Genomic DNA, 57,671 nt, shown 5'->3' with positions numbered 1-57,671 from the left:
GGTAAGATTCGTGCAATTGGTGTATCTAATTTCTCTATTGATCAACTTAAAGAAGCCAATCAGGACGGATACTTGGATGTTGTTCAAGGTAATTATAACTTGATTGACCGTTCTGCAGAGAAGGAATTATTTCCTTACTTACTGGAACATGAGATATCATTTGTGCCTTATTTCCCATTAGCATCCGGTCTATTAGCAGGCAAGTACACAAAAGATACCGTACTTTCTGAAGGTCAAAAAAGAAAGCCACAGTTTCAGGGTAATGAATACGAAGGTCATTTAGCTAAGGTCGAAAAAATCCGGGAAATTGCCAATAAGCATAATGCAGACGTTGCCCATGTTGTCCTGGCTTATTACCTAACCCGCAAACCGGTTGATTCCGTTATTCCAGGTGCACGAAACTCAAAGCAAGTAGTGAATAATTTAAAAGCTGCTGAAGTAAAACTCACTTCAGGCGATGTTCAAATTATAGATCAACTTTATCCTTTGAAGTAATACTTTAATCCAAAAAGACTGACAGTATGTTCTGTCAGTCTTTTCTGCTCCTATGCATCTTCTACAAGTCTCGCTACTTCTCCCCCGCATTTTTTACAATTACCTTTGAGAAGGACACCATATTCATTATTATGCAGTGTATAGTCTACGATAGTTGTCTCAGTGCAATGTGAACAGAACACGTTATTAAGGAGCAGTTCTTGTGCGTCTTTAGGAATCTTAGACCACTTTCGTGCTGCTTGGAAATCAATTACTGACATTTTAAACTTCCCCTTACAGTTAAGTTACTTTTGAAACTAACTATAACATATCTCTTAGATGCTGAAAACTTATCCCTATTTAGGCTTTAGTTAGGTTATACTCCAAATGCTTTTCATAATAATTCTGTTATACTTAAGAAAATGTATAAGAGAATTATTTAGCTCAAACAGGATTAGGTGATCTTAGTAACCAACTTTAATAGAGTAAGGAATGATCTAATTGGCAGAAACACACACCTTTTCAAAGGGTGAGGAAATCGCAAATGCGATAACACATGGAATTGGAGCAGTCTTAAGCATTGCAGGTTTAGTTGTATTAATCGTTTATTCGTCACTCTATGGAAATGCCTGGCACGTTGTCAGCTTCACTATATTTGGATCCACAATGGTTATTCTGTATTTGTCATCTACCATGGTACATGCGCTTCCTCAAGGTAAAGCAAAAGACTTATTCGAAATATTTGACCACGCATCCATTTACTTATTTATTGCAGGAACATACACACCATTTACATTTATTATCATACAAGGTGCATTAGGCTGGACGATGTTTGGAATTATATGGGGACTTGCTATAGCAGGTACCGTATTTAAGGCCTATTTTGTAAAAAAATATCTATTCACTTCGACTATTCTTTACATAGCTATGGGATGGATGGTTACCATGGGCTGGAATCAGATTGTCGAAAATTTAAATATTAACGGACTTATTCTGTTTGTGATTGGTGGCGTTTGTTATACATTTGGGGCTATATTCTATGTTTGGAGAGGTTTTAAATACCACCATGCTGTATGGCATTTATTTGTAATAGCAGGGACTACGGCACACTTCTTTTGTGTATTACTCTTTTTATTGCCCTAACACAGGCAACAACTAGAAAAAAATAGCTATATAATTGTTTTTTGTATTATAATAAAGAAAGTAACAGAAATTGTAGAGGAGACACTTGAATGTCTAACGAGAAAAAACTAAGTATGCAGGAAATTGTTAAGCAGCAACTGGAAAGAAAAAAACAAGCACAAAAAAACAACAGCAATAAAACGAACATGAACAGTTCCAATCACCGCATGCAAAGCCAACAAACAAAGAAACCAAATACCACGCCCAGAAAAATGGGCTAGCACCTAACAAAAGCATCTGCAGCATGGTGATCACTCATCACTTGCACAGATGCTTTCTTTTGTCTTAAAGTCCGTTATTATCCATCGATAACAGGTATATCCTTTTTATAATCAGTTTTTCTCATTTGTCCAAAGCGGTTCTGGTTTGAGGTTTGCGGAAATTTCTCTCCAACCTTAAGCGTAACTATCTTCGGATCGCTTACACTCGTGCCCGTCTCACCAATTTCTTTATATACACCTGTCCTTGCCCCAATGCATTAGTCAAGTTAATTGTTGCCCATCATATTTTGTAATGGTTCGGTTATTTGTTGAGCGTTTTGGTTATTTAGTGCATTTGAAATGGTTTGAGGCAACTTTTGAAATGTTCCATTTTGGACTCCTCTAGTAACCCCATAAATTGCGGCACCAGCAGCTCCGATCGTTAGCAAAGTCATCATGCCACGGTTATTCATTGTATTCACCACCCTTCATTGGATTCTGAAAATACCTTTTCGAATCCATTATAGTTTTTATAAGTCGACCCAAATTATACAGCCCTGTGTTTTCCATTAAATAATATGTATTTGCGTATCTAAATGAAGAGGTTGGGTAAAATGATGAATAAATATTTTTATTCAAATGATGAAGTGTCATTTTTTGATGCCTTAGATCATGACCTATATTAATCCGCCTTAAAGAAGATGGGCAAACATAAATCCCATCTATTATTGGGGGGGCGGGTACATATATCCCTCATAACACCACCAAGGTATAAATTCAACTATATATTTGTTAAGCAAGACTTCTATTAGAAGTAATTACATCAAGTTTTGTTCTAAATTTTTACATAGTATTTCATACTAACAAGAAAACAAAAGTGCTTTTACTAGAAAGGAAAATTAAGTATGCCGTCATTGAATCCTCAAAAGAAAAACGTTATCCTGCTAATGATTGATACATTAATGGATGTTTCCATACAAGCAGCATTAGAAGAAGAAAAAATCCCTGCGTTAAAATTCTTTATGGAAAATGGACAGTATTATCCGGATTTAGTTTGTCCCTTTCCAACTATGTCTGTCAATGTCGACAGTTCGTTATTAACAGGGGTATATTGTGATAAACACAAAGTTCCGGGATTGGTTTGGTTTAATAAAAAGGAAAATAGAATTATAAATTATGGAAGTAGCGGTACAGAGCTATTTAAATTGGGAATAAAGCAATCTCTTACTGATGTTTTTTATAATTTAAATCATGAACATTTAAGCAAGCAGCATCAAACTATTCACGAAACGTTAAAAGATAAGGGGATTCAAACGGCGTCTATTAATGCCTTATTATACAGAGGGAGCAAGCCTGATCAATTGAAAATACCATTTCTCCTATCGTTTATAACAGGTTTAAATAAGGAAATGAAAACGTATATACCGGATTTATTCTCCTATGGATTGTTTCACACACTAAATCCATTAAAAAAGAATACGTACATTTCAAAAAAACATGGATTCAACGATCGTTTTTCAGTAGATGAATTAAATTACCTTTTAAGTCAAGACAAGCTTCCGCCTTTTACCATTACATATTTACCAGATTTTGATCAACGTGTACACAAAAATGGAAGAACGGATAGTAAGGGAATCCAAAAAGTAGACAAACAATTACAGAGAATATTGAACCAATATGAATCCTGGGAGGAGATATTTGAAAAAAATATATGGATTATCCTTGGTGATAATGGTCAGGCAGGGATTGAGAAAAATAGAAAAAAAGCATTAATTCATTTACCAAAGTTGTTAAACTCCTATCAAATTGCAAAGCTAAGAAAAGGTGTTACATCTGAAGATGATATCGTTCTAGGGGTTAACGAGAGAATGTCCTATATTTATTCCCTTAATTCACAAAAGGTACGTTTAGAAGATATAGCAAAAATATTTCAGCAAGATAATCGAATCGATGTCATTGCATTAAAAAAAGGAAAAGTGATAACCGTTTTATCCGGCATTCATGAGGGACATCTCTACTTTCATTCTCAAGGGGACTTTAGTGATGATTATGGACAGTCATGGTTTATAGAAGGGAATTATGACATACTGGACATCGAAGTAAATAATAAGAAAATCAGCTACAAAAATTACCCGGATGCCCTAGCGAGGTTACATGCTGCTTTTCATTCACATGATGGTGATTATGTGGTAGTAAGCGCAAAGCCCGGCTATGAATTTAAGGCTGAGGGTTCTCCAACACACGTCGGAGGTGCTAGTCATGGGGGATTGCATAAGCAGGATTCACTTGTATCGATGATTATCAGTGGTACGAATTCCGCCCCCAATCATTTACGTACAATAGATTTGAAAGCTTGGTTTGAGTTGTTGGTGCAATAAAAAGAGAGTAGTAGCAAAAGCTCAAAGTGGTGGTCTACGTTGACCTTCCTTTTCTCCTGAGAGGTATAGGTTATAGGATTTCGACTCTATTGCTACGTCCTTGAAAAGGAAATACATTTTTTGCGCGGAAATAACCTGTTTCCAACAGAATATCAGAGTACAGTTAGGGTTGATGGGATAATCATTATTTTAAATGGGGTAGTACCAATGATTTCCCCGTCACCATGCGCCGTCATGGGGACATTTGAAGTAATATTCAGCTCCTTTGCTTTTAATGTAGTAATACAGGAATGGTAAATATGTTTTCCTTTAAAAACAGACGGGAAAATTCGTAAAAGCTTCCACCTTGAAATTCCTTTAACAATACAAACATCAAAAAGTTGGTCGTTATTTTTAGCATCAGGACAAATCATCATTCCTCCTGCATAAAATGGTGAGTTGGCAATTGCAATTAACCATACATTTTGATGTGTGGTTAGCTTCTGATCAAGATGTAAATCAACACTCGTAGGTTTATAATAAAGCAAAACTTTCAATACATTAATAATGTAGGAGATGCTACCCATTCTAGTTAAATTCAACACTCTTTTATTTTGGGAATTATTTGTTTCCTGTGCCACCTGTCCATCAAAACCTACCCCAACTATTGTGGCAAAGAATTTATCGTTAATGCGTCCAACATCAATAACCTTCCGTTCATCTTTCAAAATACGTTCTAATGCTTTATTGTATTGAAGTGGTATACCCATACCTCTGCAAAAATCATTTCCTGATCCTGCTGGAATAACTCCTAATGGTATATCAGAACCGACTAGTCCGTTAATTACCTCATGGACCGTACCATCCCCGCCTACCGCAATAATAGCCTTCACTTCTTTTTTTTGTACCATTTCCTGAACTAATTTCGTAGCATGATTAGGTTGTCGTGTATACAGTATACGATAACGAATGCATTTTTCCTGAAGTGTGTTTTCGATATGATACGCGATTTTCTTAGCTCTTCCACTACCAGAAGATTTATTTACTATAAAACAATACATTTTCATCACCTATTATGAAAGTTTTTATGAATCTTCCTGTTCTTTATATATCAACAATCTCAAAAATATCTTCCCTTAAGGGATAAATACACGGAGATGATGTGGTAGAACCTTAAACTCCATACTATTTACTTGAGATTGATCACCATCAAGATTTACCATTAATGATTCAGGTATTTTAAAAGAACCCGAGTTGATTTGGGTATAGTTTATGGTGGAAACATTGTCTGTAATATGTAAAATCTTTGCGAGTAAGGCTAAAAGCAATTGAAAGCGATTCGTTTTTTTACAAGTAAGAAGGTGGAAATAACCATCATTAAGGTGTGTTGTCGTATTGATAAGTCGTTCTAATGGTCCAACAGAATTTCCGTTCATAATTAAAAAAACAGAGAGATCAGACAGCTCCATATGAGGAGAAACACGAATTGAAATTTCTCCAGGTTGTTTTGCCAGCAGTAATGTTTTTATAAAGTACAGACTATAAGCAAACTCACCAAAGTATGATTTAAGAAAAGGTGAAGTTTTATATGTAATATCTGTTAACCAACCCGCTGCTGCAATGTTGGCAAAGTATTGGTTGCCAAACTTCCCGATATCAACGGTTTTTGTTTGTCCTCTTTCGATAACAGATACGGCTTCTTTAATGTTAGTAGGAATTCCAATAAATTTTGCAAATTCATTGCTAGTACCAAATGGGAATACCCCCACTTTTGGTCTATATGCTTGCTCCGCTACATATTGAAGTGTGTGGTTTACCGTGCCATCACCACCTGCAATAAAGATGGTATCCCATTTGTTTTCACACGCTTCTTTAATCGCGTTATCATGGTTATTTAATTCCATGGATGAATAGACCGTAACTTGATAACCAATTTCTAAAAGTTTTTTTAATAAAAGATCCAAATTTTTATGGTTTTTCTTCTTCCCCGAAACAGGATTGTAAACCAACAAAGCTTGTTTATTTATAAAAAAAACCTCCTTTTAACAAAGGCGCAAGCGCCCGGTTTTAGTCGGCCTTCCTCATCCGTAGCGAATCGATGTTAATTTATCGTAAGGAGGAGCCGGACGTAGCTGTTTAATTGTAAGAATTAATTGCAGCCAAAAATTTTATGCTTTCCTGTTTTCAAAAATCACTCTCGCTATTGTTTGTTTGAAGTTCTCTAATTTTATTCATGACATGCAAGGCGAGCGTAGAGTAGTCGGATATATTTAAATGGTTCACATTTATTTTTGACCCGATTATAATCTTTACCGGAGTTCGATATCCTTTTTTTACTCCAACGATGGCAACGGGTACTATTGGAACATTCGTTTTACATGCAAAAAAAGCAACACCTTTTTTAGGTTGAATAATCTCTCCGTTCTTACATCTTCTCCCCTCTGGAAAAATCCCAAAGACTTCTCCGCGGTCAAGAACCTTCAAAACATTACGGACAGGTCGTATTACAATACCCTTTTGGCGATCAATGGGGATAGCATGGATCTCAGAAAAGAAATATTTACATAACCTGTTGCGAAATAATTCTACTTTTGCCATAAAATGAATTTCTCTTTTTATTATACAAGATAGTAGTATGGGATCATAATTGCTACTATGGTTAGCTGCTACAATAAATGCTGTATGTTCCGGGATATTTTCCTTACCAATAACTTCAACCCGAAATTTTGAATGTATGAATAATTTTGCAATTGGCTTTACTATTGCATATAACATGTTGGACGATTCTCACCTTTAAGTTGTTTGTTAGTAAATACAATTTTAATGATTTGTTTGTTCGAGTATCCTTTAAAATCTGCAATGCGTTCATGTTTAAGTTCTATGTCTGTCCCAGTAAAAATCATTGATGTGAGGTAATCTTCTTCATGTAAACAGAGAGATCCAATACGGACAAATTTCCACTTATTCCCCAATTCTGATGATAGTGATCGGTATATTGTCCATTCGCTTAAAATGTAAGTTCACTATCTGATTCTCCAAATAATACATGATTCCTCTGACCGTCTTTCCAGGCTACAAAACCAATTCTAGGATCTTTGATAAAATGTGAAATCATTTTTTGTTAGCAGTGAAGCTATCATTAAATCCCAGTCCTTGCCAGACGTTATTGTGTCTATTATTTCCAAAGTTGAATTGCGATAAACTTGCCATTGATAATAATTCGGTCCTTTTACATTAACTGTATAAGTAGATAGGTTCCATGTTGAAATTAATTTCGGGATACGCAGGTTATGCCGCTTTTTTCTACGATAGTATGATTGAGAATTTTTAATCCATTTACAGCATTTTTAAGTAACTTGTATATAAAAATTATTTTTGTAAAAAATAATGATTAGACATAGAACATCTGATGTAAATTAACATCTATAAGAAAACAGACCAACAAAGGCGTAAAGCCCGGTTTTTGTCGGCCTTCCTTATCCCTAGGGAGCCAATGTTGAGTTAAATTACGGCGGTGAAGGAAGTCTTACTAGTCCCTGGGCGCTGGCCGGTGATAACGCCACATCCTTTAAAAAGTAGGTGATTAAACTTTGTTAAGAGGTATCACTGCCAACATAAATCAATTGATTCAGGCGTTAATTGATTTTGATTATGATGAGGCCCTGAAAGAAATGGAAGAAAATAAGTCAAGTAGTAATCAAGAAAACCCTTCTTTAAATGATGAAAAGTAAGGGTTTCAATTTTATGGTCAAGTCATGAATAAATAGAAGTCTACTTGGACAACATGGGGTTAATTAGTTGTTTAAGGAACAAGGTGATATAGATTGAAAGAGTTGCAATTCGATTATACGTTACCACGCTATGCTTTTAGTAAAGTAGCAGGGAGATTAATGCCTTCCCAATATTGGAATTCAAAGTTTTCATGTTTACGAGTTGGTGAAGGGCCAGAACCAGAGCTTCCGAATGAGGAATGGGTAAAGGTGAAAGTGAAATATGGTGGTATATGTGGCAGTGACCTTAATCTCATCTTTCTAAATGATAGTCCATCTGCTTCGACGTTTGCTTCATTTCCTTTTACCATTGGTCACGAAATTGTTGGGGAAATTACTGGAGTCGGGTCTCAGGTATCCCAATTAAATAGTGGGGATCGGGTAGTGATTGACCCAATTCTCTCATGTGAACCAAGAGGTTTTTCAAATCTGTGTCCTGCATGTCGCGAAGGTCATTTCAGTTTATGTGACCATAAAGCGGAAGGGAATCTATCACCCGGATTACTAATCGGTTCCTGCCGTGACACAGGTGGTGGCTGGAGCTCCTATCTGGTTGCACATAAAAGTCAGGTATTTAAACTCCCTCATGAAATAGAAGATTTAAATGGAGCCATGGTTGAACCTTTTAGTTGTGCCTTACACAGTGTTTTGCAGAATCCACCAACTAAGGAGGATACCGTCCTTGTTATTGGAGGTGGAGTAATTGGGATTTGTATTATTGCAGCTATTCGATCCCTTGATATAGATTGTAAAATTGTCGCTTTAGTTAAACATAATCTCCAGGCCGAGTTTGCTCGTAATTATGGGGCAGATGAAGTTATTTTTTTGCGTAAATCAACGTATACTCATGATTTAGCAAAATCCTTTAATGGCAAGGTATTAAAGCCGATATTTGGGCCGGAAGTAATACAGGGTGGTGCTGATATTGTCTATGAGTGTGTTGGTAGAAAGCAAAGTATCAATGATGGACTTCGTTTTTCAAAAAGTGGTGGAAAAGTCGTTCTTGTAGGACTTGCCGGAATTATGGACGGTATTGATTGGACGGCGATATGGCTGAATGAGTTAGAGATTAAAGGAAGCTTTGCTTATAGTACAGAGGATTATCAAGGAAAAAGGGTAAGAACGTTTGATATTGCGATCGAATTAATGCGTCTTGGAAAAGTTGATCTTTCGCCATTAATTACTCATCGATTCCCTCTTGAGGATTATAGAGAAGCTTTAATTACAGCTTCAAATAAAGGTACTCGAGCAGCAATGAAAGTGGTATTCGAACCACAAAATAAGGAGGAATAAAAATTGAATCAGTTTACAATAGCAGGGGACATGAAAAGTCCTTTTCTTACATGGTTTATTGAAGGATTAAAGCATAAATTTTCGACAGAAGGATACGACTATTGTCAGGAGCCGGTAGATAATATAAGAGTTGTATTTAATATACTTGACCAGGAAAAGCCGCGTCCATTTCGCCGAAAAGCACAAGCAACATTTGTCGTTTCGATCATCGAGAGACATCTAGATAAACGGGAGAGCCAACCTAGCAATACGTTTGAATCTGCCTACCCTTTTTTAATAAGATCCTTGTCAAATCACTTAATTTATATTCTACATAATCATAGTCAAACAAATATTTATTTTGTTACACCTGAACAAGGCTTTTATAAACTAGAGTATGAAAATGGGGAGACGGAGTCCTTCTTCCAAAAGGTTTATGAAAGGTTGGAACCTGTTGCCTCTTCTCAATTAATCATTAACAATGAATTTAACGATGATCTCCATGAAAGTTTATGGGGTGGAAATCAATTCACAAAAAAAATGTACTTATCCGGTAAGAAATTGGATGATATGAATTTGTTGCCTGCCCCGTTTCCTTTGGAAAATTATTTGACCTCACGTGATATGAGGCAGTTGAAAAGATTATATGGAATCGGTGGTTTGAGTTATGGTAACCTGAGCAGCAGGGAAGATGAAAAAAACTTCTGGATGAGTGCAAGTGGTGTCAACAAAGCAGATATGCGAAATGTTGGACAGGATATTTTATATATAACTGGATTTAATGCGGGGAATAACGCAATGAAAATCAGCGTTCCACCTAACATTACTCCAAAGAGAGCCTCTGTGGACGCGATTGAACATTGGATGATTTATAAGGAACACCCTAATGTTGGAGCGATTGTTCATATTCATGCGTGGATGGATGGTATAGAAGCAACAGAGATTAATTATCCTTGTGGAACCATTCAATTGGCTGAGGCGGTATCGGAGCTAGTGCGCAATGCTGATGATCCTTCGAGGGCCGTCATTGGATTGAAGAATCATGGTCTTACGATTACAGGTCATGATTTGGATGATATATTTGAACGTATTGAAGGAAAGGTCGTTTCACAAGTACCTATGGTCTAACTACATTTCCACGCAAGGCTGATTTAATCGAACTTGAAAAATTTGGTTTTTCTTTGCCATCACGTTGTAGAAATAATGCGACCCATTACTATTTCAATATGCACTTCTTGAACCAGATGATGAAAATTGTGCCTTGGTGAAAATTCAAGTCAATAGGGTTGTGTGAACATTTCTACACGTAGCTGACAGCAACTCTTCAAAGCCAATTGGATATGGTTTACGTTTAATAATCTAGGAGGGGTTATATGGAAACTGGTATTGGAGCGATCAACCCAGTTGTGATCGAACTCGGTCCGTTACAACTTCACTGGTACGCTGTTATGATCCTTTCTGGCGCACTTCTTGGTCTGTGGGTTGCCACACGCGAAAGCGAGCGGCGCGGTCTGCCGAAAGAAACCTTTGTCGATCTCATGACTATTGGGATTCCAATTTCGATTATATTTGCACGAATTTATTACGTCGTTTTTCAGTGGGAATATTATGTAGATCATCCCGGACAAATTATTGCTATCTGGAATGGCGGACTAGCTATGCACGGTGTATTGATCGGAGCTGTGTTGTCGATGATAGTATTTGCAAAGCTGCGAAGCATTTCATTCTGGAAGCTTGCCGACATTTTAGCACCAAGCCTCCTTTTAGCCCAGGCAATTGGCCGCTGGGGGAATTTTATCAACCAGGAAGCCCACGGAGGACCGGTGACGCGAGAATTTCTTGTGAATCTGCATCTACCCGATTTTATCATCAATCAGATGTACATAAACGGGACATATTATCATCCTACATTTTTATACGAATCTTTATGGAATTTTGCAGGTTTTATTTTGTTGATACTACTCCGCCGTACAAATTTAAGACGGGGAGAGTTGTTTTTAATATATATCATGTACTACTCGTTCGGTCGTTTCTTTATCGAAGGTATGAGAACGGATAGTTTAATGTTAACGGAAAATTTAAGGATGGCCCAATTTATTTCCGTCATACTCATTCTAGCATCGATAATTATTATTTGGTGCCGCCGTAAAAAAGGATATGCAGATATACGCTATTTAGACAATAGTGTAGGTTAACGTGAACCCCTTTTCGCATGGGAATACAAAAAGGGGAAAGTATATCGGTTTACATACATGCGTTTACCATATAGGAGCTACTAGAATAGTATATTATCCGCCTTCCAGACTTACTTCAGGCGACACTGGATTCAGATATTTTTTAGCCATATCCACCGCACTTTCCACGTGAATATAGCCCCATAGATCATCAAGTGTCGGATGGGAAGTAGCTTTTAAGATGCTTTTAATATCATTCGGACTAAGATTTGGATTAGCCTCTAACATAAGGGCGATTACTCCAGCGCAAATAGGTGTTGCCATCGATGTGCCGGATAGTTGAATATAGTTTACATCTGTTATCTGCTCAGGTAATTGTGTTTCCAATGCAGACCCTGGTGCTAATGCTGCTATAATATTTGTGCCTGGTGAATAGATATCTGGTTTTACAAACGTGTCAATGGTAGGACCTCTGCTTGAATAATCCGCAATAACATCATCCGCTCGCTCTAAGGTATCCTGATCATCTGTTGACCCTACAGTTATTATAAATGGATCAATAGCAGGAGTACTTATAGTTGAAGCTGCTGGGCCACTATTTCCTGCGGCTGCACAAACGACAATGCCATTATGCCAGGCATCTTGGGCTGTTAGTGATAATGGGTCATCTCTGAAAGATTCGTATGCTGGGGCGCCAAGCGAAAGGGAGATAATTTTTATATTATATTCTTGCTTGTGATCGATACACCACTCAATCCCCTCCATAATTGTTGATAGTCTTCCACTACCATTTTCGTCTAAAACCTTTAGACCGATGATTAAGGCATCTGGGGCAGGTCCGACATACTTCTGGTCTGACATGTGGCCATTTCCAGCAGCATCACCTGCACAATGGGTCCCATGACCGTTGTCATCATAAGGGTCTTCCCGATCATTTACAAAATCCTTAAATGCCACAATTCTATTCGTCGGTTTTGTAAAGTCTTCGTGTGGGTAAACGCCTGTATCAATAATCGCCATGGTAACATCTTTTCCTGTTAAACCCTGTTTTTCATGAACGGTTGTAGCTCCTATTTGTTTACTCGCTACATCAAGAAAAGCAGTTACGATACGGTCATAAAAAATACGTTCTACTGCTTCATGGTCTTTGATATGTTTGATCATGCCCGGTGTTAAGTGACCATGTGCACCATTAACACTGCGCAGTTCTCTATCTAGTTTGTTATGGGAATCTGTATTGCAGATTTGAATGAGGTCGTCTTTCTTTTCTTTTTCGCAGTTCTTTTTGAAGTATACGATGATAGGTATTTCTCTATGACTCGTTTCATCCGGGTCGTCTTTCCGGTTGACCCGTAATTGTTCCACCAACCCTGGATCCAGCTTCCGGCCAGTATCTTCAAACCATACTCTTTTCCTGTTACTCATTTTTCTCCTCCTTATAAAGTGTGGATTCCATCAGAGGGGGCTTATCCCTACTGATGGTTAGCTGAACGAATCGGATATTTACGGAGTCATACCACAAGGGTATGAACAAGGGCTCCCCACCTATCATTTTCCGTTTGGTTTAATGCCCGTTCATACGGGATAAAGTGTGATTCAAAGTTTGAATTTTCCCTCAATTAAAGTATATCAATCTGTTGCATAAGGAACAATCCATCATCTTTACTATTTTTGATAGCAATTTATCAGAGTCTATTGAGGTATAATGAACTATGTGTGAGAAATCTATCAGACAATGTTCCAAAAGTTTTAATTTGATATGTTTATCCTGCTTACCAACGCATGATATTTAGTAAAAACAACAATGTATTTTTGTTAATGCATTTTAACGTCTTGTTCTTTTATAAGAAAACAATCTACGTTAACTACATAAAAATACCATAGTGGAAATCACCATGGTAGGGGGAAATCATATACTTTGTATCCTTTAGATCATATCGTATTGCATTCAATTACTCGCATCCCAAAATAATAATTACTCTACATCGATTAAAAACACTCTTTCATTAAAACCACCGCGTTGTTCCGCCTTCTTTTCACGGATTACCTCCAGCTCTTCGACCGTACTGCCATGTACTTTTGTCAGTGCGTGAATTAATTCAAGCATATCAGCCAGCTCTTCCAATGCATCCTGGTCATTATCAGCGGCTAAATACTCCTGAAGCTCTTCTTTTGTTTTCTTTTTCAGTTCTTCGACATAATCTTTATCGGAAAGAGTAGTAGTATTCGCTTCTTTCCCCGTCATAGCAATCATTGCAGGTATTCTGTCACGGATTAGTTTATTGTATGTTGGCATAATAATTCTCCTTACATATTGGTTAGTTCTTGTTACTATACATACTAGGATAAGTATTGTGTATTTTAAAGCATAACATTTCTTGGCTTACTTATCATTAAGTTCTATTCTGTTTCCCATGAAAAAAATACGAATACTATCTATATTCAAGACCATTATTCTAACTACAAAAACAAAGGAGCGACAACCTAATCTGGATGTCACTCCTTTTTTTTTACATTACTATTACGAAGAAACAGGGTCTTCTGAAATCAAAATAGCCTTATCCTTCTTAGACACTTACAGGTTCTTCTACTCTTAATTCTCTAAATGCACCGCTCCAAGAGATAACTTGGTCAAGCATTTCATTTGCATTAGCTGCATGGTAATCAGCAGGTTTGAAGACACTCATGTTTTCAAAGTCTGTCATGAGTGAGAAGTTTACTGCTGCACGTACGTCTGCAACTTGCAGTTCACCTAAAATTAGACGAAGATTTTCGTGTGCACGTGTACCACCCAAGCTACCATAACCTACAAAGCCAGCTGCTTTGTTGCTTACTTCTGGTTTCAAGTAGTCTAGTGCATTTTTAAATGCTCCACCTACTGCATGATTATATTCTGGTGCAATAAAGATATAACCGTCGAATGAAGCAATTTTTTCTGACCAACCTTTAATAGCTGCTTCTGCTTCTTGTTGTTCCGCTTCTGGAATAGCTGCACCCAACATTGGAAGTTTGTAGTCTGCAAGATCGACCACTTCATACTCCACATTATCATTACGTTTCGTAGCAAAATCGTATGTCCAGTTAGCAACAGCTTCCCCGTTACGACCTTGACGAACACTTCCAAGTACAATTCCTATTTTTAAGTTTGACATGGTTTCTCCATCCTTCTTAGGTGATCTACCAAATAATTTATCTAAAAAGCCCATATGGCACCATCCTAATTTCTAGTATTTACGCATTAACTGCGATTTTTTCTCTTACTTTTTTTAATGCACCGCTCCAAGAGATAACTTGGTCAAGCATTTCATTTGCATTAGCTGCATGGTAATCAGCAGGTTTGAAGACACTCATGTTTTCAAAGTCTGTCATGAGTGAGAAGTTTACTGCTGCACGTACGTCTGCAACTTGCAGTTCACCTAAAATTAGACGAAGATTTTCGTGTGCACGCGTACCACCCAAGCTACCATAACCTACAAAGCCAGCTGCTTTGTTGCTTACTTCTGGTTTCAAGTAGTCTAGTGCATTTTTAAATGCTCCACCTACTGCATGATTATATTCTGGTGCAATAAAGATAAAGCCGTCGAATGAAGCAATTTTTTCTGACCAGCCTTTAATAGCTGCTTCTGCTTCTTGTTGTGCTGCTTCTGGTACTGCTGCACCCAACATTGGCAGATTGTAGTCAACAAGATCAACCACTTCATATTCTACATCGTCATTACGTTTTGTAGCAAAATCGTATGTCCAGTTAGCAACAGCTTCTCCGTTACGACCCTGACGAACACTTCCAAGTACAATTCCTATTTTTAACATGATAATTCCTCCTGTAGTTACATTTGATATGAATTCGTTTATTTTGAATTCAATATTTCATTTCAACATAATGTATAGTAACATCCTTAAAAACGAAAATCAATCTATATGCTTATTTTTTATCATAAAGTAATAAAAAGTAATTAACAAGTTGAAAGGTTTTACCCAAACAATCAGTCTGTTAATCTACCTCTACTACATGTTGTGCTAAAATAAGACTAACAAGCACGTAGAAGGGTAAAAGGAGACTAGAGCACTGGCACTTTCTACAAAAGGGCAGCTGCTTGAGGAATTTGATGCAGATATACTGCTTTTAGATAAAGAAACCTTAGAAATTGAACATGTACTTGCTAATGGGCAGCACATGATTAAGAATTCAGAAGCAATTGTAAAAGGTACATTTGAAGATTAACCATTCAGATAGGATGTGTTTACATGCCAACCAACCGTTTGCCAATGTTAATTCTTGTAATGAGCTTATTGTACATTTTCATCGTACCTCCTGAACCATTTATTTTTAAGCTTTTCTTTAAGCTAATCCCAATGACGATGATTATTTTATATGCAGTGAGGCAATCTCCTAAGAAAAAGTCGCTTACACATTGGCTGATTATCATCGGTTTATTTTTCTCCATCATTGGAGACGGAACATTACATTGGTTCGTTGTAGGCCTGACAGCATTTCTCATCGGTCATCTTTTCTATACAGTTGGTTTTCTGACACAGTGGAAATTTTCGATGATTCGCTTTGGGATGATTCTTCCTATTGGAGTGTATGGGTTTTACATAGGAAGAGAATTGCTCGCTTCCTTAAACAGTACTGGAAATGAAGGATTAATGATTCCAGTGCTCCTGTACATTATCACCATTTCACTGATGGCCTGGTCTGCAATTATGACAGGGAATAAGTGGGCAACGTTAGGAAGTCTGTTGTTTGTTGTTTCGGATTCGATATTGGCGTGGAATATGTTCGTTGCTCCTGTAAACTTTTCTGGTGAACTTATTATGATTACTTATTATAGCGCGCAGTTCCTGATCGCACATAGTCTCTGGTCAATTGTGAAGGGAAGTAACAGAATTGTTTGGTAGCTTTAATAGGGGGAGAGTGGGGGTCGTTCCTGTACTCTCCCATACTTAGTTATCCCAATTCCAAAAACTCACTTCATCCACTTTTAATTCCCCAACCCACGATTCATTCTTGAGCTTTAACACTTCCTTGGTTGGTCCAGTTATAACTACTCCATAATGCTGAAATCCACTTTTTTCAAGATAGTCAATTCGTTCAGAAAGCTCTAATTTCCCAAAAACAAGATTATTCACTTTACGTTCATGGTCTTTTAGAAAATATAAGGTTTTTAGAAATTGCTGTTGAAGAATTCCCTCTTCTCCCTCCTCGTAATCCGGGGATGAATAAGACTCCGAGACTATTTTACTGCCAAATAGCCCTTTTTCTTCTTCCCTGGAATTTAATATCATGTCTTCCTCATGCCAAATAGGAAAGCTTGGAAAGCCAATTGGATCAAGGATTACTCCATCATTAAATTCATTGTTTGCCTCTAAACCAGTATCGACTGCCAGCCAAGTCAATCTAATCTCTTTTCCTTCCAATAACTGAAAAACTTCATCTGTTTCCAACAGCTCAGCAAAAGAAACATGCGCTGAAACGACAGTGCCTTCAGGAAGCTTCTCCAACTTATTCCAGTCCGACCAGTCCCCCACCTCTGACCCGGGATAAGAAAAAAAGAAATTGTTCTGGGAAGGATCTCCATAGTATTCTCGCTCTGGGTAGCCCATCATGGAAAAGAAGAAATTTATTTCCATCTCGCCAACTTTTTTCGTTTCATTCCCCACCCCTTTCTGGATATCTCTCGTTGCTTCCAGACCAAAATAAAGCTTGGAATTTGTACTCGTATTTCCCATATATCCGTAAGGTTCTGTAACTGTCAGCGTATGGTCAATAATACTCCTGTATACATCCAAGCGATCCGGCGATCCCCAAGAGTAGTAAATGGCAGTTAGTATGGATGAAACAATCGTAAATAGAAGGAATATTCCCAATGCAGTTATAGCTGTCTGTAGTCTGGCCTTCCATTTACCTCTTCTTAAAATTTTTTGCTTCTTTTTTTCGTTAATAGTGGTACCATTACTTTCAATTGTTTTAGTTTCTTCCAGAAATTCCTGATAACTTTCCAGCTTTTCCAAATCCTTTTCAAATTCTGCTAGTTCAGCTTCAGGTAGAGCCCCTTTTTCATAGGCTTCTAATTTCTTTTTAAATTCATCGCTCATCTTTCCCCCGCCTTCCTTCGCCTGATTGCCTGTCTGCCCCGGAAAAGTAATACCTTAAAATGAGGTTGGGACACATTCATGACCTGTGCCGCTTCTTTGTATGATAATTCGTGAAAGTCATGTAATAGGACTGCATGCTGATGCTTTTCTGGTAATTCTGCCAACCTATTAATAATCTCTTTCACATCGTCTTGAATCACTAAGGTATCTATAGCCGCCCGGTTCCTGTCAAATAACGTCATAAAAAAGCCTTGTTCCTTAACAATAATTTTCTTATGCTTACGGTAATAGTCTATAAATGCATTTCGTGCCACTGTAAATAACCAGGTTTTTACGTTTTCTCCTTCGTAACTTTCAATATAAAGGTGAGCCCGAAAAAATGTTTCCTGTACCAGATCCTCTGCTGTATGATGATCATGACAAAGAGAAAGGAGAAAGCGATAAATATCATGAAAATAAGCTTTATACAAGTCATCTATATTTTCTTTCATTTGCTCCTCCCCTCCTTAATAACACGGATAAGAATCAAAAAGGTAACAACAACTTTAAAATAAGGTTGTTTTTATAACCAGTTGTTGATGTGAACCGTGACGTAGACATTGTGAGGAATAACCAGAAAATAAAAATAAGCACCTGTTTTCAGACAAATGCTTCATTGCTATCCTTCAGAAACTGCCGGAAGATATCGGAACTTAGTACCGGTTATTTATCTTTCCTTTTCGCTCTTAAATCCAATAAGTACTGATAACCAAAAGCTACCAGCAATCCCGTCCAAAAGACGAAGGTTGAAGACAATGGCTCCCTTACTGAAAACAGGGAGTAAGTTTGATTTATGAATAACAGCAGCATATAAGTATAAAAGCCAAGTACTGCTCCTTTTTTCCAATTAACAACCTCAGATTGGGACATATTTCTAAAAAGCTTCATCTGCAAACCCCCGGGTATTTTTTATATCTTCCTTAATACATAATTCCATCTCGCGTATGTGTTTCTGCTAGAAAAGCAGGTTCTGGATCAAAGTAATCTTCATTATAATGAAAATGAAAAACACCATCCTGCACGTAACCCGCTCCCCATGTCGGGTCCATTTCCAGCCAATTACCGTCGACATTTACTTCTACCCAAGCATGACGCTCACCTGCATACCCTTCCACATAATGTGACTCCATTCCAATTGCCCGCAATAGAGCTGTCGCAAGAAATGCATAATCCTGACAAATACCAATACCTGATTCAAGTGTGGTTAATGCACTGTCCCCGATATTGAACGTATCATTTGCAGCTTTTTCCACATCATAAGCGACATGCTGTGTAACATATTGATAGATTGCTTTTGCTTTCTCCCGGTCACTTTCCAGCCCAGCTGTAATTTCTTCAGCTTTTGTAACAATGGTTGGGTGATTGGACTCTATTCCTCTCGATGGAAGCAAACCGCGCTCATCTGCTATATCTGTGACCTCGTGCTGAACTCTGGCTACACCCTGATAATAAAACATGGATTGATCCTGTTTTTCATTATCTGGGACATTAATCGTCACTTCATAATTTCCAGGACCAAACCTAAAATAAGCCAGACCATCAAATTGATAATCTTTTACGGGAATAAGATAACCCGATTCCTCGTCATCTTTATTCACACTTACCATGACATACGTGATATCATCTGCTCCTGGAGCGCTAGGATCTATTTCTCCTGCAACACGATATTCCTGTTTATTCTGGATTGATACCGTATCCCATGCTGGTTCATGAAGAGTAACGCCACGACTGACGTACTGATTGAATTTCTCCATCTCAGCAAACGTCATCTCTATCTGATTGTCTGCGTAATAAGATGCAGATTCATAATACATCTGATCGTCCTCATTAAATAATTGGACTCGGATAACGTGGATACCTTCTCCAAAGTACAATGGGATATCTCCGGTGAATCTACTCTCCTTAATAGGAAAAAGAATTTGTCTGTTTTCATTATCCTTCTCTACCTGAACAAGAACCATTTCTCCTGCATGATCTGCTGGCACAGTTCCTTCGATAGATACACTTCCTTCAGAACTTTCTATTCCCCGCACAGGATTGGTCATTTGAAGGGTGTGCTGTATACCAAACTCCGTATACTCTACCTCCCGCTTGATAGCTTCATCCTGATTAACTACTTGGAATGAGGCTGTTTCATAATATTTCCCTACTTCATCCGATTTGTTGCTCGGCACCCTCACACTCACCTGATAATTTCCCGCACCGTGATGGAGCGTCATCTGCTTTGAAAATGAACCCTCTTGTAGATCTATGTAGTATGTAAAGTCGCTTGTTTCAAGCTCTTCTATTGCTTCCTCACGCGTTATGACTACCCATATATAGTCACCACTCAAATTATCCGCTTCTATCTTCCCCTTGATATCCACCTTTGTATTCGCATTAAACTTTTCCTTCTTTGGTGTTGACAACGAAAAGCCTATTTCCTCAGCATAACTGGTTAGCTGTATATCGGCACTTTCGATTTCTTCTGTTGCCACCCCATCTAGCGCTCTATCATCCTTTACCTCTTCTATAGGATCATCGTTAGAGCAGCCAGCTATAACAAAACCCACTATCATAAATAGTACAAGACAAATTCGTTTCACATCGGCACCCCGCTTGTTAAAAATAGTTACTCCTATCATACTATGAAACCATGATATATGAACATAGAACAAAAGCGCAAGCGGCCGTTTATCACCGTATGTCCTGGACGGAACCGTATGAGATAAAGGAAACACGATGAGCGTATGCGAATCGATGTTGACTTATCGTAAGGAGGTTTCCGGAAGGACAATAGGTGATGGGCGCTGGAGCTGGACGTGGCTGTTTAAGTGTAAGAATTAATTGCAGCCAAAAATTTTATACTCCTATCTTTCTAAAAAGTGTCAGGTTTGCACGAGGCAATACCTGACACTTTTTCATAACTAGTAATTATTGAATTGTTACATCCCTAAGCTGATATAAGCCGGATGCGTCTGCCCAGAATCCTTGTACTTCTTCACGGTGCCCCATAATATGAGCCGGGTGATATAAAAAGGCCATTGGCACTTGTTCGTTTAAATAATTCGTAGCGTCAATATACAACTGTAGACGTGCATCTTCATCTTGTTCAATGCGTGCTTCGTGCAGCATTTCATCAAATGTCTCATCTACCATAAATGTACGATTACCAGTTGAGCCCACGTTTTCTGAGTGGAACAGCATGTGCATTGGATAATCTGCATCGCCCGTTCCAAGTGATAACCCAAGAATGAACATATCATGTTCTCCAGCAGCAGTGCTGTCCAAATAGGCTCCCCATTCAACTACATTTATTTCGGCATCAATACCAATTTGCGCTAATTCTTCCTGTGTCATCGTAGCGATATCCATTCGTTCACGACTGTCATTTGTCCAAATCGTCGTTTCAAAACCATCTTCATATCCTGCCTCAGCCAGTAATTCTTTTGCCTTTTCAGGATCACGTTCAATCCCTTCTACCTGATCACTGTAACCAAAGTTAGTATCATTGATTGGACCAACTGCTTTCTCACCGGTATCTTCCAGAATACCTTCAATGATCAGATCTTTATCAATAACCATTGCAATGGCTTGTCGGACTCTTAGATCATCGTATGGTTCTTTTTCCATATTAAACCCTAAGTATGAGATACTAGCAGCATTTCTTATGTATGCTTCCATACCATCTCTTTCCTCAACTTGCGCTAAATCACTTGGTGTAACTGGATCGATTATATGGGATTCTCCCGTCTCCAATTCAGCAATTCGGGTTAAATCTTCCGGGACGACTTTAAAGGTAACTGTATCTACCTTTGCTGCATCTCCCCAGTAGTCATCATTTCTATTCAGTATAATTTGTGTACCTGGTTCCCAGTCTCCGAATTCGAAAATTCCTGTACCTACTGGGTTCTCATTTATATATGTCCCATGCTGATCTCCTTCTTCAACCGCTGCAAAATCAGCTTCAATTATATCTGGACTAAGGATACTGGATGCATAATGAGCAAAATGTGCTGGGAGTGGCGCAAATGGAAACTCCGTCACAACCTGCACAGTAAACTCGTCCACAACCACAACCTCATCAATTAAATCAAACAAGACTCTACGCGGAGAGGCTAACTCTTCATCTAGAATCCGCTCAATATTCTGTTTTACTACTTCGGCATTAAACTCAGATCCATCGTGGAATGTAACTCCTTCTTGAAGTTTAAACTCCCAGACGTTATCCTCCACTGCATCCCAGCTTTCAGCTAATAGTGGCTCTAATTCCATATCCTCGTTAAATTTCACTAAGGTTTCATAGATATTAATTTGAATATTCCCTGATGGGACATCACTCGAGGTATGAGGATCAAGCGATGCTGCGTCAGACCCTGTGGCTACAATTAAATCTCCACCAGACTCGCCCTCGCTAGTCGTTCCTGCATCATCACCGTTTGAACTTGCATCATCATCCGGTTCACTAGCACAGGCCGCTAGTACGACTGTTAATGTTAGTAATAGTAAAAATAATTGGTACGAACTTCTCTTAAACATGGAATCCCCCTGTACTAAATTAATTAATAGTCTCAATATAATTATTCGACTATTTCGAACATCATTATACCTTGGCCATAATTGAAAGTACAATTTTCGGATTCCATGAAATTAATATAAAATTGATTCAAAATTGAATATTTTCACTTCAAACGAGTACGTTAATATGAACATTTTTCATAGGTTAGTTCATCGAAAACAACATATGCCCGACATAATATGCCAGGTATTATTCCACGTGAAATTCATTTTCGAAAGCAATCTCCTCTCCAGCATACATGTAAATCCCGTGATTATTTGCATGAAGAGATACTTTCACCGTGTTCCTACCCTTATCAAGATAATCCAAATTATAATAGTCTCCATACATTCGATTCACTTTTTCTCCATTGATATATAAATGTGCATGCCCTTCTTTATAATTCGTCTCTTCCAGCCCAACCTTTTCCGGAGCAAAGCTAAAATTATCTGTTTCAATTCGTACAAACCAGGAACCAGAGTGATCTTGATGTACAGATCCATCAATGGAGGGAATTTCTTCTCCAGCTGGTATTTCTACCGTTTCATAGGTATGTCCTTCTGTGTGACCCGATGTATAATGACTATTCTGATTATGTAAAAATAATAAAGCAGCTACAAAAAGGAAAATAACAATGAAACTTATGACCCGATACATGTATTTGCCCCCTTATTTTCTGTTTATATTACGCTTAATTATCATTCCAACAATAACTAACAGAGCCCCTAAGGCGAGAAATGCCAGATCATATGCAAGTGCATTGGGATCACCTGGCTTCACTCTATGAATTTGCAGCAGATGATGGTTGATAATCCCCTCAATAATATTGAATGTTCCACTTCCAATAAGAAACATACTAACCAACAGTCTAATTCCTTTTGGCAGGTCTGTTGGCTTACCTGCCAGCCATAGAAGAACCCCGCCTGCTACTAATGTAATTGTTACCGCGAAATGAAATACTCCATCACTGATGATTTGCCCGGATCGTGTCGTTTCCATGACCACACTATGCCACTGTAGTAACTGGTGGAAGATAATCCCGTCCATTGCACCCATGAACCCAAAACCCAAAATAAAACTTCCAATTGTCATTAGGCTGATTTTCGTTCGAATACTCACCTTAAATTACCCTCCATCAAATTAGATTGCTAGAAGTCATTATATCCAGTTAGAATAGAAACTAACCTGTATTTGACGCCAAAGGAAATACCAGGCATAGGTGTTGTTGTATGCCTGGTATGCAGCTACTTGTTACTATTTTGTTTTTCCTTCTGCTCTTGATTCATCATGTAATTTTTACTATTTCCATCAGATCCAGTAATTAATCTAGTGACATAAGAAGTAGTATTTTTATAGCCATCCTCAATTTTTTCAACCAAATGATTTGTACGTTCAAAGAGTACCGAACGAAAATACTCTATTTGTCTTGAAATTTTCTCTGTTACTGCTTCCTGGCTTTCCAGTCGTGTCACTACTTCCTCTTGTACGCCGTCTTGTTTTGCGATTTGTTCGGCCATCTGCTTTTGCAAATTATGCTGCTCTTCCATTTTCAACAGCAATTGCTCATTTGCAGATGCGTAGGCACTTAATTGAGTAACAACTTCCTGATTTGTTTGGCTCATCTGGCTTATCCGCTTCAACAGGTCCTTTTCAGTTAAAATCCCTTCTTCCATCATAAGATGCAGTTTTTGGTTATCATTTTCTACTTTCTTTAACTGCTTTATGACATGATTCTCTATTTTTTCGTGCTCCAGATTACTTGCCCTTAAACCATGTAATTGCTTGCTGACTTTTTCCCATCGCTCCTCATGCGTGTGCCCTTGTTTTTCATATAAAAACTTTAGCCCCTGAAGTGAATTAGTTAACATATCATTTACTTTTTGCTGTTCTTTTAACAGTTCTGAAAGGTGGTCTTTTCTAAAATAACCTTGGTTCGGTTCTTTAAGAATGCCATCATTTTTATAGATGGCACGGTGGCTATCCCGGTTAATAAACAATCCCATCTTTTCCACACACCCTTTTAATGCATTTACTGTAGTATCCTATGCATTTTATTATAAGGGGGGACAATTATTACAGATATTACGATAGGTCAGCCTCTCCCGCTGACGCTGTTCTCTGGGAATGTATTATCTTCCTAAAAAGCCAACTTGAATTCGTTTATCATCTATCCATTATTGGAGAGAGATTGGAGCATTATATGTGAACAGTGGCTCCGTTAAGAATTTAGTGAAATTATAATTTCCCCATTATCCAACGTTAACTGAAGTAGTAACTAGGATGGAGTGTACATATATATGATTATCACTTACTACTGGAGGTTTACATGTCTAAAAATTATTCTGACCTAAACTTAATTGTTCGCAGTTTACTGCCTGAGAATCAGGAAACCCCGATTTCCTTCCTGCCTGAAGATCATTTGCAGACCGACTTATTTTTCAGACGTAATCATTTTACCTACCCATCGCTGACCAACTCCAGCTATTGGCTGCCTATAGTTGGAGCAGTGCATACACCCATTTTATTTTCATTCAAAGATCTGGTTCAAATGCCTTCCCATACAGTTAAAGTCGTCTTGGAGTGTGCGGGCAATAAACGTAATTTGTTTAAACCTAAGGTGTTTGGTGAGCAATGGGAAAAAGGTGCCCTCAGTATGGGGAGATGGAAGGGTGTTTCGCTAAAAACCCTTTTGAATGTTACAGGGCTTAAGCATGATGCAACAGAAGTTGTGGCAGAGGGGTATGATTATGGAAATAGAACAGACATAGATCATACTTTTTCCTATATGAGAAGCTTGCCCATCGAGAAAGCGTTGCACCCTGATACGATCATCGCTTATGCATATAATGATAAACCTATTCCTTTCAAACATGGTTTCCCGTTACGATTAATTGTTCCGCAGTGGTATGCCATGGCCTCTGTAAAGTGGATCAAACAAATAAGGATAATTAACAAGAAATTCCACGGACCTTTTCAGTCCATTGACTATGTTTATTACCCACAGAAAGAAAGCGATGCGGGAGCTTACCCGGTTACTTACAATCGTGTTAATTCTATTATCCAGCAACCGTTGAACAGAGAGGTTCTGGATACCGGATTACACATTATTAAGGGAATTGCCTGGACAGGAAAAGGAACTATTTCCAAAGTAGAGCTAAGTGTAGATCATGGGGAAACCTGGATACGAGCAGTTATTGATCGCCCTTATAATGCAAATTATGAATGGATAAATTGGTCCTATGAATGGGAGATCTCTAAGAAAGGAGAATATACGCTTATGGCAAAAGCGACTGATTCCTTTAATCGCACACAGCCACCTGAAGCCATGTGGAACAGGAAAGGATATGGGTACAATGCAATCGACACGGTAGTTATTAAGATAGAATGAAGGATTACATTATCATTTAATATAGTCTTTGACAGTCTCTACAAATGACTTGGGGGAGGTTTTTACAGTGTAGGAAAATACACCTCCAGTGGTGTGTAAGTAGAGGAGCCCACCTTCTCCATTAATATGGCGATAGGATATATCCAGTACTTCATCAATAGGAAACTCACGATGCTGTGTGGTTATTTTTTCCTTGTAAAAACACATAACCCGTTCGTATTCAATATCTCTCTGTTCGATGCTGGTTACTTCTCTTAGTACTTTAATATATGGCTGTTCTGCAATCAGGTACATATACACCCTCCTTCTATTTATAGTTCATATATTACTATTACGCTTAATAAGTATCAATTTATGTTTCTCGTTGAGAGTTACCTGCCCCTAAACAAAGAGCAGTCATATTCGATCTCACCAATTACTCCTTTAGGATCTTTAGGATCTATTGCTTTCCACTCCCCCTCCCCGAATTCTCTTTAGCCAAGCTTCTCCCTCATCTTTAAAATAAAACATTACTGATCGGGCAAAATGTTTTTGGAGCTTCATTTTCTGACCACCTTTACAGTATTATTCCAGAAAATTGGGTAGTATACTTTTATTCACTTAAGACAGTTTATTTATTTTTGGTATTAATTGTTTATTACTTTTTGTATAATACTAGTTCATATATGGAGGTGTTTACTATGTCTTTAGCAATGACAGAAAATGAAATTACCCTAGCCCTTATCCAATCTCTCAAAGAAGGTAAGAAAATGCTTTTCCAGGATATTATGGAAGAATTACAACCATATGATATGGCTCAGCAATACCTTCATATTCCATCAAAGCACAGGAATAAATTTCTTTTGTATTGCACCATTGAACAAATTACTGAAATGATGCAGGAATTGGATACAGATGAGCAACTAAATGTTCTGCAGAAATTAGGTATTGAGAAATCCACGAAAGTACTCGACTTAATGGAAAATGACGATTTAGCATCTTTAATAGCTGACTTGGACGCCGAAGAAATAGAAGAACTTTTATCTGAGATGAACCAGGAAGAAGTAGACATTGTTCAAAGTTTAATGAACTACGAACCGGAGACAGCCGGCCGAATTATGACAAATCGCTATGTTTGGATTCCGAAACATTATACAATACGTGAAGCAGTAGATAAACTAAAACACTTTGCAGAGCTTGCTGAGTATTTAAACTATCTATATGTGATCGATGAACAGAAAAAACTCGTTGGTGTTGTTTCCTATAAAGATTTGTTGTTAGGAGATCTGTACGACAAAGTAGAAGATGTGATGTATACAAGAGTAGTGAAAGCAGATGTACATACCGACCAGGAAGAAGTGGCTAAGCTAATCAGCCGCTACGACTTCGTATCCATCCCTGTCATTGAAGCGGATAATAAACTGGTTGGCGTTATTACAGTTGATGATATCATCGATATTGTTATTCAGGAAGCAAATGAAGATATTGAAAAATTATCTGCATCCGGTAAAGCTATTGATTTCAATACGAAATCAATGGTAGCTGCATACCGTCGTCTGCCATGGCTTATTTTATTATTATTTATCGGTATATTATCTGGCAGTATTATTAGCGGATTCGAAGATACGTTACAGACCGTCGTCGCCTTAGCCTTCTTCATGCCCATGATAGCCGGCATGACAGGAAACACGGGTACACAATCACTTGCTGTTGTCGTTAGAGGTCTAGTGTCACATGATTTAAATTCTAAACAGGTCGTTAAACTAGTATTCCGTGAACTATGGGTTGGAATCATAATTGGGGTTATCTGTGGGGTGCTAATCTTCTTCATTGCCTATGTTTGGCGGGACAGTGTTACCTTAGGACTGGTGGTCGGAAGTTCCCTGTTTCTAACCTTAATAATAGGAACATTAGCAGGAACGATCATCCCGCTAATACTATACAGACTTAAAATTGATCCAGCCGTTGCTTCTGGTCCGCTTATCACAACAATTAATGACATTTTATCTTTATTGATCTATTTTGGGATTGCAACCATGTTCATTTCACGATTAATGTAACTAATTTGATGGTCATCTTTAATTGATATAACAGGATTTTCGGTTAAAACCATTAGAATTGTAATGTAATTTACACATCAATATGTTAGGTATCAATAACCATTATAATCAGGTTAGTTGATATAAAAAGGACCACTCATTTTAGATATCATGTCTACTATGTGTGGTCTTTCCTAATTGTTCCATTAATGGCAGGTTAGTGCAATAGGATATTTTTTTTGTAGTAAACAGGAATATGATAAATAATGTCGAAATAGTAATATACAACAACATACTGCAATAAATCTAAGGAGGCATAAGGCAGTGGAAAAATTATGGAACAACTCTTCAAACTAATATATTTTGAGGAGGAAAAATGAATGACAATAAATTTTATTAATAGTAAAAATGTAAATAGAGAACAAGTAGAAAAATTATATAATGATGTAGAGTGGTATGCTTATACACAAGATTTAGGAGTTCTTCAACACGCAATGGAACAGTCATTAGAAGTTATATCTGCTTGGAATGGTGAAGAGTTAGTTGGGTTAATTCGTATTGTTGGTGATGGATTAACAATTATCTATATTCAAGATATTCTTGTGTTAAATGCTTATCAAAATCAAGGAATCGCTACTCAACTGATGCAACAGGTTCTGAAGAAATATAAAAATGTTCGTCAAAAAGTTTTATTAACAGAAGAATCCCCTGATGTAAGGCATTTTTATGAAAAGAATGATTTCCAATCTTGCGATAAAGGTTCTTTAGTGGCATTCGCTAAGTTGAATTAGATCGATTCATTTTAAAAACATTTTATTATTGAAAAGAACATAAATTTAGGAGAGGTTGGGACAAAAGAGGAATTATTCAGGAAAGGCCGAACATTAATGCCTGAACAAATGTATCGCTTCGGCAAAATACTTCGCATTTTAGTGGGCACGGCTTCAGCTAACTGTGTGAAGAAGAGCACTTCACACAGTGGATCTTCAGCTCGTGCTGTTCCCACAGGAGTCTGCGTATTTTGCCTACGCTAAGTATGTTCGGATTCTCATTCTTCCCATTTAGTTATGTCCCAGCAACATTTTTTATAAGACAAATCTCTGGATAACAAAATATGCACTTAAATTGCCTTTTTGTTTAAATCCATTCATTGTTAACATACACATATAAAACCATCCTTGTAATTTGCTTATCTGCTCTTTACAAGTAAATTTACCGCTTCTTTAATAAGTTCATCCGCATTTTGTCCGTTTTCCTGTTCTTCCCGTATACACTGCTCCAAATTTTGACTCACTATTAAAGCAGCAGTCCGATCCAGCGCACTTCTGGCAGCACTCATTTGAGTTACGACATCCTTACAATTTTTTTCGTCCTCCATCATTTTTAGTAAACCTCTAACCTGTCCTTCAATCCGCTTCATTCTATTTTTTACTTTTTCATCATATTTCATAAGGATTTCTCTCCTTTTATAGTGATTAGCAGGAAATTAATTTGTTCTCGTACTTATAGTGATACCACATCTTACCTTCATTATAAACTATTTCAAAACATAAAGAGCCCTTCTCAAATGACTTTATAAAGGTTTGAGAAAGACTCTTATTATTAAGGATTTTATTACAGGTGGTATTTAGACATGGGAAATGTTAACCAGTCTTCCTTCTGTTTAGTAAACGCCATATCCACCGGACCAAGATGCGCCAATAATTATCAGTAAAATAAACAATACGACAATCAACGCAAAGCCTCCACCTGCACCATAAACTGCGCTCATTATATCTCCTCCTTGAAAAAAATTCATGAGAACTGCTCTCACAATACATAGTACGTAAATCTATTCATTTGGTGTGGACATTTTCCTTCAAAACACAATTACATACACAGATTTTTACCCATATTTAACCGGTGACATTCATACATTTTTTAAAGTTCAACTGGATAACTTAACATCAGGGGACTTCATTAGGAGGAGTTAAAATGGATAGCACGCGCGAATTCATAAAAAAATTCAATCAAAATAAGAAAAAAAAAATCCAGAACAAACAACGACAAGGGCATAATGACCCTGCAAAAAAGTTGCCAAACAAGCGACATTAATAGCCAGTACCATTTTAGTGCCGTGATTAGCGTCATGGCACTTCTTCTAAAAAATTATTATGGAGGCAATTATGGACACGACACGTGCAGAGGAGATAATAAATTCAACAAACATGATTAACGTAAACTACCACGGAATCCCAGTTTATATACAAACAGTGAATTCCAATTCTGAAACAGCGACTGTTTTTCCTCTTGATGAAATGAATAATGAACAAGAAGTAGATGTGGATGGATTATTCGAAACCGGACCATAGCTGAGGAGGTAAGAAAATGAACAGACAACGAGCAGAAGATATTGCAGCTTCTCCAGAAATGAAGCATGTAACATACAATGGAAAGCGAATTTATATTAAGCACGTCAATGAACAAAGCGAAACTGCCCATGTAGTCTCATTGCATGACCCACAGGAAGCATTTGATGTACAGTTAACAAATCTGTACGAGAAGTGAAAATCCCCTCTTATATTTTCAAGGTTTTCCCATTTGTATTTTCCCAAAAAAGAGGAAAAGTAATATGGAGTCAGTAAAGGAGAGATTGTAAATGAAGAATCGAATATATAGAAGCACTATAGGTCTTCTGTTTTTAACGCTTGTAGCGTGCAATACAGAGCAGGGCGCTCTGGAAAGGGAAAACTACGTTGTAGGAAATGAAAGTGACACCATTTCGAGCCTTGATACAAGCTCATCCAGTGAAGAATATCCTCACACTATTCCTGTTAAAATTCAAGACGCAAAGTTTGATTTTGAGATTGTTGAGCAGGAAATAATTGATCCATTTCTACAACAGGATATGGGACAGCGAGACAATCAAACACAGCAAATTGAACGAGACAGTGAACAGCGCGAAACTGAAAATCGCAATATACAACGTGGAGAACAAAGAACGAATGAAGGACAGCATATACCACCTGGACAAGAGCAAGGAACAAACCAGCAGCAAGAGTCTGACCAGCAACAAGGTGAACAGGACACTGAATCACGGGATTTTGAATCTGCTGTGATCGATTTTACCAATGAAGAAAGAAGAAGAGAAGGTTTATCAGAATTGAAAGAGGATCCGTCATTAAGTGAAGTTGCAAAAGAAAAATCAAAGGACATGCAGTCAAATGGCTACTTTTCACACACCAGCCCGAACTATGGATCTCCATTTGATATGATGAGGGATTTTGGAGTATCTTACCAGTCAGCAGGCGAAAACATCGCACAAGGGCAACGTTCCCCAGATGTCGTTGTTCAAGAGTGGATGAATAGTGAAGGGCACCGGGAGAATATATTAAACGGTGGTTTCACACATATCGGAGTTGGGTATGTAGAGGACGGAAATTATTGGACACAAATGTTTATAACAAAGTAAAATGGAAGCATCAAAGGAAATAATTTTATTCCTTGATGCTTTTTACTTTGTAGCATATTATCGTCTTCCCTTAGGTAAGAAACTATAATCCGGTAGTATTGGAGGATAAATTCCGTGTTAAAAAAATGGTTAAGCGAATCAAACTATACAGTGGTATTCACAGGTGCTGGCATGTCAACAGAAAGTGGGCTACCTGACTTCCGCTCTGCTAACCAAGGGATGTGGAATAAGGTCGATCCAAGCAAAATTGCCAGTACAAAGGCATTAAATGATAATGTTGACGCATTTATAACTTTTTATCGCGAACGGGTACTCGGAGTTAAAGATTATAAGCCACATAAAGGACACGATATTCTGGCTGATTGGGAAAAGCATGGTATTATTCAGTCAATAATCACACAAAATGTAGACGGGTTTCATCAGGAGGCCGGGAGCAAACGTGTGGCAGAACTCCATGGCACACTGCGAAAGCTGCATTGCCAGTCATGTGGACAGAATTACAGCAGTGAATCCTATATTGACCGAAAGTATCATTGCAGCTGTGGCGGCATATTACGTCCATCCATTACGTTATTTGGGGAGACCCTGCCGGAGGATGCATTTCAACTCGCATTGGAAGAAACACAGAAAGCAACATTATTTATTGTATTGGGCTCCTCTTTAAGCGTTACACCAGCGAATCAGTTTCCACTTATAGCAAAGGAAAATGGGGCAAAATTAGTCATTATAAATAGAGAAGAGACGGATTTCGATTATTATGCAGATAAAGTGATTAATGAGAGGGAAATTGGAAGTGTACTAAGTGAACTGGATAAATAAAACGATGGCATAAAGCAATTAGTAAGATAACTGCTTTATGCCATCCATTTAGGCGGAATATTTTTATCCCAATATATTTCTCCAATCTCATGGTGTTCTTCAAATCCATCCGTACTCAGATGGTAATGAAAATTAAACCAGTAGCCCTCCAATGGCCGATTATCACGACGTACATGAAATTTGGCAACAGTTTTATTAGTCCGGTAATCATAAATGTTGAAAATTCTCTCACCAAATCCTTCCGAGGGGTTTTCTGTAATACTGTAATATTGCAGTGTATCCTGTTCAGCTTCGGTAAGAATGGTTTGAAGGACATCTTCTATTGATGGTAAAATCGTTGAAAGTATATCATCTTCTACCTGATTCACTATTCTTGGACCTAATTTAGTTATCATTTGCTCTCTTGCTTTTTCAGTTAACGTAGTAATAAATAAACCTTCATCGCTGCCAAGCGTAATATCAGCTTCAGCTTCTTCCCTTACTTCCAGGGTTTGCGTGGCAACATTTTCGCTGGCGGATTTTAGGGAAATTGCTTCTTCATTTTTTTCAGTATCGGTATTTATGTAAGCTGGTGGAATATACATTCCAAATGTAAGGATTGCAATAAATACAACGGCTATTTTTCTCAGCCAAAGCTTCATGGGAATATCCCCTTCCCTTATATATACTGGAAATTTTATTATAGGCTCTTTTCTAAAAGATTTTAGCTCTTCAATCTTAAATAGTACTTGATATAAAGTGCCATAGTGAAAATTCCCTTTAGTGATACTTTTTCTCTTTCTAAAGATGGTTGAGTACTTAGATTCGCTTCAGCAGAATACTTCGCTTTTCATGGGTGTCTTCTCACCCTGAAAAGAAAGTTATACTAGCTGCGGAAAAATGCGAACCTTCGAAAATACATCCGCATTTTCTTCGTGTGATGTAATACTGCTGAAATTTTTCATAACATTGTACAATGCCAAAAGGCAAAAAAACATTGTAAATTGAACAAAGTGTAGCTGAGCAGATGTTGCATTTGTACCCGGAGTGGAAATCAACATAGCAGTTACATCGCACTTTATATATACCAATAGCAATAAACCTATTCACAAAGTGTTTTTATATAATAAAATTTTACCATGTTACAGGTAAATGTCTACACTATTTTCAATATTTAATAAAATGGTAACATTGTTTATGACATATAACAGAACGTTCTCTCCAGAAAAGAGAACGTTCTGTTTACTTACTATAAATGCCGGTTATATATCCTCTTTCCATCATAGGAATATACGACATGCTTTTCCTCTACATATGTTTCCATATAAACGGTCTTCCCCCACAATTGGTAAATGTACGGCAGCACATTTTCCAGGTAATGAAGGTCCAGTTCAACCCCTTCATAGCTATGCACTAAATACAGATCTCCATTTCTCAAGTAATCCCCGTTGACGACCGAAATGTAAGGAAATCCTCCATTTACTCTCATGGAAATAAGCTGGTCTCTTACATTTTCATAATCTTTGTCGGTAATGCGGTACTCTCTGCCCTGTTTTTCAAACAAATACATATCTTCCCGCCGAACAAGCTCTTTCGTTAAATAATTTCGAATGAAAGAGATATCCGACTCAATTTCCCGTACTTCAAACATTCGCTCTCTACCTGAATTTGGTTTGACCCCTAACTCCTTCATTTCATCTGTCGGATTATTGTAGCGCTCTTCAATGTCCTCGAATATCTTTAATCCGAGGTAATAGGGATTAATCTGCTGCCTGGAGGGTTGAACAACACCGGCATTTAATGATGCGAATTCTATGGTATCCTCTGTCGTTAAATCCATCTCTCTTAAAATTCGCTGATGCCAGTAGGAAGCCCAACCTTCGTTCATGATTTTTGTTTCAAGCTGTGGCCAGAAGTAGAGCATTTCCTCGCGCATCATTGTTAAGATATCACGTTGCCACTCCTCCAGGTCGCGACTGTATTGCTCAATAAAAAGAAGAAGGTCCTTTTCAGGTTGAGGTGGGATCTTTTTTCGTTTGTTGATTTTCTTCGGTTTCTCGGTCTTCTCCCCAATATTCCATAAATCATCATAAGGCGTCTTTGCCACGGGGTCATCGGATTCTTCATCTTCATACGTATAGGCTGGGAGTTTTGGCCGTACAATGGATGGATCAATATGCTCCTGAATGGCTATAACGGCATCGAGAAATTTCTCGACCTCGTCTTTACCGTGAATCATTTCATAATAGGCAATTCGTTCCGCTGTTGCAGTCATGCTCTCCACCATGTCCCGCCTTGTATTAGAAAAACGGGCATTATTTTTGAAAAAGTCACAATGTGCCAGCACATGAGCAATAATCAGCTTATTTTGAATCAGACTATTTGTATTAAGCAAAAAGGCATAACAAGGATCTGAATTTATAACCAGTTCATATATTTGACTCAAGCCAAGGTCATATTGCAATTTCATCTTATGAAATTGTTTACCGAAGCTCCAGTGGTTATATCTTGTCGGCATTCCATAAGCACCAAATGTATAAATAATATCAGCAGGACAAACCTCATAACGCATTGGATAAAAATCAAGACCGAACCCGGTCGCAATTTCTGTTATTTCATCAATTGCACGATTTAGTTCCTTTGTTTCTGTCAATATAATCCCTCCAAGTATGCTTTTTATAGTTTATGATGCGGGACTCAAATCATGAACAAGGATTTACTATGTTTCAGACGCATAGGCAACGTGTCCATGAGTAAAATATTACCAGCCAGTCAACCCGTATTTTTCGTATGATTATTGCTATCAAGGCAATTTTAAATAACAGGAGGGATTATCGTGGATGAAAATTTCTTATCGGTAGAGGAATTTAATGAATTATTGAGTAAATGGAGTGGGGAAACAATTAAGATTATGAAGCAGGAATTGGATGATACGGATGAGACAGTTATGAAGTTAAAAGCCATTTCCTATGATAAAAACACTAGAAGAATCGATGAGTACGTGCCTATGCATACATTGCAGCTTAATGGGACCGGAAATGTCCAGACGACGGCGGCAGACCTTCAGTCTCTACCTGAATCCATGTACGAGATACCACTCGAAGATACTTCTCTCTATGAATTTGACGGATCACGCTTCTCTTTAACTACAGACCGTGGTGTATATACGATCGAAATTGCCTGAAATAACAAAGGCGCAGGGCGCCCGTCTAGGGACGTACGGACTGCGCCCGCGCATCGCGGGTGGGTCGACGTTGCCGCGCAAAGCGGCGTAGTTAGTCGATCTTCCACTGCCGCAGAAGATTCACTCCAGAGTATAAGATTCACTTAGACTTTCGCCATTTCTGGCGATAAGTCAAGTTCTTCTAAAAGGAAACATGCTCACTTCTAGGGGTATGCCGACGCCTGAGCACAAGCCCTGTTTTAGTCGGCCTTCCTCACTGTAAGTGAGCCGATGTTGAGTTAGATTACGGAGGTGAAGGAAGTCTCGCTAGTCCCTGGGTGCTTGCGCTGGACGTGGCTGTTTAAGTGTAAGAATTAATTGCAGCCAAAAATTTATACTTCTTACTTTTTTAAAAAAAGACAGGGTAGTGCCTTCCATCGGTTAGGCACTACCCTGTCTTTTTACGCTATACAGGTGCTTCTTCTTTTTTAAATAGGCTTAGTAATGAGTTATAGACATCACTTTTCTCTTTTAATATATAATGACGAAACTTGGGGTTCTCAAGTGTTTTAAATGCTCGCATTAAAGTAGATTGGCGACTGTAAACATTAACTTCACCATACCCAAACATATTGGACACATCCATTATTTCATTCACAAGCTCAATACAGGTCGGATTATCTGAAGTTATATTTTCCCCATCGGAAAAGTGAAACGGATAAATATTATAACGATGCGGATTGTACTTTTCCTCAATCAGCTCGAGCGCTTTATAATACGCCGAAGAACATATCGTTCCCCCACTCTCCCCTTTTGAAAAGAAATCCTCTTCTGACACAACCTTCGCTGCCGTATGATGTGCAATAAATTGAATTTCTACCGTCTCATATTTCGAGCGCAGGAATTTGGTCATCCAGAAAAAGAAGCTTCGTGCCATATACTTTTCAAACCTGCCCATTGACCCACTCGTGTCCATCATTGCAAGAACAACGGCCTTTGACTCAGGTTTTACCACATCGTTCCATGTCTTAAATCGAAGGTCATCATTTTGAATAGGTGTAATCCCCGGTTTTCCCTCCGTCGCATTTCGTTTAATTGCTGTTAAGATGGTTCGCTTCTTATCAATATTGCCAATTAGCCCTTTTTTTCGTATATCATTAAATTCCACTTTATCAGTCTTTATTTCTGCCTGTTCTTTTTGCTTAAGGTTCGGTAGCTCCAGTTCCTTAAAAAGAACCTCCTCCAATTCTTCCAGGGTAACCTCTGCTTCCGTGTAATCCTTACCTGGTTGATCTCCTGCCTGTTTTCCCTTTCCGGGTCCATTTTTCCCCTGATCAGCCCCCCCCGGATCTTGAGCGATGACATCACCAACTTTACTGTCCCCATTTCCCTGACCGACATGCTTTGATTTATTATAATTGTAACGAATTTTATACTCATCTAATGAACGGATAGGAATTTTGATAACATCGCGCCCATTCGACATTATAATGTTTTCTTCACTTATCAGATCCGGCAAATTATTCTTGATGGTATCCTTTACCTTATCCATATGACGTTTTTGATCTTGATAGCCTTTGCGGTGGAGGGACCAGTCTTCCTTGGAGACGACAAAGCTTCCTTCTTTCTCCTTCATTTACCTTCTCCTCCTTTTTTTGAAAATATCCTCTAAAACAACTTGGATATTTTCTTTATACTATGCAGCTGCGAACAACTTATTGCCATTGATTGTATAAAAAAACAGGACTAATATTGATCTAGTCCTGTTTTCCTACTATTCTCCCACTTTACCTGTTAAGCAGACTTCCTACATAGCGAAGCAATTCATTTGCAGATATCGAATTATAACCATATTCATCAATCAGTCTGGCTATAACTTCATTCACCTTTTTGAGTTGTGACTCATCCGGCGTTTTTGAAGAGGTGGTAATTTTCACAACATCCTTCAGGTCAGAGAACAGTTTCTTTTGAATCGCTTCCCGCAATCGTTCATGCGAGCTGTACTCAAACCGCTTTCCTTTTCTTGCGTACGCAGAAATACGTATGAGAATTTCCTCTCTGAATGCTTTTTTGGCATTTTCGGAAATACCGATTTGCTCTTCAATGGAACGCATCAGCTTTTCATCCGGATTCAGTTCTTCTCCTGTGAGTGGATCCCTCAATTTATTTTTATTACAATAGGCTTCAACATTATCAAGATAATTATCCATCAATGTCTTTGCTGACTCTTCATACGAATACACAAATGCCTTCTGTACTTCTTTCTTCGCGATTTCATCATATTCTCTTCTGGCTACAGATATATAATTCATATAACTTTCCCGGTCTTCCTGTGAAATGGATGCATGCTGATCCAATCCTTCTTTCAATGAACGCAGAACATCAAGTGCATTAATCGATGGAACCTCTTTACGGATGATTGTCGATGATATTCTGTTGATTACATAGCGCGGGTCTATTCCGTTCATTCCCTCAACAGGAAACTCCTTCTTTAGCTCCTCAACGTCAATCTGATTAAAACCTTCTACACTTTCTCCATCATAGAGGCGCATTTTTTTAACAAGGTCTACGCCTTGCTTCTTGGAATCCTCCAGCCTTGTCAGAATGGAGAATATTGCAGCTACCCGCAATGCATGTGGAGCAATGTGAACATGTGCCATATCACTTTCATTTATCATCTTTTCATAAATCCGCTCTTCCTGACTTACCCGTAAGTTATATGGAATTGGCATAACAATAATTCGTGAATGCAGGGCTTCATTTTTCTTATTGGAAATAAATGAACGGTATTCAGCCTCATTTGTGTGCGCAACGATTAATTCATCTGCACTGATCAGGGCAAACCTGCCTGCCTTGAAGTTACCTTCCTGGGTTAGTGATAACAGATGCCACAGAAACTTCTCATCACATTTCAGCATCTCCTGAAACTCCATCATTCCACGATTCGCCTTATTTAATTCACCATCAAAACGGTAAGCACGTGGGTCAGATTCCGAGCCGTATTCTGCGATCGTAGAGAAATCAATGCTCCCCGTCAGATCAGCAATATCCTGTGACTTCGGATCAGAGGGGCTGAACGTTCCTATACCAACACGTTTATCTTCAGAAAGGAAAATTCGTTCGACTTTTACATCTTCAATACGTCCTTCATACTCTTTCTCCAGCCGCATCGTGTTTAGCGGGGATAAGCTTCCTTCAATTCGAATGCCATACGAATCGTGGAAATCCTTCCGCAAATGCTGTGGAATTAAGTGAAGAGGATCCTCATGCATGGGACACCCTTTAATTGCATAAACCGCACCTTCATCTGTTCTGGAAAATTGCTCAAGGCCTCTTTTTAATATGGTAACAATAGTTGATTTACCACCACTTACAGGACCCATTAATAATAAAATCCGTTTTCGAACATCGAGGCGTTTTGCCGCAGGATGAAAGTATTCTTCGACAAGTCTTTCAATCGCATCCTCCAGCCCAAATATTTCATCACCAAAAAAACGGTACATTTTTTTACCATCTTTTTCAGTTAAGCCTGATTTCTTAATCATATTATATACACGGGAATGAGCTGTTTGAGCAACTTCTGGCCGTTCTCTCACTATTTTCAAGTAATCCGCGAACGTTCCTTCCCACATTAGCTGTCTTTCTTCTTCACGGTAAGTCCTTACCTTATTTAGTATATCCATTATATTCCCTCCATCTAGGACGCGGTTTATACATGATATGCAGAAGGGGCATTCATCATGCCGGATAGTTTAGCTGACTCCTATCTTAAATTAGCTTTCCGTCCGCTTTAATGATCTGAATACAAAAAAGAAATATAATGACCCAATAAGATATAGACATGCAGTAATCGTAAATACATGGGCATACCCCCAATACGAGCCATAACGTAAAACGATCGATGTGGATACCGGCCCCATTAAGGCCCATCCAAGACTAAATACCATCTGATTAACGGAATTAGCCAGCCCTTTCATCGAGTCATCCACTTTTGACATCATTAACGAAGCTTGAATGGGATTGCCTGCATTCATTAATGCCTGCCGAAAGAGAAAACCAATGCTCGCCAGCAGTAAATTGTCGGTGTAGGCTGTCAACAATAAGAACGGCAAAGACAGAAGCTGCAGATAAACAACCGCACGTACCTCCCCAACCTTTCTTACAACAAGTGGTCCAATAAACATTGCGATAACAGTAGCAGCCTGACCAAGGGAAATAATTATCCCAACCATGGAATTAGAAGCCTGAAAACGATCAGCAAAATAGAGGTTTAGATACGGAATTACAAGCCCGCTGCCGAAGCCAATTAATAATTGCGCTACCGCAAATAGGATAATTATTTTAAAACCCAATTTATTTGCTTTTATATAGCCTGTAATGTTTATTTTCTGCTTTTGTTTAATTTTTTTCTTCCGTTTTTCTTTCATCTTTAAAATAGGGAAAAAAGCCAGCAAGTAAAAAATACTGCCGATTATCAATGTAAACCGGATACTCATTAAATCCGTCGTTACAATGGAGAATAAATCCGTTAACGTTCCACCAAGCATACTCCCAATTACATTAGCCGCGGTCATAAGAGCAGCATGCAAGCTGAATAAATGAACACGTTGCTTCAGACCGGAATTTTCAGCGAGCCATGGAACGGTAGACACCTGCAGAAATGCAGTAAAAATACCTGTAGAAAACCCAGATAAAAGCAAAAGTGACTGAACTTCTACAATACTCCGGAAAAATAACACCAGACCGGCAGCTATTACGCCAAAAATCATCACACGCTTTCTGCCAACACGGTCACTTAAGAAACCGGCTGGCACTAGAATGATAGCTGTCGCTAGAGCTGTTAAAGCAATGACCTGCCCGTTAACATCCTGGCTATACCCCAACTCTCTTATGTAAAAATTATAAACAACCATAAAAACTCCCATACCGATCTGGGAGAATATGTTGGCTACAAAAGCCAGTCTGATATTTTTATTATATGTTCTGAATTGGACCGACCATTCTTGAAAGAAAGCCATTGTTCTTCGCCGCCCTAATGTTTCGTGTCTCTAAGTATATTAGCGAGTTTCTGTTTAAAAGTAAATAGATTTTTTTAAAGAAAATGGAAAAAGTCCAACTAGCTAAAGTCTTTAATGGGTAATATATAAACCCAATTGCTGCTTGTTTATTAGGTCACAACGTATATAGGCTATGATATTAAGATAACAGAGGAATGGCTCTCAGATATGGCCGACACAGGCTATCACTTTGTAAAATAAACGTGTTAACATGCCAATTCACTTTTGAAAAGGGTGACCCCTTAAGAATGCCATACAAAATTGGCTACGATAAAACTCAAAGTGAATCTCTATCTGAAGCTCTAGTAAAGGATGGCTGGCAGAAAGGCTTTCAGAAAAATCACTGGTATGTAATCACTAGCAGGAAAACCACAAAAAAGGCTATACAAACAAATAGATCAAAGCCGGACAGTGTCTCACAACAACTGTCCGGCTTTTTATTACTTCTTATAAATTTTCAATAAATAAGTGAATTACTTCAAAGCTACCAATTAATGTACCTAATGAACTGCCCAGATTAGCTGAAATTACGATAAGCAGAACACGGGTTACTTTGTTTTTTCAAAAGCCTTTTACAGTGAAGGCATCCTCGTTGAGTGTTTCAAAGTCTCCTACACTCGACCTGCGAAGATAAGCTTGTACAAATACCGCAAAACATCCGGCTGCAAGTTACCTTGACTGTACCTTTCTCGAAGGTATTTACTTTATTATTTGGACTCGCCTGATTGTTCTTCCTTCTATTTCTATTATTTTATATGTCAGATCGATTTTCTCCAATACCTCCCCTTCTTTCGGGAAGTAGTTAAATTCTTTTATCAAGTAAGCTGCAAGTACATCCTCTTCTTCTGGTATTTCTGTATGGAAAATAGAATTTAGTCGGTGTAACGTAATTTTTCCATCACAGATTATTTCTGTATCGGAAACATTTTCAACAAGCGATTCATTTTCAAGGTCCATTTCATCTTCAATTTCCAAGCCAATCATCGCTTCTATGACGTCCTCATGTGTAAGGATTCCTTCCGTCCCACCATACTCATCTAAAACAATAGCCATATGCTTCTTCTCTTTCGTCATTTTGCGGAATACCCATTCGATCGAGTGAAATTCATAAATAATCATCGGGTCCGTATCACTGAATGAATGGAGTTGTTTCTCCGGCTCCGTTGACCATGTCAGCAAGTATTTCGAATGAAAGACGCCGACGATATTATCTATATCCTCATTATAAACCGGGTATCTGGTAAATGGATTGCGAATTGCTATATCTCTGATTTCTTCGTAGGTAGCAGTAATCGGAAGAGCCACAATTTCCACCCTGGGGGTTTTAAGTATATCTTTAACATCTAAATTGTAGAAATCTAGCACACCTTTTATACGATGGGACTCTTCCTGTTTAAACGTTCCTTCAGATCCAGCGATATCCACCATTGCTCGTAATTCTTCTTTTGATATCGAGACGTTTTTTTCCTGCCCCTTGGAAAGATACCTTATAATAAATTCGGTTAGTGAATTAAGCATTATTGTTATTGGCTTAAGGACGATTACAACAAAACGAATGACCGGATAAACAATATATGCAATACGATCTGGAAAAGTTGCTGCCACTGATTTCGGTATTACTTCAGAAAAGATAATAATTAAAATTGTCAATATCGCTGAAGCTAGCGCAACATTGAAACCATATTCCAGAGCAAGCATTGTCACAAGTGTTGGAAGCAATATGTTTGAAACATTATTTCCAATTAATATGGCTGTGATGAACTCTCCTGGTTTTGAAACTAAATTTAATAGTCTTTCTGATTTTTTATCATGGTTCTTAGCCTTTGCCTGAAGCCTCATCTTATTTGTAGCCGTTAATGCTGTTTCACTGCCTGAAAAGAAAGATGAAACGAAAAGTAAAATGATGATCGCAATGATCACTAGTGGGTTCCTCCTTGTGTACGTACATGATAATTGTGTTTTATTGATTCTATAATATATGATTTAGAAAACATATAAAAGGAAAAGGCTGTCCGATTGAACATGAAAAAGGAAAGAATAGAAGTGTGGGGCGCTTGCGCTGGACGTGTTTAGATAAAACAAACCGGACAGTGTTATCCACTATCCGGCTGCAGGCCATTATTTATAAATTTTCAATAAACAAACGGATTACTTCAAAGCCACCAATTAAGGTTCCTAGTGAACTGCCCAGGTTTGCCAGAATCACAATAAGCAGTACACGGGTTACTTTGTTTTTCCAAAATCCTTTTACAGTGAAGACATCCTCATTTAGGGTTTCAAAGTCACCTACACTTGGTCTGCGAAGATAGGCTTGTACAAATCCCGCGAACCACCCTGCAGCCAATAAAGGATTCAGTGAAGTTATTGGAGCTACAACAAATGCTGTTAAAATAGTTAGCGGATGTCCCAAAGCAATCGCGGCTCCAATTGCGGAGAAAGATCCATTCCAAAGCACCCATCTAATTGATTGCTCCATCCCAGCTGACGGGTTTGCATAAAAGGTATACGCGATTATTCCAATAATAAGAATTGGTATTGTCCATCCGATTATTTTTGGTATCTTGGATTTAGCCGGCAGCTCATTTAACTTTGCTAAATCATTTTCTTTTTTAATTTCTTCCTTTATCCCTGGAACGTGCGCGGCACCCAATACAGCAACAACCTTATTACCAGGTGCTTCTTTAATCTTTTGTGCAAGGTACTGATCACGTTCATCAATCAAGGGAATTTTTAACTTAGGAAACGTTTCTGTAAACTCTCTGAGGATAGTATTAATCGTATCTTGTTTCTTCATTTTTTCCAGTTCTTCTTCTGTAATGGTTTCTTTACTAAAAATACTTGCAAAGACCTGCATAAGAAGAATCCCCTTACCTCTTATCCCAATTCCACGCCAAATCCGGGAGAAGGTAGTCTGAATATTTCTATCAGCAAGTACTAGTTCAGCATCAATTTCCTGTGCTGATTCAATTCCCTGAATCATTTCCTGACCTGGATTTATACCAAATTGCTTTGCTATTTTCTTTTGAAAAGAAGATATAGCAAGGTTCATTAATAGTAATGTCGCTTTCTTTTCCTTAATAACCTTAAATATATCCATATCCTTCCACTTATTTCCGGATTTGATCGATTGATACCTTTGCTCATCCAGTTCAATACAGACAGAATCTGGTCGTTCTGCTTCAATTACCTCTTTTACTTGTTCAGCACTCTGCTTAGATACGTGCGCTGTACCGATAAGTATAAGATCTTTTCCATTAATATGTATACGGGTTATATTTTCTTCAGTCATGAATAACCTTCCTTTTATAGCTTTCAGTTATTATACAGCTATCTGCCATAATTCAATAATAAACTACTGATGGTTAAATGAGAATAATTTTCTTCTTTTTGAACTATATCTTTTTAAAGTTCTTTTCACTAGTTTGTTGCTAGTAAGTGAAAAGAGTTGCTGATACCAGTTAAGCAATGGTCGTCAAAACAGTATACAACTAATTTGCACATGATAAATGGAAACATTGTATGTTATCCTAGAGATACTGAATCCCAAATGGAGGTTAGATTAATGATAAAACTAATTAATCCAGTTGAAGTTGTTATAAAAGAGAAGAAAAAGCGTTATATCGGGGTGGTCAAGCAGCTTACACTATACGCTAAAGTTAAAGTGATTGCGGTTGAGACAGATTCATCCGAACAATTCTATTTAGTCTTTTATGATGACTCCTTTATTTATGGAAACAAACTACACACCATTGAAGATGAATCATTTATTGACCATGCATCTAAACAGGGAATAACCTATGACCAAAACCACCCACTTACCTCGGCTCTGGTTCCAACAAACTCAGTAAATATCCCCAGTAAAACCAGTATCTTTACAAACTTACAAACGCACTATTCACTTAAAGAAGTTGCATATATTGCTACAATGCTTGACTCTTTCTTTTCGAAAGAAGAGCTGATAAAGATGATTGACAAGATTTTCTATCATTTTCGTGTAAATGGAAATTTCCTTGAAGCCTTTCAAATTATACAGCTGCTGCTTCATTTTGAACCTTCATTAAAATCAGCACAGGCACGAATACGTAATAGTGAATATGACACATATGATGAGCTTTATAATTCCTATTCCCTCTCCTCTATTTATAAAAAAGATCCGCTCTATGTTGAGTTCTACTGCTTTAAGAACCGATTTGATTCTTCTTCATATGCTTTTCTTGAAGATCACCTGATAAAGGAAAAAAGGCATATGGAAGCAGTCTGCCTATGGCTGGAAAAGGCAACTAATGAAACGGCACATGAATCTTCCTCCATTGAAACATACACAAATATGGCCCTAACTTTTATCCCATTCAAACAATGGATCACTATACTTAGTAATATAGATGTCAATATATTCCGCGTTCTCCCGGGCGCAAAGCATATTGTAGAAGATATGATCACAGATGCCCAGTATGATGAAGCAATTCTCTGTTTGCTGCCATTTATTCAGGAGCTTCCAGACACTTATGATGAACTATTAATGAAGCTATGGTCACAATTGAATCCAGTAATTATGGAAAGCCATATAAATGACTTTATTACGCTAATAGAGCGTTTTATTAAATCAAAAGGCTTGAAGGAGTCGGAACAGTTGATCTCTCAGCTTGTTGAGAAACTTTTCCTTGAAAACGACCTTCAGACAGTGAACGACCTACTTGTACCAATTCGCTTGCTTGCTCCGAACTCATTAACCATTCAAAAGATCCTGCACATGATACAAATTTCCGAGAATCCTGACCGAATGATGGAGTTAGGCGAATACTTTGCTGACTTTAAAAAGTTAGATGAGGCAATTGAATGCTTTTTTTGGGAAATGGAGCTTTATCCTGAAAACCCAGAACCAGTATGGAGGTTAAAGCAAATGTATCAGGACAAAGGAATGACTGATGAAGCAAAAGGATACCAGCAATTATATACACAGTTAAAAGCAAACTAGGCAAGCTTAAATTAAAAGTAAAACCAAATGACACTGGCGAACTTGGCTTATTCCTTAGGTGGGTCAAGTTCTTGATATGCTGACTTATATTTACCCCCTGCTGCCACTTCAGCATGGTACAATGCCTTTAGTGCAAGTGGTCTCTCCAGGCTGTGTTCTTCCATTATCTCTTTTAGTCGCTTTTGTAAATCTTTATTGTCTTTTACCAAATGCTTCATTTGCGACTTTACATATTTCATACCTGCTTCAGCTCCTTTTGGTTGTACGTTCGATTAGTCTAGTATTCATCATTTCTGGTCAGGATATGACGTTCACTTTACTACGTTAATAAAATGAGAAAGTATCTTCGCGGTAAGTCCCCAAATAACTTTATCCTCATAAATGTAAAAGTATTCATCTAATTGTCTTGTTTGCCAATTATAATCCTCCCCGCCAACGATAAGGTTGAAGGGAAAGTCTTCCTCCGGCTGAACATGAAAGTTCACGGAATAAACTTGTGGCTCTGTTTCCATAAAGTGCTTTAATGGGACAGTAAATGTATCTCCAACCTCTGATGGGTTTGGTTTAATGCTCGCACCTGAATGAATGAACCCTGCATAAGCATAGATAATCATTCCAAATGGAGAGACCATATAATCCAATGGAAAAACACCTGATATATCTTCATCGCCTATTCCAAGCTCTTCCTTCGTTTCTCTTAAGGCTGCATCCTGCCCTGTCTTATCCTGGGCGTCAATCTTCCCTCCAGGAAAACAGATTTCTCCAGGTTGCCTTCTCATTTCTTCTGAGCGAACTTCAAAAAGAATATGAAGCTCCTCATCTTTTTGAATAATTGGAATTAGAATAGCATACTTTGTAAAATCCTCACTACCGAGGATAGAAGGCCTGTGACTTTTTACTTTTTGTAAAATTATTTTCTCATCCATTGTGTACCAACTCCATTAATTAATTACGTTAACGCATTTAGCACGAGATTGAATAATGATTAGATACTATTACCTTACCATCTTTTAAGCGTAAAGGCAGTTTTAGTGAATAAGTTGTTTTATTAAATAAATTTATATATGTGAAACATAGTCAGTTATTCACTCGTACTAGTAAGTAAGAGGTGATGATCATGGAAACCATCGTTTATATAGCAGATAATTTTTTCTCTGCAGGCAAAACAGTTATTAAGGACCAAAACAATCAGAATGTGGGATTTCTTGACTTAAGAAGCGCATTCTCTTCAGCTGTCTCCCTCTACGATTTGGAAGAATCATTACTAGCATCCGGCCAGTTTAAAACCTTCTCCAACCAATGGATTGTTAGCGATAAGAATGAAGATCTGCTAGGAACTCTAAAAACCAGCTGGTTTTCCTTTTCGAAAAAATATACATATACAACTAGCCACAGAGGCATATACACTATTTCCTCCCCTGCCTTTTCACGGGATTTTTCGATTAGTGATGAGAAATCTGATGAGGTAGCCACCTTTAAACGCACGAACCATTTCTTCTCCTCCCGGGCATATGAGGTTAATAATTTCGCCGGACAGATGACCACAGAAGAACTCATTGTTGTTGTTATGGGGGTTAATGCACTCGAGAAACGCAAACAGGGAGCTGCAGCCAATGGCGGAGGAGCAAACTAGCTCCAGCCTATATGAAAGAGCCAGGCTTATATGCCTGGCTCTTTCTATGTATATCTGTTTCATGTTTATGGTAAAAGCGCCAGTTAACTAGGTGTGGCCATACATTACATGCATTTATACCTTTTTTACAAATTCTGATTTTAGCTTCATGGATCCAAAACCATCAATTTTACAATCAATATCATGGTCCCCATCCACTAGACGTATGTTTTTCACCTTTGTACCTGCTTTTACACTTGATGAACTTCCTTTTACTTTAAGATCTTTAATTACTGTTACAGAATCACCGTCTGTTAATATATTTCCGTTGGCATCCTTTATACTTCTTTGATCTTCGACTGCTTCTTCTTTAGAATCTAGAGCCCACTCATGACCACATTCCGGGCAAACAAAAAGAACCCCATCTTCGTACGTATATTCTGAATTACATTTCGGGCAATTTGGCAACTCTGACATGTTTTATATTTCCTCCAATCACAGGGTAATAAACTTGATTATACCTCATTACATTACTAAGTACTGTACATAACAACTTAAAAACACCCAGGAATAGCTTCTGTTAAATAGTGCAAATTAAATGAGCAGAAATCATTTCTCTTGTGAGGAGGTATCAATGATGACAGTTCAGACACAAATTCAACAAGCTCTGGCCTCAGCTCAAAGTGTGGAAGCCAGCTTAACCCAATTCGGATTAGAAACACAGAATCAGATGGCGAAACAGGATTTCCAGCAACTGGCACAGCAGCAAAAGCAGATTGTCCAACAGCTGCAAACAAGGTACGACCAAGTATTAGCAGAAGAACCACAATTCAGTCAGAACCAGTAGTAGAAAGCAAAACAACAGGACTTATCAACCTGTTGTTTTGCTTTACTTTTGCTGCTTTATTCTTTTAAATAGACTGCCATTTCATCCATCAGCTTGTCCATTTGCTTCGCGTACTCGTTGTACATTTTCTTTGCCTCTATGTTTTGTGTCTGGAGAGAAAAGTTAACCAGATTGGACTGCAGCTGTTTTATATTTGCAGCTACGAGAAGCTTGTCCTTAATTTGCGGACTTTTTACTTTATCATCATAAAGATCAACATATACATTGCCCATTGAATCAATTTGAGCCAGAAATACATCAGAAAATGCTTCCGCCCCCTGTTTCTGTATCTCCCCTAACAGCCAATTCTTTGTATAGCCATAATCAGTCAATGACTTTTCCAATACATTTCCATCTACTATCACGATGCACGGCAGGCCTTCCTTCTCAACCGGCATACCCATATTAACAGGAGTTAAAGGTTGTAATTCACTCTTTTTCATTATAGAGATTTCCCCATTTTTCTCCATAACTGCAGCCTGTATATCAGAAATCTTATATACATCCTTTTTCCGTAAAAGAACCATCAATTCGTCAACTGTTAAGGTTTCTTTTTTCAGATTTTTTTCCAGAATTTTTCCATCACTAATTAACGGAACCGATTTCCCTTCCATCAGATCACGAAAACGACTTGATTTCAACTCCATTTTTGAAATAACTATCGGTATCACTGCCCAGATGATCATTCCAAGAATAAAGTTTGACATTCTAATATGCGGGCTGAACGTTAGCTCTGCGGCTATACTTCCAATAGAAATCCCCACAATATAATCAAAATATGTAATCTGAGTAATTTGCCTTTTTCCCATCATCCGAGCCAAAATAAACATTAATAAAAATGCAACTAATCCTCTTATTAAAACATACACCAAGTCAGTCATACACTTTCACCCTTTATTTATTTAAATGTACTATTTATACATTATTTGGCCAAACTGATAGTAACCATACTTCATTTTAAAATAAATATTTAAAAGGTGGCGGTTATCGTGTTTAAATTGAAATTAGTTGCAGCTTTCCTCCTGCTTTTACTCCTACTGACGGGATGCGATTTACTTAAAACGCAAAAAGATGATTTGTTATTTACTTCGGTTACGGAGGTGGAAAATCAGATCAAGAAAAAAGAATGGGACCAAGCTACTTCAACGATCAGCGATTTTCAGGAGCTTTATAACAAGCGCAAATGGAAAATAAGGCTGTTAGGAGAACTGGACGACTATAAAGGACTCGAGGCAGAAGTGATCAGTCTGAAGGAAAGTTTAAGAGAAGAAGACGAAATGGAATCCAGGATTGCTATTGGGCAGATTATGCACCGGTTACATCTTATTTACAACATTTAAAACGGGTTACCCACTTGAGTAACCCTGTATGCTATCGTACTTATTCACGGTGTTAGGTCAGGAATTGAGGTTCTTCCTGTTCAATCTCTGCCAAGCGCTTTTCTAACCCATCAATAATTGGCTGCAGCTCCTCAGCAGCATGACCATACATTTCTTTCGCAAATTCGTCTTGTGTTTTTAAAGAAAATGTCTCGAAATTGGCTTGAGCACTCCTGGCATTGGCTAGGGCTTGCTGAACTTGTGTGCCTACAGTCACATTTTCCACCTCCTGCCTGTTATGAGCTTACTTTTCCCATAACGCTGGAAATTATGAAGCTAGCCACATACCACAAATTTACTTCGCCCAAAAGTTATAGAAATAAAAAAAGCAATAGGCATAGTCTAATTTGACTGTACGTATTACTCTTTGTTAATCGTCATTTATTTATAAAACACTTTGTCTACATTGTATTTTGCCTTGCGTTCATTGATAATATACGTTTCATAGATCTCTCTATGAGCTGGATCATCAACAATGCACACTTCAATTTTGCTCACTTCATCTCGATGCATTTTAATCGGCGAAACATTATCATTAAAATGTTTTTTAATTCTTGGCCTTAATTTCCTGGCTTTACCAACAAACAACAACTCTTGATTGTCGTTATAAAACATGAAAATACCGCCCTTATCTCTTGTGATCAGGTGAAAATCAGTAAATCCATAAATATTACTCAGTTCCGGATTATCTTGTTTAGTTATGGTGACTGTCGGTGTTGGAATGGTTATGTTTATCATTTAAGCTCACTTCCTCTTTCTATCCTGCTGTTTATGCTAACATAATTCTCCTTGCAATGCTATTTTTCCTAATACCAGCATGCTATATTACTCTCTTCTGTTCTCCTCCGAGAATATAAGGTAGGAGGACAGGAGGACGCACTAAATCCCCCCTATCATTTATCACTTCTCATTATGGCTTTCTGTAGTAGTTTGCCGAAACATTTACTTTCATATCCATTAGTTGTCTATTATAATGAACTAAATGAACTATATAAAAATTATTAAAATTATAAATTACTGTGTAAGACTAGGTAGGCTATGAAGTTTAACCTTTATTTACGAGCTTGTAGTACAACTGGACCTCTATTAGGGGCTATGAGGCATGGCCTTTATTTGGACACTTGGGGCATGTAGAGCTAGTAGTGTAACCGCCCTTTTATTTAAATACATTAGTAGGTAATAGGAGGAAGCATAGCATGAAAATTAAGAATGTTTCGATCGTTGGGCTTGGCGCACTGGGAATTCTATACGGACATCATTTATCGAAAAAGATACCGAAAATGAATTTACGAATAATTGCAGACAAGGATCGTATTGAAAAGTACCAGAAGAATGGGATTTATTGCAACGGTGAGCTTTGTGATTTTCAGTATGTGACACCTGAAGAAACTGTAGAATCCGCTGATTTAATTATTTTCGCTGTGAAATTCAGCGGCTTGCATGATGCTATTAAATCAGTTGAAAAGCATGTTGGTGACAACACAATCTTCTTGTCCACATTAAATGGTATTTCAAGTGAACGTGAAATCGGTACATATTATGGATTCGACAAGATTTTGTATTGCGTTGCTCAGGGGATGGATGCAGTGAAGGAAGGAAACCAGCAAAGCTATGATAATTTTGGCATCCTCTGTTTTGGTGAAAAAGAAGGTATTGATACGCCAAAAGTAAAACGGCTTGCAGACTTTTTCCAGGAGGTAGAGATGCCTTTCGAGCTTGACGCCAATATGAATAAAAGACAATGGGGAAAATTCATGCTGAATGTAGGGGTGAATCAGACAGTAGCATTAATTGAGGGCGATTATGGCGAGATTCAAAAGGATGGTAAAGCACGAGATATGATGATTTCTGCTATGCGGGAGGTTATAGCCCTTTCCAGCTATGAAGGAATCAATTTAACTGAAGTGGATTTGCAGTACTGGCTGGAGGTTGTAGGTAAGCTGAGCCCACATGGCAAGCCCTCCATGCGTCAGGATCTGGAAGCAAAACGCAAAAGCGAATTGGGATTATTTGCAGGCACCGTGGTGGAATTAGGAAAAAAACATGGAGTCCATACACCGGTGAATGAAGAGCTTCATCGCAGAATTCACGAGATGGAACAGGAATTTTAAAGACAGGGTGTTCGGGGAGGTGCCTGTCACTTCCCGGATTTTGTCGAAAAATATTAATGCGTTTATGATTGTTGTGTCCTGGATCTAAGAGCCTCATTTACTTATGCTTAATTCACCGTGAATTTAAGAGGCAACGGTTTTTTATCCAATTGGATTAATACAGGTTTTGAAGCTTCCCAAGAGGAATTTATTGAAGAGGTTATTAAACTGTCGCGAACCCATATTGAATAGGTGAAGTATTGGGGAGATTAATCGATAAAACCCCTTCCACTGAAATGTTAAGGAAAGCCCACAAACTAAACGAGGTTTGTGGGCTTAAATCTTCTTACCAATTATATTGGATTTTATTTCCTATTTCCACTGGAATAAACTACCTTCACCTGTTCCCAAGTCTCATTCCCAAATGTATCCTTCGACCAGATCATGATGATGTTTTCCCCATCTTCTAGACTAACATTGGTACTGAATGAACCATTTTTTACTTTGGTTCCTTTTCCATTCACACGTACAAAGTCTAAGTTATCGTCTGATACTTGTCCTTCAACTTTTACCGATTTCTTAAAAGTTGTTTCGCCATCTACTGGTGACTCTATCGTGATGACAGGAGCAACTGAATCTACATCGACTGTAGTCGTTTGAATGGTTTCGTTCCCAGCTAGGTCTCTGGCAGTAACCACTACACTATTTTCTCCTTGTTCCAGTGTGATAGTAGCTTCATAGATTCCGTTAACAAGGGTAGCTTCTGTATCATTGATTGTAACAACCTCAAGATTTTCTTCTTCTACCTCAGCTTGTACGGTTACGAATGTTGTATTAAATCGCTCTCCCTCCTGAGGTGAGAGGATAGATACAACCGGAGAGTTGCTATCTAGTGTAACCTTCACTTGATTGGATGGTCTAGTGAATCGTTCACCTTGAGCAGCTCGAGCAGTAATCTTGTTTTCACCTTCTGTTAAGGATATCTCTCCACTAAATGTTCCATCCTCTCCTGAAGTAACGACAGCCACTTCCGAATCATTGTTATACAAATGAACGTCTGTATTTGGTTGTGCTTCTCCACTAACCATAATGGTCTCATCAGCTGTATAGGAGTTATTTATAGGTGATGTGACTTTTGGTACAGTCTCATCATATGCTACCTCAGCTCGAATCATATAGTTTCCATCGGCTGATGAGGTCTGCTTCCATACTCCATCAATAAAGGAATAGTTTCTGCCTGATGACTCTGAGCTTGTATCCCTATTAATTGCTGGTATATATGGAAAAATATCTTTTTGAATATAAGCAAGGTAAAAATCACCTGGCACTGTAATTTCCTCTCCGCTTAAATCAATAAATGTCCAATCCGTATGGGAACGTATTGCTTCTGCTTCAAATGGACCAGCAATTTTCTCTCCTGGTAAACCATCTGGACCAGTTGCATCATACACTTCCACTAAAAATTCTGTTCCACCCGGATCCGGACGATTCCCACCATCAAACTTGTAATAGCCTCCCGTTAATATTGCTCGACTTTCCCCTTCTGCAAGGGACATTTTTACAGCCCATCCATTTCCAGCTGTATACATATAGTTGAGCGCTTCTGCGGTTCCATCATCATAAGCAATGGTTTCTGATGTACCGATAATCGGGTCTAACGTAACATTCTGAGTAACTTCACCATCTGCTTCCACTGTCACTGTAGCAGTACTCGGATAATGCATTGGGTCGGAAACCTTCAGGGTATACGTTCCCTCAAATACTGTTAACTGGAAGGCCCCATCTGCATTTGTCTCAGCAGGTTCAATATTTGCATCCTCGACGAGATAGACTTTTGCACCTTCAATGGGCTCGCTAGTCAACTCATTGGTAATAACACCTGTGATCGTACCTGTTGACTTTTCTTCTAGGGTAAAGTCGACAGAAACTTCTTCGTCATCTGTAATGACAATCGTTTCCGTTTGGACATGGTAGCCATAGGACTCCGCAATAACGGTATGTTCTCCCGCAGGATGGCGTAACATATACCCTCCATTTTGCGGATTGGTTACGGTTGACCGTCCTGTCTCTAATACACTAACTTGCGCTTCTATTGGCAGTAGGGATAACTCATTATCCACTTCTGTACCTGTTTTTTCATCTGATAGATCTGCTGTTTGGATGGTTGCTGGATCGGAATCTGTCGTCGTGCTTGCTCCATCCACTCCTGCTTCTAGGGCAACATCATCAATATACCAGCCAGGTCGATTGGTACTGGAGTCCGAATAGGTATAAAATGTAATGAAAATACCTTGCCCAGCGTACTCGGAAAGATCAACTGATGCATCAATCCATGCCTCAGAATCTCCTTTAACCATTAATAGCTCCGTCCAATCCTGACCATTCGTTGACACCATGACATATCCATAATCATAAGCGGTGCCAGTATATGCCGACTGTTCAAAGCTATACCATTGTTTAAAATGTAAGCTCGCCGGTTCATCCGGTAAGGAGATTGCTGGCATAACGAGCATTTCTCTCATTCCATCGATATAATTTCCTGATAGATTGGTAGCATACACGTTTTCACCTGATGCAGCTGCATTAGGTCCTGAGGTTGGAATTCCCCATTCCCAGCTTGGATTGTCCCCAACAACGGTCCAACCTTCTGGCTCTGTTTCAAAATCCTCAAAGTAGCCTATTGTTAAGCTTTCTAGTATGGTGACAAGATATGCTTCACTAGTTACGGTATTTCCTGCATAATCCGTAATCTTCCATTGATAGGTTAGCGTTCCTGCTTCAGCAACACCTGCTGGAACCGTTGCGAGATATTCACCAGATAAATAGTTTCCAGAAATACGTTCTGCAGAAACACTGTTCCACTCGCCTTCATTCACTTGATACTCTAACTGTACATCCTCAACACTGATATTATCACTTGCCTGTACGATAAGGTCGATTTGTTGTCCTTCAGAAACCTCCTGGACCGGAGTATGGGAATAGACAGGGTCCTCATTGTCTTCCCCTTGTTTTGTCACGTTTCCACTAATCACGCCCATACCTTGTGTTTTCGATAATACGGCGTCATACATATTCAATAATCCATAGCCATAGCCATGGTTAGGAGACTCTGTAAAATCCCGATCGGTTAATGGCGTGGCCGTCTCAAGTAACACTTGCTCTATTTCATCTACGGTTATACTCGCATTAGCTTGGCGCAATAATGCAACAGCTGCTGCAATATGTGGTGCTGCCATCGAGGTACCACTCTTATCTCCATATCCCCCATCAGGTAACGTGGAGCGAATTTTAACCCCAGGTGCTGTCAATTCTGGCTTCACTTCACCATACGGAGACGGACCTTGGAATGAAAAATCAGCTAATAAATTCTTATCATCTACTGCACCAACCGCAAATGACTCTGGATAATTGGCTGGACTTGCGATCGTACCAGGTCCATTTGGAAATAGAAGCGATGCATTTCCTGCTGCAAAAACCGGGAAAATACCATATGCTCTCCAAGTCTGCACAACCTCTAAGAACCACTCATTAATACCTGAACCGCCGCTCCAGGAATTGTTTACGACATCTGGAGCCATATCCACTCTGCCACCAGGTGCCATAAGCCATTGGGCAGCTTCTAGAATATTAGAATCGGAACCACTTCCACTGTCATCAAATGCTTTCGCAGCAATCCACTTCGCCCCAGGAGCAACACCAATTTGGTTCGTTCCATCAGGCTCACTTCCTACCATTGTCCCGGTAACATGAGTCCCGTGACCATTGTCATCATAGCTTTCTGCTTGTCCATTTACCGCATCATAAAAGCTATATTGGTGATCCACCGTTCCATCAGCAGCATTATAGCCACGATATTTTTCCTTTAACGCTTGATGATCCCATAGAACCCCTGAATCAATGCTTGCAACAACAGCTCCTGTACCATCAATACCTAGCTCCCATGCTTCTGGTGCTAAGACTTGCTCGACGTTCCATTGTACGTTTTCATCCATAGAACTTGTTGTCACGTCTGAATCTGTTACCAATTGCCGTTCCTCATCTAAATAGATCGTTTTCACTTCTTTAAGGGAAGCAATTTTTTCAACAACTTCCTTCGATCCGGTAAACGTAACGGCATTAATTACGTGAAAAGATTGATATTCCTTCACTTTGCCCTTTTGCTTTTCCTGACCTAAAAGTTTTAATAACGGTGCTTGTGTTTGATGCGCGTTAGCCTTTAATTCTGTCAACACTTCTGACCGTACTAAATGCTTCTTGTGTAATCCTTGTTCCCTATTCTCGTTTGCTTTTTGATTTGCCTGTTTCATTACTTTAGAAGTATCAACTTGATCATTCAGAACAATTAATAGGGCTACTTCCTCACTCGTTTCCAATTTCTGTTTTACCTTGCTGTCAATTTTATATGTAGATTCTTGTTGTAAGCTGTCTCCAGCTATTTTGTTTTGAGTTCCTGCCATGGCCACTGGCGATAAAAATGTACTCAAAACTAAAATTACTGTTGAAAGAAAAAATAGAATACACCTTAAACTCTTCTTCATGAACACCCTCCTATGTTGTATTTTAAAGATAGTTATCTCTAGTAAACTATCAATTAGTACTAGACTACATGATAGCCTTCGAGAATCTTGTCGATATTTGGAAGATTTCATGGGGAATAAGGGCTGTATTTTCGACTTTTCTGTAAATATGGATTTGGTTTTTCACAAGAGAAGTGTTGGTAGGGTTCTATTGCTTCCTAACATCCAATTTCCAAGACTATAGCACTTGATACTGAATATTGAAAAACGTCATTTGGTAGTAAATACTTGCTACTTTATCTTTATACAAGAGATATAAATGGAATAATTTCATATTATTTACAGGAAAGAGACGGTATTCCTTTAGCCTAAGAACAAATAAGAAACGTGCTTTTTGTTACTATTGATTATGGGAAAATGGCGACGCGTGGGATACAGGAATGAATAAAATATGGACGCATGAGGGTATAAATATTTTTGTTTTATAACTTCACTTAATGCTTTCTATCGTTGTTTCTACTTTCTGTTTTTCTAGTAACTTTCTGAACGTTGATCATCGCTTTTGTAGTACTTCTAGTAGCCTCGCTTAAATTTCCATTATCTGAAAAGAAGACGTACGGAACGCCCATTATATTTATCGTTAAATATTGTTACTGTTCCAGACTCGGCGAGCTCATATCTTCTTTAAGTCAATTACTTGGGTATTAGAAAAGATAGTAAGTTGATCCATCATATACTTCGCAGAATATTGGAATTTACCTTGAATCCAATAAAAAATTAATCCCAGGGTGGCATTCGATTGATAATGTAAAAACATTTCATAATTTATCGTACCCATTCTGGACTTCATCTCAATAAAAATATCTTTTGAAAAAATATGATAAAACAACTCCTCTAAACGCTTTTCAAAATCTGAATGACTAGTATACAATGCATAAAATATCCGTTTATTTCTTTCAATATATTCAATTATTTGAACTGTTGTAGGTGCTAAAGAATTTACATTTATCCTTTTTTTATTATCAAAAGGTGACAAGATGGCTTCTCTTAACCCTTCTAACAAAGCGCACAAAGCCTCTTCTAGAAACTCCTCCTTATTTGAATAGTGGGCATAAAAGGTAGCTCTATTTACATCTGCATATTGCGCAAGCATCGATACTGTAATTTCGTGTTCCGAATACTGTTCAATTAAATCAATATAAGCATTTTCAAAAGAAAGTTTCGTCTTTTTAACTCTTCGATCTATTTTAAGTTCCATATGTCCAGCTCCTATTAAAGTAATACCTAACACTATTAGTATAACTGTTGTTTAAGCTTCATTTGAAGTATTTTTGTTTACCTTATTTTTCCCCATAGATGTTAAGTTGGAGTTGTAGACATGTTTAGCATAAATAGAAGGAGGAATATTTTATGAAACTAGAAAACAAAGTAGCTGTAGTAACTGGAGCTGCCTCTGGTATCGGTTACGGAATCGTAGAGAAATTTGTTAAAGAAGGCGCAAAAGTTATTGTTGGGGATATAACAGACACTATCTTTGATCTTGAAAAAACGTTTGGTGAAAATGTAAAAGCTGTAAAAGTGGATGTCTCAAAAGAAGCAGATGTAAAAAATCTTATTGAAACAGCAGTAAATACCTTTGGTAAACTAGATATCTTATGTAACAATGCAGGCATTATTGGAGCTTATGCAACTATCGATGAATATACAGAAGAGCAATGGAATAAAGTAATCAGCATCAACATAAACGGTCCATTCTTTGGTATAAAACATGCTATTCCTTATATGAAACAAAATGGCGGCGGTTCCATTGTAAATACTGTTTCTATTTCATCTCGACATGCTACTCCAGGATCACCAGCTTATGTTACTTCAAAAAGTGCAGTACTAATGCTAACTCGTCAAGCTGGTCACGATTATGCTCGTGATAACATTCGTGTCAACGGAATCTCTCCAGGTGTGGTTAATACTGGTATTTTAAAAGATGTAGAAGATGACATGTTAAAAGTATACTCAGAAGCCATTCCGATGGGAAGAATTGGTGAACCATCTGAACTTGCAAACGTTGCTTGTTTCTTAGCATCAGATGAAGCATCTTATGTGACTGGTCAAACATACATTGTTGATGGTGGAAAAGATACAATTTAATCCTTTACAATAACTAAGTAGTTTCTAATTTGAATACAGTCCCTAAATTGGCATTTTAACAATTTAGGGACTTTTTTATTGGAATGCAGTT

The 57,671-nt window shown here is 38.1% G+C and carries 60 protein-coding genes, 1 pseudogene and 1 riboswitch (1 of these 62 only partly in view); of the genes and pseudogenes, 24 read left to right on the top strand and 37 right to left on the bottom strand.

Annotated features, from left to right (window positions below):
- Positions 1-495, top strand: the 3' portion of a protein-coding gene (locus tag QGM71_RS10565) for an aldo/keto reductase (protein ID WP_327607511.1). It extends 438 nt beyond the left edge of the window; 495 of the gene's 933 nt are visible here — the last part of the coding sequence; its start codon lies beyond the left edge, outside the window; it ends in the stop codon at positions 493-495.
- A gap of 50 nt (positions 496-545) precedes the next feature.
- Here the strand turns inward: QGM71_RS10565 and QGM71_RS10560 are convergent, their stop codons facing one another.
- Positions 546-755 (bottom strand): hypothetical protein, encoded by a 210-nt coding sequence (locus QGM71_RS10560; RefSeq protein WP_327607510.1) that lies wholly within the window; start codon positions 753-755, stop codon positions 546-548.
- Between the two features lie 220 nt (positions 756-975).
- Here QGM71_RS10560 and trhA point away from each other — a divergent pair, with 220 nt between their 5' ends.
- Together trhA and QGM71_RS10550 are read left to right on the top strand one after the other, a co-directional pair.
- On the top strand, positions 976-1,617 hold the full coding sequence (trhA, locus tag QGM71_RS10555; protein WP_327607509.1) for a PAQR family membrane homeostasis protein TrhA: 642 nt from the start codon (positions 976-978) through the stop codon (positions 1,615-1,617).
- Between the two features lie 89 nt (positions 1,618-1,706).
- Entirely contained in the window at positions 1,707-1,877 is a 171-nt protein-coding gene (locus tag QGM71_RS10550) for a hypothetical protein (protein ID WP_327607508.1), read from the top strand.
- 77 nt (positions 1,878-1,954) lie between these two features.
- On the opposite strand, the gene QGM71_RS10545 is transcribed toward QGM71_RS10550, so the two are convergent.
- Both QGM71_RS10545 and QGM71_RS10540 read right to left on the bottom strand, forming a co-directional pair.
- Positions 1,955-2,131 carry a YjzC family protein gene (locus QGM71_RS10545; protein WP_327607689.1) on the bottom strand — a complete coding sequence of 59 codons (177 nt, stop codon included), beginning with the start codon at positions 2,129-2,131 and terminating at the stop codon, positions 1,955-1,957.
- 12 nt (positions 2,132-2,143) lie between these two features.
- On the bottom strand, positions 2,144-2,329 hold the full coding sequence (locus QGM71_RS10540; protein ID WP_327607507.1) for a hypothetical protein: 186 nt from the start codon (positions 2,327-2,329) through the stop codon (positions 2,144-2,146).
- Between the two features lie 432 nt (positions 2,330-2,761).
- Here QGM71_RS10540 and QGM71_RS10535 point away from each other — a divergent pair, with 432 nt between their 5' ends.
- Positions 2,762-4,234, top strand: a complete 1,473-nt coding sequence (locus QGM71_RS10535) for an alkaline phosphatase family protein (protein WP_327607506.1) — start codon at positions 2,762-2,764, stop codon at positions 4,232-4,234.
- Positions 4,235-4,386: 152 nt separating this feature from the next.
- Here the strand turns inward: QGM71_RS10535 and QGM71_RS10530 are convergent, their stop codons facing one another.
- The 3 genes from QGM71_RS10530 to QGM71_RS10520 form a co-directional block, all read right to left on the bottom strand.
- Complete coding sequence (locus tag QGM71_RS10530; RefSeq protein ID WP_327607505.1) at positions 4,387-5,274, bottom strand: diacylglycerol/lipid kinase family protein; 888 nt, start codon at positions 5,272-5,274, stop codon at positions 4,387-4,389.
- A 75-nt stretch (positions 5,275-5,349) separates the two neighbouring features.
- Positions 5,350-6,222, bottom strand: a complete 873-nt coding sequence (locus tag QGM71_RS10525) for a YegS/Rv2252/BmrU family lipid kinase (protein WP_327607504.1) — start codon at positions 6,220-6,222, stop codon at positions 5,350-5,352.
- A 175-nt stretch (positions 6,223-6,397) separates the two neighbouring features.
- Positions 6,398-6,988 carry a lysophospholipid acyltransferase family protein gene (locus QGM71_RS10520; protein ID WP_327607503.1) on the bottom strand — a complete coding sequence of 197 codons (591 nt, stop codon included), beginning with the start codon at positions 6,986-6,988 and terminating at the stop codon, positions 6,398-6,400.
- Between the two features lie 815 nt (positions 6,989-7,803).
- On the opposite strand from QGM71_RS10520, the gene QGM71_RS10515 reads away from it, so the two are divergent.
- The 4 genes from QGM71_RS10515 to lgt all read left to right on the top strand — a co-directional run bounded on the left by QGM71_RS10515 (position 7,804) and on the right by lgt (position 11,450).
- Positions 7,804-7,944, top strand: a complete 141-nt coding sequence (locus tag QGM71_RS10515) for a hypothetical protein (RefSeq protein WP_327607502.1) — start codon at positions 7,804-7,806, stop codon at positions 7,942-7,944.
- A 93-nt stretch (positions 7,945-8,037) separates the two neighbouring features.
- Positions 8,038-9,276: a zinc-dependent alcohol dehydrogenase gene (locus QGM71_RS10510; RefSeq protein ID WP_327607501.1), complete on the top strand. Its 1,239-nt coding sequence runs from the start codon at positions 8,038-8,040 to the stop codon at positions 9,274-9,276.
- A 3-nt stretch (positions 9,277-9,279) separates the two neighbouring features.
- Entirely contained in the window at positions 9,280-10,383 is a 1,104-nt protein-coding gene (locus tag QGM71_RS10505; protein WP_327607500.1) for a class II aldolase/adducin family protein, read from the top strand.
- Positions 10,384-10,628: 245 nt separating this feature from the next.
- Entirely contained in the window at positions 10,629-11,450 is an 822-nt protein-coding gene (gene lgt / locus QGM71_RS10500) for a prolipoprotein diacylglyceryl transferase (RefSeq protein ID WP_327607499.1), read from the top strand.
- 93 nt (positions 11,451-11,543) lie between these two features.
- Here lgt and QGM71_RS10495 read toward each other — a convergent pair whose 3' ends face one another.
- The 4 genes from QGM71_RS10495 to QGM71_RS10480 all read right to left on the bottom strand — a co-directional run bounded on the left by QGM71_RS10495 (position 11,544) and on the right by QGM71_RS10480 (position 15,239).
- A complete protein-coding gene (locus QGM71_RS10495; RefSeq protein WP_327607498.1) occupies positions 11,544-12,854 on the bottom strand; it encodes a S8 family peptidase in 1,311 nt (436 codons plus the stop codon).
- Positions 12,855-13,404: 550 nt separating this feature from the next.
- On the bottom strand, positions 13,405-13,725 hold the full coding sequence (locus QGM71_RS10490) for a nucleoside triphosphate pyrophosphohydrolase (RefSeq protein WP_327607497.1): 321 nt from the start codon (positions 13,723-13,725) through the stop codon (positions 13,405-13,407).
- Between the two features lie 271 nt (positions 13,726-13,996).
- A complete protein-coding gene (locus QGM71_RS10485; protein WP_327607496.1) occupies positions 13,997-14,635 on the bottom strand; it encodes an NADPH-dependent FMN reductase in 639 nt (212 codons plus the stop codon).
- A 25-nt stretch (positions 14,636-14,660) separates the two neighbouring features.
- Complete coding sequence (locus tag QGM71_RS10480; protein WP_327607495.1) at positions 14,661-15,239, bottom strand: NADPH-dependent FMN reductase; 579 nt, start codon at positions 15,237-15,239, stop codon at positions 14,661-14,663.
- A 435-nt stretch (positions 15,240-15,674) separates the two neighbouring features.
- On the opposite strand from QGM71_RS10480, the gene QGM71_RS10475 reads away from it, so the two are divergent.
- Positions 15,675-16,328: a lysoplasmalogenase gene (locus QGM71_RS10475; RefSeq protein ID WP_327607494.1), complete on the top strand. Its 654-nt coding sequence runs from the start codon at positions 15,675-15,677 to the stop codon at positions 16,326-16,328.
- A gap of 45 nt (positions 16,329-16,373) precedes the next feature.
- Here QGM71_RS10475 and QGM71_RS10470 read toward each other — a convergent pair whose 3' ends face one another.
- The 8 genes from QGM71_RS10470 to QGM71_RS10435 all read right to left on the bottom strand — a co-directional run bounded on the left by QGM71_RS10470 (position 16,374) and on the right by QGM71_RS10435 (position 24,104).
- Positions 16,374-17,525: an anti-sigma factor gene (locus QGM71_RS10470; protein ID WP_327607493.1), complete on the bottom strand. Its 1,152-nt coding sequence runs from the start codon at positions 17,523-17,525 to the stop codon at positions 16,374-16,376.
- On the bottom strand, positions 17,522-18,016 hold the full coding sequence (locus QGM71_RS10465; RefSeq protein ID WP_327607492.1) for a sigma-70 family RNA polymerase sigma factor: 495 nt from the start codon (positions 18,014-18,016) through the stop codon (positions 17,522-17,524). Before QGM71_RS10465 ends, QGM71_RS10470 begins: the two co-directional genes overlap by 4 nt.
- A 211-nt stretch (positions 18,017-18,227) precedes the next feature.
- Positions 18,228-18,452, bottom strand: coding sequence for a hypothetical protein (locus tag QGM71_RS10460; RefSeq protein WP_327607491.1), 225 nt, complete (start codon positions 18,450-18,452; stop codon positions 18,228-18,230).
- 32 nt (positions 18,453-18,484) lie between these two features.
- Positions 18,485-20,149 carry a transglutaminase domain-containing protein gene (locus QGM71_RS10455; RefSeq protein WP_327607490.1) on the bottom strand — a complete coding sequence of 555 codons (1,665 nt, stop codon included), beginning with the start codon at positions 20,147-20,149 and terminating at the stop codon, positions 18,485-18,487.
- 328 nt (positions 20,150-20,477) lie between these two features.
- Entirely contained in the window at positions 20,478-22,082 is a 1,605-nt protein-coding gene (locus QGM71_RS10450; RefSeq protein WP_327607489.1) for a glutathione ABC transporter substrate-binding protein, read from the bottom strand.
- Between the two features lie 229 nt (positions 22,083-22,311).
- The gene (locus tag QGM71_RS10445) at positions 22,312-22,758 is read right to left on the bottom strand and encodes a hypothetical protein (RefSeq protein ID WP_327607488.1); all 447 of its coding nucleotides are present in this window, start codon (positions 22,756-22,758) and stop codon (positions 22,312-22,314) included.
- A gap of 12 nt (positions 22,759-22,770) precedes the next feature.
- Positions 22,771-23,220, bottom strand: a complete 450-nt coding sequence (locus tag QGM71_RS10440; RefSeq protein WP_327607487.1) for a DUF2243 domain-containing protein — start codon at positions 23,218-23,220, stop codon at positions 22,771-22,773.
- A gap of 125 nt (positions 23,221-23,345) precedes the next feature.
- Positions 23,346-24,104, bottom strand: a complete 759-nt coding sequence (locus tag QGM71_RS10435; RefSeq protein WP_327607486.1) for a hypothetical protein — start codon at positions 24,102-24,104, stop codon at positions 23,346-23,348.
- Between the two features lie 323 nt (positions 24,105-24,427).
- Between QGM71_RS10435 and QGM71_RS10430 the strand changes: the two genes are divergently transcribed.
- Positions 24,428-25,489, top strand: a complete 1,062-nt coding sequence (locus QGM71_RS10430; protein ID WP_327607485.1) for a sulfite oxidase — start codon at positions 24,428-24,430, stop codon at positions 25,487-25,489.
- Between the two features lie 12 nt (positions 25,490-25,501).
- On the opposite strand, the gene QGM71_RS10425 is transcribed toward QGM71_RS10430, so the two are convergent.
- On the bottom strand, positions 25,502-25,783 hold the full coding sequence (locus QGM71_RS10425; RefSeq protein WP_327607484.1) for a hypothetical protein: 282 nt from the start codon (positions 25,781-25,783) through the stop codon (positions 25,502-25,504).
- 386 nt (positions 25,784-26,169) lie between these two features.
- Between QGM71_RS10425 and mgtE the strand changes: the two genes are divergently transcribed.
- Together mgtE and QGM71_RS10415 are read left to right on the top strand one after the other, a co-directional pair.
- Positions 26,170-27,528, top strand: a complete 1,359-nt coding sequence (mgtE, locus tag QGM71_RS10420; protein ID WP_327607483.1) for a magnesium transporter — start codon at positions 26,170-26,172, stop codon at positions 27,526-27,528.
- Between the two features lie 359 nt (positions 27,529-27,887).
- Positions 27,888-28,298, top strand: coding sequence for a GNAT family N-acetyltransferase (locus QGM71_RS10415; RefSeq protein ID WP_327607482.1), 411 nt, complete (start codon positions 27,888-27,890; stop codon positions 28,296-28,298).
- A gap of 398 nt (positions 28,299-28,696) precedes the next feature.
- On the opposite strand, the gene QGM71_RS10410 is transcribed toward QGM71_RS10415, so the two are convergent.
- Positions 28,697-28,957: a metal-sensitive transcriptional regulator gene (locus QGM71_RS10410; protein WP_327607481.1), complete on the bottom strand. Its 261-nt coding sequence runs from the start codon at positions 28,955-28,957 to the stop codon at positions 28,697-28,699.
- Positions 28,958-29,170: 213 nt separating this feature from the next.
- Positions 29,171-29,278, bottom strand: coding sequence for a YjcZ family sporulation protein (locus tag QGM71_RS10405; RefSeq protein ID WP_327607480.1), 108 nt, complete (start codon positions 29,276-29,278; stop codon positions 29,171-29,173).
- A gap of 203 nt (positions 29,279-29,481) precedes the next feature.
- Between QGM71_RS10405 and QGM71_RS10400 the strand changes: the two genes are divergently transcribed.
- The 5 genes from QGM71_RS10400 to QGM71_RS10380 all read left to right on the top strand — a co-directional run bounded on the left by QGM71_RS10400 (position 29,482) and on the right by QGM71_RS10380 (position 31,777).
- Positions 29,482-29,601: a DUF4023 family protein gene (locus tag QGM71_RS10400; RefSeq protein WP_327607479.1), complete on the top strand. Its 120-nt coding sequence runs from the start codon at positions 29,482-29,484 to the stop codon at positions 29,599-29,601.
- A 71-nt stretch (positions 29,602-29,672) separates the two neighbouring features.
- The gene (locus QGM71_RS10395; RefSeq protein ID WP_327607478.1) at positions 29,673-29,858 is read left to right on the top strand and encodes an H-type small acid-soluble spore protein; all 186 of its coding nucleotides are present in this window, start codon (positions 29,673-29,675) and stop codon (positions 29,856-29,858) included.
- A gap of 16 nt (positions 29,859-29,874) precedes the next feature.
- A complete protein-coding gene (locus QGM71_RS10390; RefSeq protein ID WP_327607477.1) occupies positions 29,875-30,054 on the top strand; it encodes an H-type small acid-soluble spore protein in 180 nt (59 codons plus the stop codon).
- A gap of 91 nt (positions 30,055-30,145) precedes the next feature.
- Positions 30,146-30,958 (top strand): CAP domain-containing protein, encoded by an 813-nt coding sequence (locus QGM71_RS10385; RefSeq protein ID WP_327607476.1) that lies wholly within the window; start codon positions 30,146-30,148, stop codon positions 30,956-30,958.
- Positions 30,959-31,072: 114 nt separating this feature from the next.
- Entirely contained in the window at positions 31,073-31,777 is a 705-nt protein-coding gene (locus tag QGM71_RS10380) for an NAD-dependent protein deacylase (RefSeq protein WP_327607475.1), read from the top strand.
- 35 nt (positions 31,778-31,812) lie between these two features.
- Here QGM71_RS10380 and QGM71_RS10375 read toward each other — a convergent pair whose 3' ends face one another.
- Complete coding sequence (locus tag QGM71_RS10375) at positions 31,813-32,418, bottom strand: YpjP family protein (RefSeq protein ID WP_327607474.1); 606 nt, start codon at positions 32,416-32,418, stop codon at positions 31,813-31,815.
- Positions 32,419-33,005: 587 nt separating this feature from the next.
- Positions 33,006-34,409, bottom strand: coding sequence for a SpoVR family protein (locus QGM71_RS10370; protein ID WP_327607473.1), 1,404 nt, complete (start codon positions 34,407-34,409; stop codon positions 33,006-33,008).
- A gap of 183 nt (positions 34,410-34,592) precedes the next feature.
- On the opposite strand from QGM71_RS10370, the gene QGM71_RS10365 reads away from it, so the two are divergent.
- Positions 34,593-34,940 carry a hypothetical protein gene (locus QGM71_RS10365; RefSeq protein WP_327607472.1) on the top strand — a complete coding sequence of 116 codons (348 nt, stop codon included), beginning with the start codon at positions 34,593-34,595 and terminating at the stop codon, positions 34,938-34,940.
- 445 nt (positions 34,941-35,385) lie between these two features.
- Here the strand turns inward: QGM71_RS10365 and yhbH are convergent, their stop codons facing one another.
- The 6 genes and pseudogenes from yhbH to QGM71_RS10335 all read right to left on the bottom strand — a co-directional run bounded on the left by yhbH (position 35,386) and on the right by QGM71_RS10335 (position 43,265).
- Entirely contained in the window at positions 35,386-36,555 is a 1,170-nt protein-coding gene (yhbH, locus tag QGM71_RS10360) for a sporulation protein YhbH (protein ID WP_327607471.1), read from the bottom strand.
- Positions 36,556-36,706: 151 nt separating this feature from the next.
- Entirely contained in the window at positions 36,707-38,602 is a 1,896-nt protein-coding gene (locus tag QGM71_RS10355; protein ID WP_327607470.1) for a PrkA family serine protein kinase, read from the bottom strand.
- A gap of 90 nt (positions 38,603-38,692) precedes the next feature.
- Positions 38,693-39,937, bottom strand: a complete 1,245-nt coding sequence (locus QGM71_RS10350) for an MFS transporter (protein WP_327607469.1) — start codon at positions 39,935-39,937, stop codon at positions 38,693-38,695.
- A gap of 486 nt (positions 39,938-40,423) precedes the next feature.
- Positions 40,424-40,645, bottom strand: a pseudogene (locus QGM71_RS10345) (TraB family protein); the annotation flags it as partial.
- 30 nt (positions 40,646-40,675) lie between these two features.
- Complete coding sequence (locus QGM71_RS10340) at positions 40,676-41,896, bottom strand: hemolysin family protein (RefSeq protein WP_327607468.1); 1,221 nt, start codon at positions 41,894-41,896, stop codon at positions 40,676-40,678.
- Between the two features lie 202 nt (positions 41,897-42,098).
- Positions 42,099-43,265, bottom strand: coding sequence for a TraB/GumN family protein (locus tag QGM71_RS10335; protein ID WP_327607467.1), 1,167 nt, complete (start codon positions 43,263-43,265; stop codon positions 42,099-42,101).
- 273 nt (positions 43,266-43,538) lie between these two features.
- On the opposite strand from QGM71_RS10335, the gene QGM71_RS10330 reads away from it, so the two are divergent.
- A complete protein-coding gene (locus tag QGM71_RS10330; protein ID WP_327607466.1) occupies positions 43,539-44,951 on the top strand; it encodes a tetratricopeptide repeat protein in 1,413 nt (470 codons plus the stop codon).
- A 47-nt stretch (positions 44,952-44,998) separates the two neighbouring features.
- On the opposite strand, the gene QGM71_RS10325 is transcribed toward QGM71_RS10330, so the two are convergent.
- A complete protein-coding gene (locus QGM71_RS10325) occupies positions 44,999-45,190 on the bottom strand; it encodes a hypothetical protein (RefSeq protein ID WP_327607465.1) in 192 nt (63 codons plus the stop codon).
- A gap of 72 nt (positions 45,191-45,262) precedes the next feature.
- Positions 45,263-45,877 carry an NUDIX hydrolase gene (locus QGM71_RS10320; RefSeq protein WP_327607464.1) on the bottom strand — a complete coding sequence of 205 codons (615 nt, stop codon included), beginning with the start codon at positions 45,875-45,877 and terminating at the stop codon, positions 45,263-45,265.
- A 191-nt stretch (positions 45,878-46,068) separates the two neighbouring features.
- On the opposite strand from QGM71_RS10320, the gene QGM71_RS10315 reads away from it, so the two are divergent.
- Positions 46,069-46,584 (top strand): hypothetical protein, encoded by a 516-nt coding sequence (locus QGM71_RS10315; protein WP_327607463.1) that lies wholly within the window; start codon positions 46,069-46,071, stop codon positions 46,582-46,584.
- A gap of 114 nt (positions 46,585-46,698) precedes the next feature.
- On the opposite strand, the gene QGM71_RS10310 is transcribed toward QGM71_RS10315, so the two are convergent.
- Positions 46,699-47,040 carry a zinc ribbon domain-containing protein YjdM gene (locus QGM71_RS10310; protein WP_327607462.1) on the bottom strand — a complete coding sequence of 114 codons (342 nt, stop codon included), beginning with the start codon at positions 47,038-47,040 and terminating at the stop codon, positions 46,699-46,701.
- A gap of 160 nt (positions 47,041-47,200) precedes the next feature.
- Here QGM71_RS10310 and QGM71_RS10305 point away from each other — a divergent pair, with 160 nt between their 5' ends.
- Positions 47,201-47,410, top strand: a complete 210-nt coding sequence (locus tag QGM71_RS10305; protein WP_327607461.1) for a DUF1657 domain-containing protein — start codon at positions 47,201-47,203, stop codon at positions 47,408-47,410.
- A 56-nt stretch (positions 47,411-47,466) separates the two neighbouring features.
- Here QGM71_RS10305 and QGM71_RS10300 read toward each other — a convergent pair whose 3' ends face one another.
- Positions 47,467-48,330: a DUF421 domain-containing protein gene (locus tag QGM71_RS10300; protein WP_327607460.1), complete on the bottom strand. Its 864-nt coding sequence runs from the start codon at positions 48,328-48,330 to the stop codon at positions 47,467-47,469.
- 108 nt (positions 48,331-48,438) lie between these two features.
- Here QGM71_RS10300 and QGM71_RS10295 point away from each other — a divergent pair, with 108 nt between their 5' ends.
- Positions 48,439-48,789, top strand: coding sequence for a DUF4363 family protein (locus QGM71_RS10295; RefSeq protein ID WP_327607459.1), 351 nt, complete (start codon positions 48,439-48,441; stop codon positions 48,787-48,789).
- A gap of 52 nt (positions 48,790-48,841) precedes the next feature.
- Here QGM71_RS10295 and QGM71_RS10290 read toward each other — a convergent pair whose 3' ends face one another.
- Complete coding sequence (locus QGM71_RS10290) at positions 48,842-49,045, bottom strand: DUF1657 domain-containing protein (protein ID WP_327607458.1); 204 nt, start codon at positions 49,043-49,045, stop codon at positions 48,842-48,844.
- 164 nt (positions 49,046-49,209) lie between these two features.
- Complete coding sequence (locus tag QGM71_RS10285; protein WP_327607457.1) at positions 49,210-49,566, bottom strand: nucleotide excision repair endonuclease; 357 nt, start codon at positions 49,564-49,566, stop codon at positions 49,210-49,212.
- A 344-nt stretch (positions 49,567-49,910) separates the two neighbouring features.
- A riboswitch (cyclic di-GMP riboswitch) is annotated at positions 49,911-49,991 on the top strand.
- Positions 49,992-50,024: 33 nt separating this feature from the next.
- On the opposite strand from QGM71_RS10285, the gene QGM71_RS10280 reads away from it, so the two are divergent.
- A complete protein-coding gene (locus tag QGM71_RS10280) occupies positions 50,025-50,939 on the top strand; it encodes a ketopantoate reductase family protein (protein ID WP_327607456.1) in 915 nt (304 codons plus the stop codon).
- Positions 50,940-51,283: 344 nt separating this feature from the next.
- Here QGM71_RS10280 and QGM71_RS10275 read toward each other — a convergent pair whose 3' ends face one another.
- Both QGM71_RS10275 and QGM71_RS10270 read right to left on the bottom strand, forming a co-directional pair.
- The gene (locus tag QGM71_RS10275; RefSeq protein WP_327607455.1) at positions 51,284-55,456 is read right to left on the bottom strand and encodes a S8 family serine peptidase; all 4,173 of its coding nucleotides are present in this window, start codon (positions 55,454-55,456) and stop codon (positions 51,284-51,286) included.
- Positions 55,457-56,108: 652 nt separating this feature from the next.
- Positions 56,109-56,693 carry a TetR/AcrR family transcriptional regulator gene (locus QGM71_RS10270; RefSeq protein ID WP_327607454.1) on the bottom strand — a complete coding sequence of 195 codons (585 nt, stop codon included), beginning with the start codon at positions 56,691-56,693 and terminating at the stop codon, positions 56,109-56,111.
- A 152-nt stretch (positions 56,694-56,845) separates the two neighbouring features.
- Between QGM71_RS10270 and QGM71_RS10265 the strand changes: the two genes are divergently transcribed.
- Positions 56,846-57,580 carry an SDR family NAD(P)-dependent oxidoreductase gene (locus QGM71_RS10265; protein WP_327607453.1) on the top strand — a complete coding sequence of 245 codons (735 nt, stop codon included), beginning with the start codon at positions 56,846-56,848 and terminating at the stop codon, positions 57,578-57,580.
- Positions 57,581-57,671 lie beyond the last annotated feature (91 nt).

It is taken from the genome of Virgibacillus tibetensis, assembly GCF_036026595.1.
GTDB classification, from domain to species: domain Bacteria; phylum Bacillota; class Bacilli; order Bacillales; family Amphibacillaceae; genus Virgibacillus_P; species Virgibacillus_P tibetensis.
The sequence above is the reverse complement of the archived record's forward strand: the minus strand, read 5'-3'. Positions and strand labels throughout refer to the sequence as shown.

What these genes read in the sequence shown, in the direction of transcription:
- QGM71_RS10430 (WP_327607485.1), top strand. Translation starts at nt 24,428, where the DNA reads ATGTCTAAAAATTATTCTGACCTAAACTTAATTGTTCGCAGTTTACTG.
- QGM71_RS10350 (WP_327607469.1), bottom strand. Translation starts at nt 39,937, where the DNA reads ATGGCTTTCTTTCAAGAATGGTCGGTCCAATTCAGAACATATAATAAA.
- QGM71_RS10305 (WP_327607461.1), top strand. Translation starts at nt 47,201, where the DNA reads ATGACAGTTCAGACACAAATTCAACAAGCTCTGGCCTCAGCTCAAAGT.
- QGM71_RS10465 (WP_327607492.1), bottom strand. Translation starts at nt 18,016, where the DNA reads ATGAAAGAAAATATAGATGACTTGTATAAAGCTTATTTTCATGATATT.
- QGM71_RS10475 (WP_327607494.1), top strand. Translation starts at nt 15,675, where the DNA reads ATGCCAACCAACCGTTTGCCAATGTTAATTCTTGTAATGAGCTTATTG.
- QGM71_RS10415 (WP_327607482.1), top strand. Translation starts at nt 27,888, where the DNA reads ATGACAATAAATTTTATTAATAGTAAAAATGTAAATAGAGAACAAGTA.
- QGM71_RS10395 (WP_327607478.1), top strand. Translation starts at nt 29,673, where the DNA reads ATGGACACGACACGTGCAGAGGAGATAATAAATTCAACAAACATGATT.
- lgt (WP_327607499.1), top strand. Translation starts at nt 10,629, where the DNA reads ATGGAAACTGGTATTGGAGCGATCAACCCAGTTGTGATCGAACTCGGT.
- QGM71_RS10470 (WP_327607493.1), bottom strand. Translation starts at nt 17,525, where the DNA reads ATGAGCGATGAATTTAAAAAGAAATTAGAAGCCTATGAAAAAGGGGCT.
- QGM71_RS10310 (WP_327607462.1), bottom strand. Translation starts at nt 47,040, where the DNA reads ATGTCAGAGTTGCCAAATTGCCCGAAATGTAATTCAGAATATACGTAC.
- QGM71_RS10300 (WP_327607460.1), bottom strand. Translation starts at nt 48,330, where the DNA reads ATGACTGACTTGGTGTATGTTTTAATAAGAGGATTAGTTGCATTTTTA.
- QGM71_RS10320 (WP_327607464.1), bottom strand. Translation starts at nt 45,877, where the DNA reads ATGGATGAGAAAATAATTTTACAAAAAGTAAAAAGTCACAGGCCTTCT.
- mgtE (WP_327607483.1), top strand. Translation starts at nt 26,170, where the DNA reads ATGTCTTTAGCAATGACAGAAAATGAAATTACCCTAGCCCTTATCCAA.
- QGM71_RS10325 (WP_327607465.1), bottom strand. Translation starts at nt 45,190, where the DNA reads ATGAAATATGTAAAGTCGCAAATGAAGCATTTGGTAAAAGACAATAAA.
- QGM71_RS10540 (WP_327607507.1), bottom strand. Translation starts at nt 2,329, where the DNA reads ATGAATAACCGTGGCATGATGACTTTGCTAACGATCGGAGCTGCTGGT.
- QGM71_RS10495 (WP_327607498.1), bottom strand. Translation starts at nt 12,854, where the DNA reads ATGAGTAACAGGAAAAGAGTATGGTTTGAAGATACTGGCCGGAAGCTG.
- QGM71_RS10270 (WP_327607454.1), bottom strand. Translation starts at nt 56,693, where the DNA reads ATGGAACTTAAAATAGATCGAAGAGTTAAAAAGACGAAACTTTCTTTT.
- QGM71_RS10385 (WP_327607476.1), top strand. Translation starts at nt 30,146, where the DNA reads ATGAAGAATCGAATATATAGAAGCACTATAGGTCTTCTGTTTTTAACG.
- QGM71_RS10405 (WP_327607480.1), bottom strand. Translation starts at nt 29,278, where the DNA reads ATGAGCGCAGTTTATGGTGCAGGTGGAGGCTTTGCGTTGATTGTCGTA.
- QGM71_RS10560 (WP_327607510.1), bottom strand. Translation starts at nt 755, where the DNA reads ATGTCAGTAATTGATTTCCAAGCAGCACGAAAGTGGTCTAAGATTCCT.
- QGM71_RS10375 (WP_327607474.1), bottom strand. Translation starts at nt 32,418, where the DNA reads ATGAAGCTTTGGCTGAGAAAAATAGCCGTTGTATTTATTGCAATCCTT.
- QGM71_RS10460 (WP_327607491.1), bottom strand. Translation starts at nt 18,452, where the DNA reads ATGAAGCTTTTTAGAAATATGTCCCAATCTGAGGTTGTTAATTGGAAA.
- QGM71_RS10285 (WP_327607457.1), bottom strand. Translation starts at nt 49,566, where the DNA reads ATGATAAACATAACCATTCCAACACCGACAGTCACCATAACTAAACAA.
- QGM71_RS10315 (WP_327607463.1), top strand. Translation starts at nt 46,069, where the DNA reads ATGGAAACCATCGTTTATATAGCAGATAATTTTTTCTCTGCAGGCAAA.
- QGM71_RS10390 (WP_327607477.1), top strand. Translation starts at nt 29,875, where the DNA reads ATGAACAGACAACGAGCAGAAGATATTGCAGCTTCTCCAGAAATGAAG.
- QGM71_RS10520 (WP_327607503.1), bottom strand. Translation starts at nt 6,988, where the DNA reads ATGTTATATGCAATAGTAAAGCCAATTGCAAAATTATTCATACATTCA.
- QGM71_RS10445 (WP_327607488.1), bottom strand. Translation starts at nt 22,758, where the DNA reads ATGTATCGGGTCATAAGTTTCATTGTTATTTTCCTTTTTGTAGCTGCT.
- QGM71_RS10400 (WP_327607479.1), top strand. Translation starts at nt 29,482, where the DNA reads ATGGATAGCACGCGCGAATTCATAAAAAAATTCAATCAAAATAAGAAA.
- yhbH (WP_327607471.1), bottom strand. Translation starts at nt 36,555, where the DNA reads ATGAAGGAGAAAGAAGGAAGCTTTGTCGTCTCCAAGGAAGACTGGTCC.
- QGM71_RS10550 (WP_327607508.1), top strand. Translation starts at nt 1,707, where the DNA reads ATGTCTAACGAGAAAAAACTAAGTATGCAGGAAATTGTTAAGCAGCAA.
- QGM71_RS10490 (WP_327607497.1), bottom strand. Translation starts at nt 13,725, where the DNA reads ATGCCAACATACAATAAACTAATCCGTGACAGAATACCTGCAATGATT.
- QGM71_RS10280 (WP_327607456.1), top strand. Translation starts at nt 50,025, where the DNA reads ATGAAAATTAAGAATGTTTCGATCGTTGGGCTTGGCGCACTGGGAATT.
- QGM71_RS10330 (WP_327607466.1), top strand. Translation starts at nt 43,539, where the DNA reads ATGATAAAACTAATTAATCCAGTTGAAGTTGTTATAAAAGAGAAGAAA.
- QGM71_RS10450 (WP_327607489.1), bottom strand. Translation starts at nt 22,082, where the DNA reads ATGTTTAAGAGAAGTTCGTACCAATTATTTTTACTATTACTAACATTA.
- QGM71_RS10265 (WP_327607453.1), top strand. Translation starts at nt 56,846, where the DNA reads ATGAAACTAGAAAACAAAGTAGCTGTAGTAACTGGAGCTGCCTCTGGT.
- QGM71_RS10425 (WP_327607484.1), bottom strand. Translation starts at nt 25,783, where the DNA reads ATGTACCTGATTGCAGAACAGCCATATATTAAAGTACTAAGAGAAGTA.
- QGM71_RS10435 (WP_327607486.1), bottom strand. Translation starts at nt 24,104, where the DNA reads ATGGGATTGTTTATTAACCGGGATAGCCACCGTGCCATCTATAAAAAT.
- QGM71_RS10275 (WP_327607455.1), bottom strand. Translation starts at nt 55,456, where the DNA reads ATGAAGAAGAGTTTAAGGTGTATTCTATTTTTTCTTTCAACAGTAATT.
- QGM71_RS10480 (WP_327607495.1), bottom strand. Translation starts at nt 15,239, where the DNA reads ATGTTAAAAATAGGAATTGTACTTGGAAGTGTTCGTCAGGGTCGTAAC.
- QGM71_RS10410 (WP_327607481.1), bottom strand. Translation starts at nt 28,957, where the DNA reads ATGAAATATGATGAAAAAGTAAAAAATAGAATGAAGCGGATTGAAGGA.
- QGM71_RS10535 (WP_327607506.1), top strand. Translation starts at nt 2,762, where the DNA reads ATGCCGTCATTGAATCCTCAAAAGAAAAACGTTATCCTGCTAATGATT.
- QGM71_RS10485 (WP_327607496.1), bottom strand. Translation starts at nt 14,635, where the DNA reads ATGGGCTTTTTAGATAAATTATTTGGTAGATCACCTAAGAAGGATGGA.
- QGM71_RS10355 (WP_327607470.1), bottom strand. Translation starts at nt 38,602, where the DNA reads ATGGATATACTAAATAAGGTAAGGACTTACCGTGAAGAAGAAAGACAG.
- QGM71_RS10530 (WP_327607505.1), bottom strand. Translation starts at nt 5,274, where the DNA reads ATGTATTGTTTTATAGTAAATAAATCTTCTGGTAGTGGAAGAGCTAAG.
- QGM71_RS10335 (WP_327607467.1), bottom strand. Translation starts at nt 43,265, where the DNA reads ATGACTGAAGAAAATATAACCCGTATACATATTAATGGAAAAGATCTT.